The organism is Pseudomonas persica (assembly GCF_900291015.1).
GTDB lineage: Bacteria > Pseudomonadota > Gammaproteobacteria > Pseudomonadales > Pseudomonadaceae > Aquipseudomonas.
In genome coordinates this window covers 171850-214623 of the sequence record NZ_OLKL01000006.1, presented here as the reverse complement: position 1 = coordinate 214623, position 42774 = coordinate 171850, and the positions used below count along the sequence as shown (strand labels likewise).

31 protein-coding genes and 1 pseudogene (1 of these 32 only partly in view) are annotated in these 42774 nt (G+C 63.0%); 14 read left to right on the top strand and 18 right to left on the bottom strand.

Features of this window, described 5'->3' with window-relative positions; genetic code table 11:
- Positions 1–200 precede the first annotated feature (200 nt).
- The 4 genes from FQ664_RS02170 to FQ664_RS02160 all read left to right on the top strand — a co-directional run bounded on the left by FQ664_RS02170 (position 201) and on the right by FQ664_RS02160 (position 6922).
- Positions 201–2606 carry a TonB-dependent siderophore receptor gene (locus tag FQ664_RS02170; protein ID WP_144170244.1) on the top strand — a complete coding sequence of 802 codons (2406 nt, stop codon included), beginning with the start codon at positions 201–203 and terminating at the stop codon, positions 2604–2606.
- A gap of 156 nt (positions 2607–2762) precedes the next feature.
- A complete protein-coding gene (locus tag FQ664_RS02165) occupies positions 2763–3875 on the top strand; it encodes a PepSY-associated TM helix domain-containing protein (RefSeq protein ID WP_144170243.1) in 1113 nt (370 codons plus the stop codon).
- On the top strand, positions 3872–4045 hold the full coding sequence (locus FQ664_RS27175) for a hypothetical protein (protein WP_178090937.1): 174 nt from the start codon (positions 3872–3874) through the stop codon (positions 4043–4045). Before FQ664_RS02165 ends, FQ664_RS27175 begins: the two co-directional genes overlap by 4 nt.
- A 72-nt stretch (positions 4046–4117) precedes the next feature.
- Positions 4118–6922, top strand: a complete 2805-nt coding sequence (locus tag FQ664_RS02160) for a dermonecrotic toxin domain-containing protein (protein WP_144170242.1) — start codon at positions 4118–4120, stop codon at positions 6920–6922.
- Here the strand turns inward: FQ664_RS02160 and FQ664_RS02155 are convergent.
- From FQ664_RS02155 to glnE, 8 genes are all read right to left on the bottom strand, one after another.
- On the bottom strand, positions 6883–8325 hold the full coding sequence (locus tag FQ664_RS02155) for a lipopolysaccharide kinase InaA family protein (RefSeq protein ID WP_144170241.1): 1443 nt from the start codon (positions 8323–8325) through the stop codon (positions 6883–6885). The genes FQ664_RS02160 and FQ664_RS02155 overlap by 40 nt on opposite strands.
- Positions 8325–9077: a lipopolysaccharide kinase InaA family protein gene (locus tag FQ664_RS02150; RefSeq protein ID WP_144170240.1), complete on the bottom strand. Its 753-nt coding sequence runs from the start codon at positions 9075–9077 to the stop codon at positions 8325–8327. The genes FQ664_RS02155 and FQ664_RS02150 overlap by 1 nt, the downstream gene beginning before the upstream one ends.
- Positions 9074–9808, bottom strand: coding sequence for a lipopolysaccharide kinase InaA family protein (locus FQ664_RS02145; protein ID WP_144170239.1), 735 nt, complete (start codon positions 9806–9808; stop codon positions 9074–9076). The genes FQ664_RS02150 and FQ664_RS02145 overlap by 4 nt, the downstream gene beginning before the upstream one ends.
- The gene (rfaP, locus tag FQ664_RS02140; protein ID WP_144170238.1) at positions 9808–10614 is read right to left on the bottom strand and encodes a lipopolysaccharide core heptose(I) kinase RfaP; all 807 of its coding nucleotides are present in this window, start codon (positions 10612–10614) and stop codon (positions 9808–9810) included. Before rfaP ends, FQ664_RS02145 begins: the two co-directional genes overlap by 1 nt.
- Positions 10611–11735 carry a glycosyltransferase family 4 protein gene (locus FQ664_RS02135; RefSeq protein ID WP_144170237.1) on the bottom strand — a complete coding sequence of 375 codons (1125 nt, stop codon included), beginning with the start codon at positions 11733–11735 and terminating at the stop codon, positions 10611–10613. The genes rfaP and FQ664_RS02135 overlap by 4 nt, the downstream gene beginning before the upstream one ends.
- Positions 11735–12793 (bottom strand): lipopolysaccharide heptosyltransferase I, encoded by a 1059-nt coding sequence (gene waaC / locus FQ664_RS02130; RefSeq protein WP_144170236.1) that lies wholly within the window; start codon positions 12791–12793, stop codon positions 11735–11737. The genes FQ664_RS02135 and waaC overlap by 1 nt, the downstream gene beginning before the upstream one ends.
- Positions 12794–13843 carry a lipopolysaccharide heptosyltransferase II gene (gene waaF, locus FQ664_RS02125; protein ID WP_144170235.1) on the bottom strand — a complete coding sequence of 350 codons (1050 nt, stop codon included), beginning with the start codon at positions 13841–13843 and terminating at the stop codon, positions 12794–12796.
- Between the two features lie 224 nt (positions 13844–14067).
- On the bottom strand, positions 14068–17001 hold the full coding sequence (gene glnE / locus FQ664_RS02120) for a bifunctional [glutamate--ammonia ligase]-adenylyl-L-tyrosine phosphorylase/[glutamate--ammonia-ligase] adenylyltransferase (RefSeq protein ID WP_144170234.1): 2934 nt from the start codon (positions 16999–17001) through the stop codon (positions 14068–14070).
- Positions 17002–17384: 383 nt separating this feature from the next.
- Here glnE and aceE point away from each other — a divergent pair, with 383 nt between their 5' ends.
- From aceE to FQ664_RS02090, 5 genes are all read left to right on the top strand, one after another.
- A complete protein-coding gene (gene aceE, locus FQ664_RS02115; RefSeq protein ID WP_144170233.1) occupies positions 17385–20030 on the top strand; it encodes a pyruvate dehydrogenase (acetyl-transferring), homodimeric type in 2646 nt (881 codons plus the stop codon).
- 13 nt (positions 20031–20043) lie between these two features.
- The gene (gene aceF, locus FQ664_RS02110; protein ID WP_144170232.1) at positions 20044–21675 is read left to right on the top strand and encodes a dihydrolipoyllysine-residue acetyltransferase; all 1632 of its coding nucleotides are present in this window, start codon (positions 20044–20046) and stop codon (positions 21673–21675) included.
- A 377-nt stretch (positions 21676–22052) separates the two neighbouring features.
- Positions 22053–24743: a putative bifunctional diguanylate cyclase/phosphodiesterase gene (locus FQ664_RS02100; RefSeq protein ID WP_144170231.1), complete on the top strand. Its 2691-nt coding sequence runs from the start codon at positions 22053–22055 to the stop codon at positions 24741–24743.
- A gap of 165 nt (positions 24744–24908) precedes the next feature.
- A complete protein-coding gene (gene msrA, locus FQ664_RS02095) occupies positions 24909–25577 on the top strand; it encodes a peptide-methionine (S)-S-oxide reductase MsrA (RefSeq protein ID WP_003255654.1) in 669 nt (222 codons plus the stop codon).
- Positions 25578–25580: 3 nt separating this feature from the next.
- A complete protein-coding gene (locus FQ664_RS02090; protein WP_144170230.1) occupies positions 25581–26204 on the top strand; it encodes a glutathione S-transferase in 624 nt (207 codons plus the stop codon).
- 99 nt (positions 26205–26303) lie between these two features.
- On the opposite strand, the gene rloA2 is transcribed toward FQ664_RS02090, so the two are convergent.
- Entirely contained in the window at positions 26304–26804 is a 501-nt protein-coding gene (rloA2, locus tag FQ664_RS02085; RefSeq protein ID WP_144170229.1) for a retropepsin-like aspartic peptidase RloA2, read from the bottom strand.
- A gap of 182 nt (positions 26805–26986) precedes the next feature.
- On the opposite strand from rloA2, the gene FQ664_RS02080 reads away from it, so the two are divergent.
- The gene (locus tag FQ664_RS02080) at positions 26987–27874 is read left to right on the top strand and encodes an acyltransferase (protein ID WP_144170228.1); all 888 of its coding nucleotides are present in this window, start codon (positions 26987–26989) and stop codon (positions 27872–27874) included.
- Between the two features lie 186 nt (positions 27875–28060).
- Positions 28061–29019, top strand: a pseudogene (locus FQ664_RS02075) (APC family permease); the annotation flags it as partial.
- Positions 29020–29158: 139 nt separating this feature from the next.
- On the opposite strand, the gene FQ664_RS02065 reads toward FQ664_RS02075, so the two are convergent.
- Positions 29159–29734 carry a DUF2780 domain-containing protein gene (locus FQ664_RS02065; protein ID WP_144170227.1) on the bottom strand — a complete coding sequence of 192 codons (576 nt, stop codon included), beginning with the start codon at positions 29732–29734 and terminating at the stop codon, positions 29159–29161.
- 205 nt (positions 29735–29939) lie between these two features.
- On the opposite strand from FQ664_RS02065, the gene FQ664_RS02060 reads away from it, so the two are divergent.
- Positions 29940–30884 carry an RHS repeat-associated core domain-containing protein gene (locus FQ664_RS02060; protein ID WP_144170226.1) on the top strand — a complete coding sequence of 315 codons (945 nt, stop codon included), beginning with the start codon at positions 29940–29942 and terminating at the stop codon, positions 30882–30884.
- Between the two features lie 771 nt (positions 30885–31655).
- A complete protein-coding gene (locus tag FQ664_RS02055) occupies positions 31656–31925 on the top strand; it encodes a DUF3077 domain-containing protein (RefSeq protein WP_144170225.1) in 270 nt (89 codons plus the stop codon).
- Positions 31926–32171: 246 nt separating this feature from the next.
- On the opposite strand, the gene fdhA is transcribed toward FQ664_RS02055, so the two are convergent.
- The 7 genes from fdhA to FQ664_RS02020 form a co-directional block, all read right to left on the bottom strand.
- A complete protein-coding gene (gene fdhA, locus FQ664_RS02050) occupies positions 32172–33371 on the bottom strand; it encodes a formaldehyde dehydrogenase, glutathione-independent (protein ID WP_003255673.1) in 1200 nt (399 codons plus the stop codon).
- A gap of 304 nt (positions 33372–33675) precedes the next feature.
- Complete coding sequence (gene purU / locus FQ664_RS02045) at positions 33676–34533, bottom strand: formyltetrahydrofolate deformylase (RefSeq protein WP_046614475.1); 858 nt, start codon at positions 34531–34533, stop codon at positions 33676–33678.
- Positions 34534–34545: 12 nt separating this feature from the next.
- Complete coding sequence (locus tag FQ664_RS02040; protein ID WP_144170224.1) at positions 34546–35178, bottom strand: sarcosine oxidase subunit gamma; 633 nt, start codon at positions 35176–35178, stop codon at positions 34546–34548.
- 179 nt (positions 35179–35357) lie between these two features.
- Positions 35358–38375: a sarcosine oxidase subunit alpha gene (locus FQ664_RS02035; protein ID WP_144170223.1), complete on the bottom strand. Its 3018-nt coding sequence runs from the start codon at positions 38373–38375 to the stop codon at positions 35358–35360.
- Entirely contained in the window at positions 38372–38707 is a 336-nt protein-coding gene (locus tag FQ664_RS02030) for a sarcosine oxidase subunit delta (protein ID WP_039613194.1), read from the bottom strand. Before FQ664_RS02030 ends, FQ664_RS02035 begins: the two co-directional genes overlap by 4 nt.
- A 14-nt stretch (positions 38708–38721) precedes the next feature.
- The gene (locus tag FQ664_RS02025) at positions 38722–39972 is read right to left on the bottom strand and encodes a sarcosine oxidase subunit beta family protein (RefSeq protein WP_003255680.1); all 1251 of its coding nucleotides are present in this window, start codon (positions 39970–39972) and stop codon (positions 38722–38724) included.
- A gap of 15 nt (positions 39973–39987) precedes the next feature.
- Positions 39988–41241, bottom strand: a complete 1254-nt coding sequence (locus FQ664_RS02020; protein ID WP_144170222.1) for a serine hydroxymethyltransferase — start codon at positions 41239–41241, stop codon at positions 39988–39990.
- A gap of 328 nt (positions 41242–41569) precedes the next feature.
- On the opposite strand from FQ664_RS02020, the gene FQ664_RS02010 reads away from it, so the two are divergent.
- Entirely contained in the window at positions 41570–42610 is a 1041-nt protein-coding gene (locus FQ664_RS02010) for a threonine aldolase family protein (RefSeq protein ID WP_144170221.1), read from the top strand.
- 106 nt (positions 42611–42716) lie between these two features.
- Here FQ664_RS02010 and FQ664_RS28165 read toward each other — a convergent pair whose 3' ends face one another.
- Positions 42717–42774, bottom strand: the end of a protein-coding gene (locus FQ664_RS28165; protein WP_474707132.1) for a methyl-accepting chemotaxis protein. 671 nt of this gene lie beyond the right edge of the window; the window shows 58 of its 729 coding nt (coding positions 672–729); its start codon lies beyond the right edge, outside the window; the stop codon is at positions 42717–42719.

Sequence of the window (42774 nt, the reverse complement as noted above, 5' to 3'; positions counted from 1 at the left end):
GCTGCGAACAGTCAGAAGCGAGTTATGACCCTCCTCCTCCCTTCAAGTCCTACCATACAAGCGGGTTTACCCGCGAAAGGGCCGGTACAGGCAAAAGCCAACTTCAAATAATTCTCACTTATTTTCAGATTCACCCTGTCACTTTTCAACTCTCGCTCGGCAAGGAAGCAGTAAGCACTTATCCGTCGAGGAGCCGCTGCATGTCCCGTGCTGTTGATCGTATCCTGCGCCCCAGCCTGATGGCCCTGGCCATCGCCGTGGCCGCGCCATTGGCCAGCCCTGCCCTGTTCGCCGCCGAGCAATCCGCTCCGCGCGCCTACGACCTGCCCAGCGCCCCGCTGGCCACCACCCTCAACCAGATCGCCAGCCAGGCCGGCATCGCCCTGGCCATCGACCCGGTAGTGGTCAGCGGCCGCACCTCGGTCCCGGTGCGCGGGCACTACGATGGCCTCGGCGCCCTGCAGGCTGCCCTGCGCGGCACTGGCCTGCAACTGCAGCAAAGCAGCGTGGGCAGCTACAGCCTGGTGGCTGCGCCGGAAGGGACACTGGCGCTGCCGGAGACTGCGATCAATGCGACTTCCAGCTATGAAAGCGCCTGGGGTGCCTCCAGCGGTTACGTGGCCACACGCACTGCCGCGGGTACCAAGACCGATACGCCAATCGTCGAGACCCCACGTTCGATGACCGTGATCACCCGCCAGCAACTGGATGATCGCCAGGTACTCAACCTCAATGACGCGCTACGCTACACCGCAGGCGTGCAAAGCAGCGGTTACGGTTCGGACTCGCGCGCCGACTGGCTGCGTGTGCGCGGTTTCGACCCGACCCAGTTCCTGGACGGCCTGCCGCTGCCCAAGGGCTCGTTCGCCAACCCCAAGGTCGAGCCGTGGAACCTCGAACGCATTACCGTGCTGCGCGGCCCGGCATCGTCGGTGTATGGCCAGACACCACCGGGCGGCATGCTCGACATGGTCAGCCGGCGTCCGCAGCTTGAGCGTGCGCACCAGATCGAAGCCCAGGTGGGGAGCAATAAACACCAGCAGATCAACTTTGACAGCACCGGCAAGATCGACGACGCGGGCAAGTTTCTCTACCGCGTAAGTGGCGTGGTGCGTGACAGCAACTCTCCCATCGACCACATCCCGGACAAGCGCTACAACATCGCACCTAGCCTGACCTGGAACATCGATGACGATACCAAGCTGACTTTCATCTCCCAGTACACCCGGGACGATACCGGTATCACCGGCCAGTTCCTGCCGCTGCAAGGCACCAAACTGGACGGACCGACCGGCAAGATTTCCCACCACAAGAACCTTGGCGAACCGGACTGGGATTTCTACGACCGCACCTACTACGCGTTGGGCTACGCCTTCGAGCACCGCCTGAACGACACCTGGCAGTTCCGCCAGAACCTGCGCTACACCAAGAGCGATCTGTCATCCCAGGCCGTGCAGGTAGCAACCGTCAACAGCATCGACGCCGCTGGCAACGTCAACCGCGAGTCGGGCATCATCAACGAAGACATCAACCAGTTCGCCGTCGACAACAACTTCCAGGCCGACTTCCAGACCGGCGACATCAGCCATACCGTGCTGCTGGGCCTGGACCATCAGCGTTCGAATACCAACTATCAATGGCTGTATGGCATGGGTGTGCCACCGATCAACGTCAACCGCCCGGTATATGGCGCCGACCTGTCGAACGTCACTTACTTCGCCATGCAGGACTTTCAGCAGAAAACCTACCAGACGGGTACCTACATCCAGAACCAGATGTCGCTCGACAACTGGCGCCTGACCTTGGGTGGTCGTGAAGACTGGATTCACACCGGCACTGTGTTCCACAAGAGCAATGACGCCACCAATACCCAGCGCGACAAAGCCTTCAGCGGCAACGTCGGCCTGAGTTACGTATTCGACAACGGCATCACGCCGTACTTCTCGTACACCGAGTCGTTCCAGCCCGCCAGTGGCGCCAACGTCAACTCCACGGAGTCGTTCAAGCCGACCGAAGGCCGTCAGTACGAAGTGGGTGTGAAATACCAGCCCGTCGGGACCGACACCCTGCTCACTGCAGCGGTGTATGACCTGAAGCAGCAGAACGTCAGCGTCACCGAGGGCAGCATCACCCGCCAGGTGGGCGAACTGCAGGTTCGCGGCCTGGAACTGGAGGCCTCCACCCACGTTACCGAGAACCTCAAGGCGATCGCATCGTATACCTATACCGACACCGAGATCCTGAAGGGTGACGACAAAGGCAATCGCATGGCGCTGATCCCGCGCAACCAGGCAACCCTGTGGGCCGACTACACCTGGCACAGCGGGCCACTGGACGGCTTCGGCATTGGCGGTGGTGTGCGCTATGTAGGTGACACCTACGGTAATACCGCCAACACCGACCTGGCCCATGTGGGCTCGTACACGGTGTATGACGCCTCGGTGCACTACGACCTGGGCAGCCTGGACAACAGCATGAAAGGCCTGACCGTAGCGGTTGAAGCGAAGAACCTGTTCAACAAGGACTACCTGGCCAACTGTGACGGTTACTGGTGCTACTACGGCGACGAACGCAACGTGGTGGCCAGCGTCAATTACAAGTTCTGAGTGAACGGGGGCCGCTTTACGGCCCAATCGCCGGCAAGCCAGCTCCCACCTCGACCGCATTGACCTCAAGTCATGCGCTTTCCTGTGGGAGCTGGATTGCCGGGGATTGGGCTGCAAAGCAGCCCCAATGCCCATCAGGCAATAATCGGTACCGTGATGAAAAGCCCAACCATCCGCCGCTGGTCGGTGATCCACACCTGGAGCAGCCTGGTCTGCACCCTGTTCCTGCTGTTGCTGGCAGTCACCGGCCTGCCGCTGATCTTCCACCACGAACTCGAACACCTGCTCGGCGACGCCCCCGAACTGCGTGAAATGCCAGCAGGCACGCCACATCTCGACTTGCAGCAACTGGTACTCAAAGCCGAACAGCACCGCCCTGGCGAGGTCATGCAGTACTTCGGCTACGACAAGGACGAACCCGACGGCGTGGTCGCCATCACCGCCGCCACCGCAGGCACCGCCCCCAATTTGTCGCACACCTTCATGCTCGATGCCCGTACCGGCGAAGCAGTGGCCATGCCGGCCGCCAACGGCGGCTTCATGATGGTCATGCTGCGCCTGCATGTGGACATGTTCGCCGGCCTGCCCGGCAAGCTGCTGCTGGCCTTCATGGGCGTGCTGTTCATCGTCGCGATCATCTCCGGCACAGTGCTCTACGCACCGTTCATGCGTCGCCTGGAATTCGGCTCGGTGCGCCACGACAAATCCCGCCGCCTGCGCTGGCTCGACCTGCACAACCTGATCGGTGTGGTCACCCTGGCATGGGCGCTCACAGTAGGCGTAACCGGCGTGATCAGCGCGCTTTCCGACCTGGTCATCGCTGCCTGGCGCAACGACAGCCTGGCCGCCATGGTCGCGCCCTATCGCGATGCCCCGCCGCTCACCGAGCGTGCGCCGGCCACGCGCCTGCTGGCAATCGCCAAGCAGGCCGCCCCCGGCATGCGCCCCGACTTCATCGCTTTCCCCGGTACGCGTTTCTCCAGCGAGCACCACTATGCGGTATTCATGAACGGCGCAACGCACCTGAGTTCGCATCTGTTCACGCCGGTACTGATCGATGCCCGCACCCTGGAGGTTACAGCCGTCGGCGAACGCCCTTGGTACATGGATGCCATGGGCCTGTCGCAACCTCTGCATTTCGGTGATTACGGCGGGCGGCCGATGCAGATTCTCTGGGCAGTGCTCGATGTACTGACCATCATGGTGCTCGGCAGCGGTGTATACCTCTGGTGGGCCAAGCATCGCCGTACACAAGAGGCCCCTGCATGAGCCATCGTTCACGCTCAACCGCCAGGGTATTGGCCTGGCCGGCCGCCATCGCCGCCCTGACCGCGGCAGGGCTGTTCGCCGCCCTGCTGGGTGACGGGGCCTGGGACATGCTCGCCTGGGCCGGTCTCGGCATACCGGCATGGCTGAGCCTGCGTGGCCTGCGCAGATGAGGTAGCCGGTTACTTCCCGGTCAGCGCGGCGGCGATTCAGCATCGCTCGCTCCCTGACGCACGGAGCCGAGCATGTTACCCCTGCAACGTATCGATTTTCTGCATCAAATGGTGCTGGCACTGCTCGAAGCAATGCCGGCCGCCACCCACCCACTGCAACCACGGCAAAGCCTGCATGGCGAACTCGCCGCATTCTGGAGCGCCCCTGACAGCCAAGGCCGCTCACGCGCCAGCAGGCTGACCGACATCCGCCGGGCCATGATGCATGCCGAAGCGGACTTGCGCCTGGCCGATCAAACCCTGAGCGCAGACCAGGCCCGTATCATCAGTCACTTTCTCGACCTGCCCTACGCCTGGCAACGTCGGCACCAGCCGCTCGCACGCCGGGCCCAGGCCTACCGCCCGGTACTTTTACGCGCCAGCCCGGCGTGGCGCGGCGCACTACCCGGCATGTTCGTGATCGCCACCGGAACAGCGCAAGGGCAGGATCTCGAACCCGATCAGGCAACCGGCCCGGTACTGCTATGGGGCCTGACCCAAGGTGTCGAGGCCTACCCTTCGCTTCCTGAACTGCATCAGGAATTGTGCGAGCGCCTTGATGATCCGCTTCAAAGCGCACCCTTGTTGCGCTTGCTGGTGGACAAGGCGCACATCGACAACGCCGGCCAGGCCGACCGCCTGCGCTACGAATGGTATGCCGATGACCCCTTGCAGGCACAGGTCGACTGCTTGATCGAAGCCCAACGCCGGCGCCTGCACCATGCCTGGTCGGCTCTGCCAACCGACGAGCCGGAGCGGGCCTGCGAGAACCTGCGTGCGGCCATGGCACTCAACGAAGAAGCCGGCAGCAAGGCCCTGCTCGACACCCGTTATGCGGCACTGCTCGAACGGAACCAGCCCACCTGGCTGCGCTCGGCAAGCCCGCAGGCACTCGCACATGTCATGCAAAGCATGCAGGAACTGATTGCCGCTGGTGAGCAGGTTGCCGCTCCGGGCATCCTCACGCTCAACCAGTTCCAGCAACGAAACAGCCTGCAGGAGTGGGCCCGCCAACGTGTGCAGGAGCGCCTGCGCAACGACCTCGGCGTGACCGTAGCGCCCTCGCAGATCCTCATCAACGTCGTGTACACACGCCAGACAGGGCCTTGGCTGCATCCGCTCCAGCCTTCGCCATATGTGACCTGGCATGGTTTTCAACAGGTCGGTGGAGAGTCGGTCGAGACCGTACACGCAAGCTACCCGCTGACTGAGTTGGCCTTGCGCAACCTGGCCTGGTTCGACTACGACTACTGGCTGACCGCACGGGTGACCAGCAGCGGTGGTGCAGGCCTGCCGCCCGCACTGAACCCAAGCTACATCAAGGCATTGGTCAGAAGCCTGAATGTCGGTGACAGTTATGCCAGCTACCTGCGCACTCAACTGATCGCCTCGGCACAAGGCAGATGGCGCCTGTACGCGCATACCAAGGTCAACCGTGCCCGCATGCATGCCGAACTGGCCAAGGCACGCTACGCAGGGCATCTTGCCCAGGACGGGTCGGAGCGCCATTACCGCTGGGTAGGGCAGGTGCTGGCGCAACCGCACAACGCCTTTCGTCCTCGCGTGGACGGGCACACGGTGGTGGCCCGCCAGTTGCTGATCAAAAGCAACACCGTGCAGGGCGTGCTGCTACTGAACAGCACCGCTGCCAACACCACCTCGTTCGTGCTTTACACACCGGACGCACCAGACCGGCGCGCCTGGCGATCGTTTGCCAGCCCGCGCGCACTGCTGCGCCTGCTACGCGACAAACCCGCGCTGCGCACCTACCTCAAGCAACGCCTGCCCCTGTTGCCGAGCGCACAGGTCGAAAAACTACTGTTGAAAGGGCGCCTGGGCACCGCACTGCAAACCCCCGCGATCGACGACGACCTGTTCTTCGCCTGTTACATGGCCGAAGTCCGCAGTTTGCTGGCAAAGGCCGATGCCAACAGCCACAGCACGGCTGAAGTCGACGCAGAACAGGCACTGAAACTGGGCTTGACCTTGCTGGACCTGATCAGCACTGTCCTGCCAAACAAGGTGATGATACCGCTGGCCCTCGGGCGGATGGCGCTGGAGCTCTGGAATGGCGTCGAAGCCTACCGCCAGGAAGATCTCAATGGCGTGCTGAACCATGCCTACAATGCCCTGAGCCACCTCAACGATGTCGGTACCAACCTGGCCAGCATGGGGTTGATGCGCCGCATGCTGCGTGGCATGCCCAAGCAGCCGCCGCTGCCGCTGCCACCGCGCTTCAGCGTAACGCCCGACACAAGCAGACTGCGCTATCGCATCGACGGTGTGTACGGTGAGGAAGTGTACGAAAAAGCCTCGGCCCTGGAAGGATTGTCCGAGTACTTCGTGCAAGATAGCCAAGGCCACTACTTCAAGGTCGCGTTCGATGGCCGCCGCTGGCGGGCTGTCGACCCTGACCAGCCGGACGCGTACCTGACCCAGCCGATCAAGCGCCTGGCAAATGGCAACTGGGTCATCGACTCACCGCTATTTTGGTACGACGGCCTTCCAGACCTGGTGCGCCTGTTCGACGATTGCCGCCTGCAGGTTCAATTGGCCGGCGCACCGATCAGCGACACCAAAGGCCTGTTCAAGGCGCACGAGCAGCTTTATTTGCAGACCGCAGGCGGACAACTGCCACTGCGCCGCCACTTGTTGCCCGGGCACTATCATTTGCCGATACCCGAGGCCACACATGCCGGCGTCGTGCCTTGGGCCGTCTTGCGCTGGCAGGACGGCCAATGGCGCATACGTGTGCGTCAGGCGGGGCGCAGCAGCGACTGGCTGGCGCTGCCAGCGGATTACTCGGCCAGCTTGGGTAGCAACCGGTCCAGCCGCTGATGCAGGGCACTGCCGCTCGGCCAGTTGCGCAGCAGCCGCGCCCGGTCACGGGCATAGGCCGGGGCGAAGCTGAGCTGGGTGGCGTGCTGGCACATGGCGTCGAGGTCGATCAGCGACCACTGGCCGTTGTGCCAGAACAGGTTGTGGCCCTTGAAGTCGCCGTGGCTGATGCGCTCGCGAATCAACTGCTGCATCACGTGCACCAGGGCATCCACCTGCTCCTCGGGCGCATCGCCGTTGTCCACGTAGGGCGCGAAGCACTCGGTCAGGTCCGGGCCATCGACATATTCGGTGACCAGGTAGGCACGGCTGCGCAAGCCCATCACCCGCTGCTCCAGCACTGCCAGCGGGCGCGGCGTGGCGATGTCGAGGAATTCCAGGCGGTGGCCTTCGATCCATGAATGCCAGGCCCGGCTCGGGCGCCAGAAGCGCTTGAACCAATGGGCGGTGTTCTTGATGTTGTAGCGCTTGAGCACCAGCGTGCGGCCGCCAACCTCGATGCGCGCCACACTGGCTGCACCACCGGTCTTGTACAGGTGGCCCTGATCGATCAACGCATCGGCCTGCTCCAGCACCGGCAGCATGGCTGCGACCTCGTTGCGGCGGACCGCCCGCAGGCCGGAAAGGCTGCGCTCGACACTGAACAGGCTGCATTCACGGCCAGCCTTTTCCAGGTAGTCCTTCTGGCGCCAGTTGCGCACCTTGTCCACCTGCTTCTGCAAGGCTTCCAGCGGCAACGCATGCTCGGCGTTGGCCAGCAGGTAGTGCACCAGCAGTTCTTCGATGAACGGCTCCAGGCGCTTGGGTAGCTGGGCGAAGAACACCCCAAGGTTTTCCAGTACACGCGGGCGCGACAGCTGCTGGCCAGGTGTTTCGGCCTTGATGCCGGCGCCGTCGATCAAGTACAGCTTGCCGCCGTGACGCAACAGGTTGTCCAGGTGCAGGTCTTCCTGCCACAGGCCCTGGGCGTGCATGTGCGCTACGGCAGTGAGCGCCTCGCCCAGCACCAGGTGCTGCTCGTCGGCAAGCACCGGCAGGTTTTCCACTGCCGCCCAGGCATCGGCCAGGCTTTCGGCGTCGTCGAGGAACTCGAACAGCAGCCAGCCGCCCTCACCGTCCCTCAGGCCGTCTGCCAGCAGCTTGGGCGTGGTCAGGCCCTGCTCGGCCAGCAGCTTCACGCCTTGCAGTTCGCGCTGGAAATGTCGGGCAGCGTTACCACCGACCAGCAGCTTGGCCAGCACTGGGGTACCGCGCCACACGCCGGCGCCCACATAGCGCTGGCCCGGCAGCACGCGCAGCAGGCTGAGCAATTGCAGGTCAGCCGTGCCGGCGGCATCGGCCAGGGTGATGCTCAGGGGCAACGAGGGAGTGCGCCCGGCCTCTTTCAATTCAGACAAACGCATCAGCGGGCCTCTTTTTCACGACGGCGTTGCGTCAGGCGTTGCAGCCAGGTATCGACCAGCGTGCCATCGGCCGGTTGCGCCAGGTAGCTGGCCAGCAAGCTACGTACATCGCGCTCGCCCCAGAGCGGGGCGCGACGCAGCAGCGGCTCCAGGTCCTTGAGGCGGTCACGCATGCCGAACAGCAGGGGTCGGGTCTTTTCCAGGTCGATCAGTTGCGCATCCCAGCCGTCGCGGCGCTGGCGCAGGAAGATGTGCTTGGGGTAGAAGCAGCCATGCACCTGGCCGGCGCTGTGCAGGGTACGCGCCAGCTGGCCGCAGGCCTGCAGGACGCCGTTGCGTTCAGCATCGCTCAGTTGTGGCCAGCGGGCCAGCAGGCTGTCGAGGTCGGCCCATTCGTCCAGGGCGCGGGTCATCAGGATTGCCCGATGCTGGTCACCTTGCTTGCGCTCGCCATAGAACACCGCCTGCAAGGCCGGAATGTGCAGCTTCTGGTAGCGGCTGATGTTGCGGAATTCACGGGCGAAGGTCGGCTCGCCGAACGGCCGGTGCAGGGTCCGGGTCAGGTAGTCGCTCTGGCGCTTGAGGTAGTAGCCCTTGCCTTCGAGCTCCAGACGGTAAACGCTGCTCCAGCCACCGCGGCCGGTGTTCGGTTCATCCACGGCTTCCAGTTGCAGCGCCCACAGCGCCTCGAAGTCGTCCAGGCCATGGCGTTTGAGCAGCGCAAGGTCCGCGCTGGCCAGGTAATCGGTCATTCCCGTCCCTCGAAAAAGCCCACCACCTGGCGAATGCGCTTCTTGTCGCGCACATTCAGCCGGTCGCGGCCACGGTATTGCAGGTAGAAACGCAGGCGCTGGGTTGCCGACAGGTGGTATTTGGCCACTTTGTCCAGGCACGCCAGGTCCTTGATCATCCGGTGCCGCCACATGAAGCCGCGCCAGAAATCGCCGGTGGGGCAGTCGATGAAGAATAGCGTGCCCTGGTCGTCGACCAGCAGGTTGCGCCATTTCAGGTCGTTATGGGCGAAGTGGTGCTGGTGCATGACCCGGGTGTGGCGCGCCAGCTGGCTGCTGACATGCCCGACCCAGGCGCGGTCGGCCAGGCGTGCATCGTTACGCTCGGCCAGCGCCGACAGGTCTTCGGTGCGCGGCAATTCGCGGGTGATCATCGCGCCCCGGCCAAAGGCCAGGCCATTGCGCTCCAGGCCCCAGGCCACCACTTCGGCAGTGGGAATGCCCCACTTGGCGAACTGCTTGAGGTTCTGCCATTCAGCCTTGATCCGCGGCCGGCCCAGGTAACGGCGCATATGCTTGCCGGCCCCGGTGTAGCGCTTGACGTAGTAATTGACCCCTTCACGCGTGATGCGCACCACTTCGCTGAGCGGGTCGCGGGTCAGGCGTTCGCCTTGCAGGGTAAATACCGCCTCGAGGCTGCCGAAATCCGTCGCCAGGTGTTCGTAGCCTGGCGCCAGTGTCCAACCCGACATCAGAGTGCATCCCCATAGCGTTGCTTGCGATCGTAGAGTTTCTGCGCCTTGCGCTCCAGCCAGGCGAGCAGCGCGGCTTCATCCTTGAGGATTTGCCGCAGCGGGCGCTGGAAGTAACCGCGCAGGAAACGCAGCTTGTCGCGCTGGGTCAGGCCAATGTCCAGCGCCGAGAAATACAGCGCGGCCAGGTCCTTGTCGCGCCAGCGGCGGCTGATTCTCGCCCGGGTTTGCGCGCGGTGCAGGTCGATCACCGACAGTTTGAAGTCATCCGCCGTCACCGGGCGGTCGGTGTGCAGCAGGAAGTGGCAGATGTAGCAGTCACGGTGGTTGACCCCGGCACGGTGCATGCCGCCGGTCATCTTCGCCACTTCGGCGATCAGCGCACGCTTCAGGCGCGGCTCGGGCGGCTGCCTGACCCAGTCGATGCTGAAATCTTCCAGGCTGATGGTCGGCGCCAGTTCTTCGGTGATGATGAACGAGTGCTGCGCGGCCGGGTTGCTGCCACGTTCGCCATAGGCGACAGCAGTCATGGTCGGCACGCCGACCTGGTGCAGGCGCTGGATGGCCTGCCATTCCTGGCCGGCGCCGAGCACCGGCAGCTTGGCGCTAAACAGGTTCTTGAAGATCTCGCCCCAGCCGATGCCGCGGTGGATCTTGACGAAGAAGCCTTCGCCAGCGACCTCGGTGCGCAGCGTGCGGCGCCCTTCCAGCTCGCGATAGACCTCGCCTTGCAGCGCCTCCACGGCGTCGAAGGGATCACGCCCGGCCCACAGGCGCTTGAACGGTTCGGCCAGTATCAGCTTCATGCAGACTCCTGCCCCAGGATCACGTCGGCGGCATGTTGCGGCATGCTGTACAGATCGGCGGTTTCAGCAAACGCCAGGCCATTGCGCGACCAGCTGGCGCGGGCCTGCTGGTCTTCGAGCATACGCTGCAGGTAGCCATTGAGCTGTTCCTGCTCGAACGGCTCGTCCAGCACCAGGCCGCTGTCGGCCTCGGCAATGTAGTGGGCGTAGCCACACACCTTGGAGACCAGCACCGACAGGCCGGCCACCAGCGCTTCGAGCAGCACCGTGCCGGTGTTCTCGTTGTACGCCGGGTGGATCAGCAGGTCGGCGCCCAGCAGGAAACGCGGGATGTCGCTGCGGCCCTTGAGGAACTGCACCTGCTCGCCCAGGCCCAAGGTAGCGCTTTGCAGCTGGAACACCTTGGGGTCGTCCTGGCCAATCACCATCAGCCTGGTGCGCTTGCGCAGGGCCGACGGCAGTGCGGCCAGGGCCTTGAGGCTGCGGTCAACGCCCTTGGTCTTGAAGCCCGAGCCAATCTGCACCAGCAGCAGGTCATCATCACCCAGGTTGAATTCCTTGCGGAACTCGGCGCGGATTTCACCGGCATTGGCCGGCGCGCGGCGGTCCTGGGAAATGCCCGGCGGCAGCAGGTGGAAACGCTCGACCGGGGTGCCGTAGTGCTTGATGAACAGCGGCTGCTGCACTTCGGAAATCATCAGCACTTCGGTATGCGCGTCCTTGGCGAACACCGCACGCTCGTACTCGGCAAAGTGCCGGTAGCGGCCCCAGCGACGGTACAGGCCGCCACGCAGGGTCTGCGCCTTGTCCTCGAAGCAGCCGTCGGCGGCGTAGTACACGTCCAGCCCTGGCATCTTGTTGAAGCCGATCAGGCGGTCGACCGGGCGCCTGGCCAGGTCGGCGGCCATCCAGGCGCTGAGCTTCTCGTTGCGGCGGTGGTTGAAGATCGCCTTCACCGGCGCCACCAGCACTTCAAAGCCCGGCGGAATGTCACCCTCCCAGATCAGCGTGTACACGCGGATCTGGTGGCCCCGCTTCTGGCATTCCAGGGCAATGCGCATGAAATCGCGCTGCAGCCCGCCGAAGGGGAAGTATTTGTAAAGCACGAAAGCCAGTTGCATCAACGGACATCCTCAGCCAGCAGCAACGCGCTCAAGCGGCTCGCCACATGCTCGGGATTCAGGCGAGTGAAGCACAGCGGCCACTCGCGTTTCAGATCGAACCGGCGCAAGTCATCGGCGCTCGGTTTGTAGGTGCACTTCTTCTGCAGGCAGGGCGCGCAGGGCCAGTCACTGGCCTGGTGAATCTGGGTCCGTCCGTAGGCGCCGGTCAGGCCCGGGTTGGTCGGACCGAACAGCGAAATGGTGGGCACATCAAGTGCCGCCGCCAGGTGGCCGAGGCCGGTATCGACCGCCACGCAGGCCTTTGCCGCCGCCAACACGCGAGCAACGCCGGCAAGGTTCAATTTGGGGAGCACCTGGCAGTTGTTCAAGCCCTGGGCGATGCGCTCGGCGCGTGCCTTCTCGGTCGGGTTACCCCACGGCAGGCGCACCTCCAGCTTGCGCCGGCCCATGCGCTCGGCCAGTTCGCGCCAGTAGGCTTCGGGCCAGTGCTTGGTCGCCCAGGTGGTGCCATGCAGGAACACAACGTAGGGGGCGGCCGGCGGCAGTTGCAGGCGATCGAGGTCGAGGCCGTAGTTGCCGATGCCTTCCGGCAGGTCGTAGGCCAGGGCCATGGCGAACAGCTGGCGCACCCGCTCCACCGCGTGCTGCCCGGTGGCCACCGACAGGCGCCGGTCATAGAAGCGGCTAGCCCAGCCTTCACGGGCCGAGTAGCGGTCCAGGCCAGCCACCGGCGCCTTGACGTAGCGGGTCAGCCAGGCCGACTTGACCAGGCCCTGGGCGTCGATCACCAGGTCGTACTTGCGCTCGCGTACTCGCTGCTTGAACGCCTTCCACTCGCCACTCTTGATGGTTCGCCAGAGGTTCTTGCGCCAGCGGCGGATGGCCACCGGGATCACCTGGTCGACCGCCGGGTGCCAGCTGGGGATTTCGGCGAAGCCTTCTTCCACCACCCAGTCGAAGCGGATGCCCGGGATGGCGTGGGCGGCATCGGTAAGCGCCGGCAGGGTGTGGATCACATCACCCAGCGACGAAGTCTTGATGATCAGTACCCGCACTTAGTCGACCTCGGCCACGGTATCGATCAGGTCCGGCCCACTCAGGCTATGCAGAGCGGCGATGACTTTGCCCGGCTCCAGCAGGCGCAGGCAGTTGTAGTGGCCGAAGCGGCAGGTGCGGTCGAAGCACGGGCTGCACTCGATGCCGGTGCGCACCACTTCCACGTGCTCGGCCAGCGGCGGGGTGAAGCCCGGCGAGGTCGAGCCGTACACCGCCACCAGCGGGCGGTTCAGCGCGGCGGCCACGTGCATCAGCCCGGAGTCGTTGGACACCACGGCATGGGCGCAGGACATCAGGTCGATGGCCTCGGCCAGCGAGGTTTCGCCGGCCAGGTTGGACGATTCTTCACGCAAGCCCGGGATCAGCCGGTCGCGGATCTGCTCGCCGACCGGGTGATCGTTCTTCGAGCCGAACAGCCAAACCTGCCAGCCTTGGCGGATCATCGCATCAGCCACGGTGGCGTAGTGCTCGGCCGGCCAGCGCTTGGCCTCGCCGAACTCGGCACCAGGGCACAGCGCCAGCACCGGGCGGTCCAGCTCCAGGCCGAACTTGGCCAGGGCGGCATCGCGGCTTTGCGCTTCGATCTGCAGGCTGGGGCGTGGGTACGGCTGCGGCAGCTCGGCGCCGGGCGCGTAGGCCAGGGCCATGAAGCGCTCGATCATCAGCGGGTAGCGGGCCTTGTCCAGCTTGCGCACGTCGTTGAGCAGGCCGAAGCGCATTTCGCCGCGCCAGCCGGTGCGTTTGGGGATACCGGCAAAGAACGGCACCAGCGCCGACTTCAGCGAGTTGGGTAGCAGGATGGCCTGGTCGTACTGGCCGGCCAGGGACTTGCCGATGCGCCGCCGTGTAGCCAGTTCCAGCGCGCCGTGGCCGAGCGGGAAGCTCAGGGCCTGACGGACCTCGGGCATGCGTTCGAGGATCGGCCGGCTCCACTCGGGGGCCAGCACATCGATCACGCAGTCGGGGTGCTGCAGTTTCAGGCACTGGAACAGGGTCTGCGCCATCACCATGTCGCCGACCCAGCTGGGGCCAATGATCAGTATTCTCATGCTTAGTCCAGAAACGCTCGGGGAGGCTACAGGCTGCGGTACAGCCTGGCCTCCCCTCTTTATATTCAGGCTATGTGGCGGACAGTGTACCACTCAGGCATATCCGTCGCTGATCGCAGACCCTGTGGGAGCGGGTTCACCCGCGAACACCGGCGAAACCGGTGCCATGCACCGCGCCGTCTTCTTCGCGGGTAAACCCGCTCCCACAGGGCCGGCGCAGGCCTTCAGGTCAAGCCCAGTTCACCCCAGATCCGCCGCACTTCGCGGCGCTCATCGGCAAACTGCGCCGCATCGATCACCCCGGCCTGCTTCTGCAGGGCCTGGCGGTGCGAGGCCGAGCGGAACGCCTTGTACACTTCACGCAACAGCACCGCGTCACTGGCCGGCATCAACCCCGCCTGCTCCAGCTCTTCCAGAATGCGGATGTTATCGGTCCATCGGAGTATGGCCGGGTGGTCGTGGGACCAGGCCAAAGCGGCGTATTGCACCATAAATTCGATATCGACGATACCGCCGGCATCCTGCTTGATATCAAACGGCACACTGGCCTCGAAGGCGTTGGCCGCAGTACCGGCAGCGGTGGCCTTGGTGCCAAGGTTGTCGCGCATCTTGGCGCGCATTTCGCTCACTTCGCTGCGCAGCTTTTCCAGGTCGCGAGCCTGGCCGAGCACCTTGGCGCGGACGCCTTCGAACGCTGCCCCCACCTGCTTGCACCCCACCAGCACGCGGGCCCGCACCAGGGCCTGGTGCTCCCAGGTCCAGGCCTCGTTCTGCTGGTAGCGCTCGAACGCCCCCAGCGAGCTGACCAGCAACCCCGCGGCACCGGACGGGCGCAGGCGCATGTCCACGTCATACAGCTGACCGGAGTTGGTCTGGGTGGCCAGCAGGTGGATGATGCGCTGACCCAGGCGGGTAAAGAACTGCGCACCGTCGATCGGCTTGTCACCGTCGGTTTCCGCCTGCGGGTCGCCGTCGTGGATGAACACCAGGTCCAGGTCCGAGCCGTGGCCCAGCTCCAGGCCACCCACCTTGCCGTAGCCGATGATGATGAAGCCCGGGTCGCACAGGCTGCCGTCGCTGCGCCTGGGCTGGCCATGGCGGGCCACGGTCTGACGCCAGGCCAGGGCCAGTACCTGGTCGAGAATGGCCTCGGCCAGCCAGGTCAGGTAGTCGCTGACTTTCATCAGCGGCAAGTTACCGCTGATTTCCGAGGCGGCCACGCGCAGGCTGTGGGCCAGCTTGAAGTGACGCAGCGCCTCCATCTGCTGTTCCAGGTCGTCCTCGGGAATGCGCGTCAGGCGCTCGCGCAGCTCGCTGGCCAGCTCCGGCGCCAGTGGTGGGCTGAACAGGCGGCCTTCGTTGAGCAGTTCGTCGAGCAGCAGCGGATAACGGGCAATCTGCTCGGCAATCCACGGGCTGGCGGCGCACAGGGTCAGCAGGCGGCGCAAGGCGCCCGGGTTTTCGGTGAGCAACACCAGGTAGGCCGAACGCCGTGCCACGGCCTCGACCAGCGGCAGCACGCGCTCGAGCACCAGGTCGGGGTTGTCATGTTCAACAGCCTGGGCCAGCAAGCGCGGGATAAAGGCGTCCAGGCGCTCGCGACCAATCCGCTGCATCGACCGCAGCTGCGGGCTGGAGCGCAGCGCAGCCAGACGCCGCAGGGCTTCGCCGGGCTGCTGGAAACCGGCCTCTTGCAGCTGGCGGCCAGCGGCCTCTTCATCCTGCGCCTGCTCCCATAGCGGCGACCATTCGCCACCGACTACCAGCTCGCCCTCGCCGTCTTCATCATCCGGGTCGGCGATCACCTGGCGGAAGTGCCAGTCAATGCGGCCACGCCAGTGCGTCAACTGGTCATGGAAGCTCTGCCAGTCGGCATAACCGAGCATGTATGCCACCCGCGCCCGATCGGTCTCGCTGTCCGGCAGCATCTGCGTCTGACGGTCGGCAATGGCCTGGATGGCGTGTTCGGTATAACGCAGGAATTCATAACCTTCGCGCAGCTCGGCGACCACGGCCGGCGGCAGGTAGCCCTGGCCTTCAAGAGTGGCCAGCACTTTCAGCAACGGCCGCTGCTGCAGGCTGAGGTCGCGCCCGCCGTGGATCAGCTGGAAGGCCTGAGCGATGAACTCCACCTCGCGAATGCCCCCGGCACCCAGCTTGATGTTGTCGGCCATGCCCTTGCGCCGCACTTCCTGCTGGATCAGCTGCTTCATGGTGCGCAGCGCTTCGATCGCGGAAAAGTCCAGGTAACGGCGATACACGAACGGCCGCAGCATATCCTGTAACTGCCCGCCGGCCGCCTGGTCACCGGCCACCACCCGCGCCTTGATCATCGCGTAGCGTTCCCAGTCGCGGCCCTGGTCCTGGTAGTACTGCTCCAGGGCATTGAAACTGAGCACCAGCGCGCCGGCCGAGCCGTAAGGGCGCAGGCGCATGTCGACACGGAACACGAAGCCGTCGACGGTGACCGGGTCCAGCGCCTTGATCAGGCGCTGGCCCAGGCGGGTGAAGAACTCCTGGTTATCCAGCGAGCGCTTCACCCCTTCGGTTTCGCCGCCTTCGGGGAAGGCGAAGATCAGGTCGATGTCCGACGACAGGTTCAGCTCCACCGCACCCAGCTTGCCCATGCCCAGCACCACCATGTGCTGCGGCTGGCCGCTGCGGTTGCCGATGGGTGTGCCGAACTGCTGGCACTGGCGCGGGTACAGCCATTGGTAGGCTTCGTCGATGGCGGCATCGGCCAGGTCGGACAGGTCGCGGCAGGTTTCGCCCAACTCGGCCTGGCGGGTGATGTCGCGCCAGATGATGCGCAGCTGCTGGCGGTTGCGCTCACGGCGCAGGTTGCGTGCCAGCTCGTCCTCGCTCTGCGCCGCCTGGGCAGCGGCAGCGACATGCCCGCGCAGTTCACCCGCGGCGTAACGCCGATCCAGCTCGCCACTGGCCAGCAGGCCGAACAACATGGCCGGCTCGCGCCGGGCCAGGCCGAGCACGAAGTCGCTGGCGGCGGCAACCTGGTCGAACTGTTGCCGGTGCAGCGGGCTCCAGGCCTGCAGGTCGAGCTCCGGGTGGGCAGCCACGGCATCGCTGATGAATTGCTGATTGCGCGCGACCAGTGGCTGCAGGGTAGCGGGCAGATCGGACGGCAAAGGTAGGCGCATGGTCTATCCTTGATCGGCGTGAAATAGAGGGGAAGAAGCGGCCAAGGGGAAACCGGACCACGGTTGGACTGTCGTACAAAAGTTGGAAATAGCTGAAATTAACCAAAACATGGCAGCAAACATCAAGAATTACCCGCTCGCGACACAACGCCAACCAACATGAACGTTTTTCCTCACAAGCCAGCATGCGACGAAACGTCGCACAAATGTAGTTTTACTACTGCTCGTGTCGTGTAAAAGCATGAAATGCGAAAGCAAATGTAGTAAAACTACACGGCGCCGGAGGACACCCCGGTAATCCAAGAATTCACGACGTCTGCCCATAAGGCCAGTCGCAATCTCAGGCAATCGATTCTGGTTGCCTTTCCGCCCTGGAGCAAGCCATGCAAGACCTCGATCCAATCGAAACCCAGGAATGGCTGGATGCCCTGGAGTCGGTCCTCGACAAAGAAGGCGAAGACCGCGCTCATTACCTGATGACCCGTATGGGCGAGCTGGCCACCCGTAGTGGCTCCCAGCTGCCGTATGCGATCACCACGCCATACCGCAACACCATCCCTGTCACCCACGAAGCACGCATGCCTGGCGACCTGTTCATGGAACGCCGCATTCGCTCGATGGTGCGTTGGAACGCCCTGGCCATGGTCATGCGCACCAACCTGAAAGACTCGGACCTGGGCGGACACATCTCCAGCTTCGCCTCCAGCGCCACCCTGTACGACATCGGCTTCAACTACTTCTTCCAGGCCCCGACCGAAGAACACGGCGGCGACCTGATCTTCTTCCAGGGCCACGCCTCGCCAGGCGTCTACGCCCGTGCCTTCATGGAAGGCCGCATCAGCGAAGAGCAGATGAACAACTTCCGTCAGGAAGTGGACGGCAACGGCCTGTCGTCGTACCCGCACCCATGGCTGATGCCTGACTTCTGGCAGTTCCCGACCGTATCGATGGGTCTGGGCCCGATCCAGGCCATCTACCAGGCACGCTTCATGAAGTACCTGGAAGCCCGTGGCTACATCCCGGCCGGCAAGCAGAAGGTCTGGTGCTTCATGGGCGACGGCGAGTGCGACGAGCCGGAATCCCTGGGCGCAATCGCCCTGGCCGGCCGCGAGAAGCTGGACAACCTGATCTTCGTCATCAACTGCAACCTGCAGCGCCTCGACGGCCCGGTGCGCGGCAACGGCAAGATCATCCAGGAACTCGAAGGCGTGTTCCGTGGCGGTGGCTGGAACGTCAACAAGGTCGTCTGGGGCCGCTTCTGGGACCCACTGTTCGCCAAGGACACCAACGGTGCCCTGCAGCGCCGCATGGACGAAGTCATCGACGGCGAGTACCAGAACTACAAAGCCAAAGACGGCGCGTACGTTCGTGAGAACTTCTTCAACACCCCGGAACTCAAGGCCATGGTCGAAGACCTGTCCGACGAAGAGATCTGGAAACTCAACCGTGGCGGCCACGACCCGTACAAGGTCTACGCGGCGTACCACCAGGCGGTCAACCACAAAGACCAGCCTACTGTCATCCTGGCCAAGACCATCAAGGGTTACGGTACCGGTGCCGGCGAAGCCAAGAACACCGCGCACAACACCAAGAAGGTCGACGTCGACAGCCTGCGTCACTTCCGTGACCGCTTCGACATCCCGGTCAAGGATGCCGACCTGGAGAACCTGCCGTTCTTCAAGCCGGAAGAAGGTTCTGCCGAAGCCAAGTACCTGGCCGAGCGCCGTGCTGCCCTGGGCGGTTTCGTGCCACAGCGCCGCGCCAAGAGCTTCAGCATACCGACCCCGCCACTGGAAACGCTGAAAGCGATCCTGGACGGCTCGGGCGACCGCGAAATCTCCACCACCATGGCCTTCGTGCGTATTCTGGCGCAGCTGGTCAAGGACAAGGAAATCGGCCAGCGCATCGTCCCGATCATCCCGGACGAAGCCCGTACCTTCGGTATGGAAGGCATGTTCCGCCAGCTGGGCATCTACTCGTCGGTCGGCCAGCTCTACGAGCCAGTCGATAAAGACCAGGTGATGTTCTACCGCGAAGACAAGAAGGGCCAGATCCTCGAGGAAGGCATCAACGAAGCCGGCGCCATGTCGTCGTTCATCGCTGCCGGTACCTCGTACAGCTGCCACAACCAGCCGATGCTGCCGTTCTACATCTTCTACTCGATGTTCGGCTTCCAGCGTATTGGCGACCTGGCCTGGGCCGCTGGCGACAGCCGTACCCGTGGCTTCCTGATCGGCGGTACCGCCGGCCGTACCACCCTCAACGGTGAAGGCCTGCAGCACGAAGACGGTCACAGCCACATGATGGCGGGCACCATCCCGAACTGCCGCACCTACGATCCGACCTACGGCTACGAGCTGGCGGTGATCATCCAGGACGGCATGAAGAAGATGACCGAAGAGCAACAGGACATCTTCTACTACATCACCGTGATGAACGAATCCTACCAGCAGCCAGCCATGCCGGCCGGTGTCGAGGAAGGCATCATCAAGGGCATGTACCTGCTGGAAGAAGACACCCGCGAAGCCGCGCACCACGTACAGCTGATGGGCTCCGGCACCATCCTGCGCGAAGTCCGCGAAGCGGCGAAGATCCTGCGTGAAGAGTTCAACGTCGGTGCCGACGTGTGGAGCGTCACCAGCTTCAACGAACTGCGTCGCGACGGCCTGGCCGTGGAACGCGCCAACCGCCTGAAACCTGGCCAGAAGCCACAGCAGACCTACGTCGAGCAGTGCCTGAACGGTCGCAAGGGCCCGGTCATCGCCTCCACCGACTACATGAAGCTGTTCGCCGAGCAGATTCGCCAGTGGGTACCGAGCAAAGAGTTCAAGGTCCTGGGTACCGACGGTTATGGTCGCAGCGACAGCCGCAAGAAGCTGCGTCACTTCTTCGAAGTCGACCGCCACTTCGTGGTGCTGGCTGCCCTGGAAGCCCTGGCTGACCGTGGCGAGATCGAACCAAAGGTTGTTGCAGACGCTATCGTCAAGTTCGGTATTGAACCGGACAAGCGCAACCCACTGGACTGCTGAGGAGTATTTTTAAGTGAGCGAACTCATTCGCGTACCTGACATCGGCAGCGGTGAAGGTGAAATCATCGAGCTGTTCGTCAAGGTCGGTGATCGTATCGAGGCTGACCAGAGCCTGCTGACCCTGGAGTCCGACAAGGCCTCCATGGAGATCCCGGCCCCGAAAGCCGGTGTCATCAAGGAACTGAAGGTCAAGCTGGGCGACCGCCTGAAAGAAGGCGACGAGCTGCTGGTCCTGGAAGCCGAGGGCGCCGCTGCTGCGGCCCCTGAGGCTCCGGCCGCCGCTCCGGCTCCGGCTGCCGCCCCTGCGCCTGCCGTCGAAGCCGCCCCTGCAGTGGCCGCAGCCCCGGCTGCCGCCAGCGTGCAGGACATCCACGTGCCGGACATCGGCTCGTCGGGCAAGGCCAAGATCATCGAAGTACTGGTCAAGGTCGGCGATACCGTCGAAGCTGACCAGTCGCTGATCACCCTGGAGTCCGACAAGGCCTCCATGGAAATCCCGTCGCCGGCTGCCGGCGTGGTCGAAGAAGTGCTGTGCAAGCTGGAAGACGAAGTCGGCACTGGCGACCTGATCTTCAAGCTCAAGGTTGCGGGCGCTGCCCCGGCTGCCGCTCCGGCACCTGCTGCAGCCCCGGCCAAGGCCGAGGCTGCTCCGGCCGCCGCACCTGCCGCTGCGGCCCCGGCTGCTGCCCCTGCACCGGTTGCCACCGCACCGGCCGCTGGCAGCAACGCCAAGGTTCACGCCGGCCCGGCAGTACGCCAGCTGGCCCGTGAATTCGGTGTCGACCTGGGCGCTGTTGCCGCCACCGGCCCGCACGGCCGCATCCTGAAAGAAGACGTGCAGGTTTACGTCAAGGCGATGATGCAGAAAGCCAAGGAAGCACCGGCAGCCGCTGGCGCAACCGGCGGCGCCGGCATCCCGCCGATCCCTGCCGTGGACTTCAGCAAGTTCGGTGAAGTGGAAGAAGTGGCCCTGACCCGTCTGATGCAGGTCGGTGCTGCCAACCTGCACCGCAGCTGGCTGAACGTGCCGCACGTGACCCAGTTCGACTCCGCCGACATCACCGAGCTGGAAGCCTTCCGCGTTGCGCAGAAGGCCGTGGCCGAGAAGGCTGGCGTGAAGCTGACCGTGCTGCCACTGCTGCTCAAGGCCTGCGCCTTCCTGCTCAAGGAGCTGCCGGACTTCAACAGCTCGCTGGCGCCAAGCGGCAAGGCCATCATCCGCAAGAAATACGTGCACATCGGCTTCGCCGTGGACACTCCGGACGGCCTGCTGGTCCCCGTGATCAAGAACGTCGACCAGAAGAGCCTGCTGCAACTGGCTGCCGAAGCGGCGGCGCTGGCTGAAAAAGCCCGCACCAAGAAGCTGTCGGCCGACGAGATGCAAGGCGCCTGCTTCACCATCTCCAGCCTCGGCCACATTGGCGGCACCGGCTTCACGCCGATCGTCAACGCGCCGGAAGTGGCTATCCTGGGCGTCTCCAAGGCGACCATGCAGCCGGTCTGGGATGGCAAGGCCTTCCAGCCGAAGCTGATGCTGCCGCTGTCGCTGTCCTACGATCACCGTGTGATCAACGGCGCTGCCGCCGCGCGCTTCACCAAGCGCCTGGGCGACGTGCTGGGCGATATCCGCACCATGCTGCTGTAAGGCAGCACACTGCCCCTCTGCGCGAGGGGCAGTACCCTTTTCGAGCTGCCACGCTCGTACCTCAACCCCGTCGATTGGCGGGGCTTTTTTTTGCCTGAAAAAGACTGGGAAGGCTGTGCCCCTGTGGGAGCGGGCTTACCCGCGAAGAATCCAACCCGGTACATGGCACCGGCTACGCCGGTGTTCGCGGGTAACCCCGCTCCCACAGGCCGCAAAGCGGCACCAAAATCTCCAGCCTGATTACAGATTCCGACCAAACAGCCGATAACCCGTCTACAGCATCACGCATGGCTGCTTGCCAGCCCCCGGGACATGATGCAACCTTGCCAGATCCGCCGCCGCCCCAAGGCTGCACTCCCTCTTCAAGCGAGTCTTCGATGAAAAGCCAACCCGATGCCGCCAGCCGTGTGGCGGCCGAGGTCGTGACGCAGTTACCCGTGCCCTCGCGGCTCGGCATGCTGCGTTTCGAAAGGCTCAACGAAGCCACCTGGGCCATGCTCTACCTCGACCCGACCTGCGAGCGCCAGTTCGGCCTGCACGCCGGTGACCTGTGCGCCCTGGTAGACGCGCCCTATGCCAGCCTGATGGAACCCGAGGCCCGCTACCGGCTGCATGACGAGATCCAGTTGCAACTGGCCCAGCGCGGCTACTACCGCGTGCGCTACACCTTGCACACACCAACTGCATCGCTACGCATGCTGGAGGCTGGTGAAGCCTACAAGCAGCACAACCGCCACCTGTTACGCGGCTACCTCAGCGTGCTCGACGACCAGCCCGAAGATCCCGCAGAGGCCGGTGCCAGCGACCTGGAGTCGCGCAACAACCGCCTGCAACTGGCCCTGCAACTGAACCAGCGCGCGCAGCAGGAACAACTCGAGCACCTGGATCGGGTACGTGCCCAGCAGGACCTGATCCTGCGCCTGGCCCGCCAGCGCTACAGCGCCGGGAACTCGCTGCGGGAAGCCGCCCAGCTGATTACCCAGAGCGCCTGCGAGATCTACAAGGTCGACTGCGCCAGCATCTGGCACCTGGAAGACCAGCGCCTGGAGCCGATCATCGCCTGGTACCGGGACGCGCAGGAGCACCGCCAGCCCGAAGCCATCGATGCCAGCTGCTTCCCCGACTACCTCGACGCGCTGCACGCCAGCCGCGCCATCGACGCCCACAATGCCGGCCACGACCCGCGTACCCGCGCCCTGGCGCAAAGCATGCGCCCGGAAAACAAGGCCATGCTCGATGCCAGCATTCGCGTCGATGGCCAGGTAGTCGGCGTACTGTGCCTGGAGCAGACCGGCCAGACACGCGCCTGGCAGTCGGACGAAATCGCCTTTGCCGGCGAACTGGCCGACCAGTTCGCCCAGGTCATCACCAACCATAACCGGCGCACCGCCGCCAGCGCCCTGCACCTGTTCCAGCGTGCGGTCGAGCAGAGCGCCAGCGCCTTCCTGCTGGTCAACCGCGACGGCGTGGTGGAGTACGTCAACCCCAGCTTTACCGCCATCACCCAATACAGCACCGAGGAAGTGCAGGGCCGTCACCTGGGCGAGCTGCCGGCGCTGGAGAACCTGAGCGAGCTGCTGTTCGACTCGCCGTCGAGCCTGGCCATGGGCAACAGCTGGCAGGGCGAGTTCAAGAGCCGGCGCAAGAACCTCGAACCCTACTGGGGCCAGCTGTCGATTTCCAAGGTCTACGGCGACAACCGTGAGCTGACCCACTACATCGGCATCTACGAAGACGTCACCCAGACCAAGCTGGCCCAGCAGCGCATCGAGCGCCTGGCCTACACCGACAACCTGACCAACCTGGGCAACCGTCCGGCGTTCATCCGCAGTCTGGACGAGCGCTTTGCCCGCGATGGCGAGAACTCGATGTGCCTGCTGCTGGTGGACATCGACAACTTCAAGCGCATCAACGACAGCCTCGGCCACCAGACTGGCGACAAGCTGCTGATCAGCCTGGCCCGGCGCCTGCGCAACAGCCTGCACAGCGGGGGCATCCTGGCGCGCTTTGCCAGTAACGAGTTCGCCGTACTGCTCGACGACACCAGTCTGGAAGATGGCCAGGGCGTCGCCCAGCAATTGCTGCGCACCCTCGACAAGCCGATGTTCGTCGACAACCAGCTGATCAACGTCACCGCCTCGGTGGGCCTGGCCTGCGCGCCGCTGCACGGCGTCGACCCGGCCAGCCTGATGAAGAACGCCGGCCTGGCGCTGCACAAGGCCAAGGCCAACGGCAAGCACCAGGTGCAAGTGTTTACCGAAGTGCTCAATGCCGAAGCCAGCTACAAGCTGTTCGTCGAGAACAACCTGCGCCGCGCCCTGACCCAGAACGAGCTGGAGGTGTTCTACCAGCCCAAGCTGTGCCTGCGCAGCGGCCGTCTGCTGGGCCTGGAAGCACTGCTGCGCTGGAACCACCCCGAACGCGGCATGATCCGCCCGGACCAGTTCATCAGCGTGGCCGAAGAGACCGGCCTGATCATCCCCATCGGCAAATGGGTGGTGCGCCAGTCGTGCCGCATGAGCCAGCAACTGCGCGCGGCCGGCATGGGCAACCTGCACGTGGCCATCAACCTGTCGCCCAAGCAGTTCTCCGACCCGGACCTGGTGACGTCGATCAGTACCATCCTCAAGGAAGAAGCCCTGTCCCCACACCTGTTGGAGCTGGAGCTGACCGAAGGCCTGCTGCTGGAGGCCACCGAAGACACCCACCGCCAGCTGGATGAGCTGAAAGCCCTGGGCCTGACCCTGGCCATGGACGACTTCGGCACCGGTTATTCGTCGCTGAGCTACCTGAAGAAGTTTCCGATCGACATCCTCAAGATCGACCGCAGCTTCATCAATGAAATCCCCGATAACCAGGACGACATGGAGATCACCTCGGCAGTGGTGGCCATGGCCCACAACCTCAAGCTGAAGGTGGTGGCCGAAGGTATCGAGACGCCGGAGCAGCTGGCGTTCCTGCGCCGGCACCGCTGCGATGTGGGCCAGGGCTACCTGTTCGACCGGCCGATTCCGGGGTGCGAGCTGGCAGAACGGCTGAAGCGTTACCCGCGTGGTCCTGTGGCCTGACAGCCGTGCAAACCTCGGGCACTATAGCGCTCATACGGGCCCCTTCGCGGGTAACCCCGCTCCCACAGGTACACCACAATATTCGAAATCTGTGCAGGACCTGTGGGAGCGGGTTTACCCGCGAATGCCCCTGCCCCCATCTCAAAGATCTACAGAGGAACGGCCATGGTCCTGCGTTCGGAAATCCTGGTGAACAAAAACGTCATGCCTACCGCGGAACAGGCCCTGCCTGGCCGCGAAACGCCAATGAGCCTGCCCGAGTTCCATTATGTCTTCAAAGACACCCCACTGCTCGGGCCCTTCTTCGAAGGCGCCATCGACTTCGCCATCTTCGGCCTGGGTTGCTTCTGGGGCGCCGAGCGCCGCTTCTGGCAGCGTGAAGGCGTGGTCAGCACGGTGGTCGGCTACGCCGGCGGCTTCACCCCCCACCCCACCTACGAAGAAGTGTGCTCGGGCCTGACCGGCCACACCGAAGTGGTGCTGGTGGTGTTCGACAAGGACAAAGTCAGCTACCGCGAGCTGCTGGCAATGTTCTGGGAACTGCACAACCCGACCCAGGGCATGCGCCAGGGCAACGACATCGGCACCCAGTACCGCTCGGCCATCTACTGCACCAGCCCTGAACAGCTGGAACAGGCCAAGGCCAGCCGCGACGCCTTCCAGGCCGAGCTGAGCAAGGCCGGCTTCGGCGAGATCACCACCGAAATCGACCAGGCGCCGACCGTGTACTTCGCCGAGGCCTACCACCAGCAGTACCTGGCCAAGAACCCGGACGGCTACTGCGGCATCGGCGGCACTGGCGTATGCCTGCCACCCAGCCTGCAGGGTAACTGACGCATGAGCACGATGACCCTGTTCCACTCGCCGTCGTCGCCGTTCGTGCGCAAGGTGATGGTGGTGTTGCACGAGACCGGCCAGCTTGATCGCGTCAGCCTTCAGCCGGTGAACATCAGCCCGGTGAGCGGCGACGTGCAGCTTAACCAGGACAACCCGATCGGCAAGATTCCGGCCCTGCGCCTGGACGACGGCACCGTGCTGCATGACAGCCGGGTGATCTGCGAGTACCTCGACCTGCAGCACGTCGGCCTGCCACTGCTGCCGCGCGAAGGCTCGGCACGCTGGCGGCGCATGACACTGGCGTCGCAGGCCGATGCGATCATGGATGCGGCGGTGTCGAGCCGCTATGAGAGCTTCCTGCGACCTGAGGACAAGCGCTGGGATGGTTGGCTGCAGGCGCAGGGTGACAAGATCCGCCGTAGCCTGGCCAACCTGGAGCAGGAGCACTTGCCCGAATTGATGTCCGGGTTCGACCTGGCAGCGATTGGCGTCGCTTGTGCGCTGGGGTACCTGGACTTGCGTCAGCCGGAGTTTGGCTGGCGTGAGCATCAGCCCGGGTTGGCGGCGTGGTATGCCGAGGTGAGCAAGCGGCCGTCGATGCTCGCTACCTCTCCAGTAGTCTGAAAGGCCGCCATCGCCGGCAAGCCAACTTGTGGGAGCTGGCTTGCCGGCGATGGGCTGCGCAGCAGCCCCTGAAACAAACGGGGTGGACCGGGTTTCCTATCAGCAATCAGGCTTGCCGGCGGTGAACTTCTTCGCCGGGTTGACCGCCGCCTTGAACTCGCGCAACGCCTTGGACCCCACCAGCAGCGGGTAGTTGAAGCTGCTGCGGTCGACCAGGTTGACCTCCACGGTGCGCTTCACGTCCCCCAGGCACAGCTCCAGGTCGACCACCGGGCGCTTGGAGATTTCCGGCGCATCGCCTTCCTCCTCCTCATCGGCACGGCCCTTGATCTTGCTGATGCGCGAGACCTTGTGTTCGTACACCTTGCCATTGGAGTCCTTGGTCGCCAGGCGGAAGCGCACCCACTCGTCGCCATCACGGGTGAACAGTTCGATGTCCTTGGCCGACAGCGACGCGGTGAAGGCACCGGTGTCCATCTTGGCTTTCAGGGTTTCGCCCAGCTCGGGCAGGGCAATGTTCTCGTAACGGCCGTAGATCGTGGGCTCGGCGGCCATGACCGGCAGCGCCAACAACGACAACAGGGCAAGCAGAGGTTTCACAGGCAGGCTTCCTTGAGAAGAGTCAGTGCTTAGACTGCACTGGCTGGATAGGTTCGCTGTCACAAGCCTAACCAACATAATGTGAAACATTTGTCTCCGTCGTCAGGTAATGGAGATTTGGCGTAGGCCACAGCCCTGCTTATCATTGCCAACCGTTTTTATCCCACAACAAGAGTCTCTTTATGCGTCGCCTGCTGACTGGCATCCTCACCGCCACCCTGCTGCTGCTCAACACCCTGGTGTTGATCTGCCCGCTGCTGGTCTTCGCCCTGCTCAAACTGGTGCTGCCGGGCCGTGGGCGTGACTATGCCTCGTGGGCGGTAATGTGGGTGGCCGAAACCTGGTCGGAGATCGACAAGGCCATCTTTGCCCTGTGCATCCCTACCCAATGGGACGTCCGCGGTGTGGAGAACCTGCGCAAGGGCACGTCTTACCTGGCCGTGAGCAACCACCAGACCTGGGTCGACATTCCGGCGCTGATCGAAAGCCTCAACCGCCGCACGCCATTCTTCAAATTCTTCCTGAAGAAAGAGCTGATCTGGGTACCGCTGCTGGGCCTGGCCTGGTGGGGGCTGGATTACCCCTTCATGAAGCGCTACAGCAAGGCCTTCCTGGAGAAGCACCCGGAGCTGAAGGGCAAGGACCTGGACATTACCAAGGCGGCTTGTGAACTGTTCAAGCGTCAGCCGGTGACTGTGGTGAACTACCTGGAAGGCACGCGCTTTAGCGAGGCCAAGCGCCAAGAACAGCAGTCACCGTATCGCTACCTGCTCAAACCCAAGGCTGGCGGTGTGGCATTCGTACTGGCCGCACTGGGTGAACAGCTGGATGCCTTGCTGGACGTAACCATCGTGTACCCAGGCAACAAGGCGCCGGGGTTCTGGGACCTGCTCAATGGCAGCATCAGCCGGGTGATTATCGATATTCGCGTGCGTGAGCTGGACCCGCTGCTGTGGTCGGGGGATTACGAGAATGATCCTGAGTTCCGCCAGACAGTGCAGGCCTGGGTGAATAAGTTGTGGGTGGAGAAGGACCAGCGGATCGAGCAACTGCGGGTGGAGATGGGCTGAGATCTTTGCTGCCTCCCACAGGGACCCCGTTTACCTTGAGGCCTGTGGTGATCCTGTGGGAGCGGGTTCACCCGCGAAGAGGCCGGTATAGCCCCTGCAATTCCTGATTAGAACCCAGGCTAATAATCAGCATAAGGATTACTTTTTTGTCATCCCCCACCTAAGTGGATAAAAATCGACCAAAGCATGGTCCCGCTGACCATCTTCACTACCTACGGCGTCGTCACCGAACTTACTGGTGGCCGGACGGCCGGCGCCTATATCGTCACCCTGGTGGCCATGCTGTTCACCGCCGCGTCCTACAGTTTCATGGTCAAGCGCTTCCCGGTCGCGGGTTCGGCGTACGCCTACACCACCATGGCTTTCGGCCCGAATGCCGGCTTTCTCGCCGGCTGGTCGTTGCTGCTGGATTACCTGTTCCTGCCGATGATCAACTACCTGCTGATCGGCCTGTTCCTCAACATAGCGTTCCCGGCCATTCCGGCGTGGTCGATCGCGCTGGCATCGATTGCCCTGGTAACGGTGCTCAACGTAGTCGGCATCCACTCGGTGGCCAAGACCAGCAACCTCATCGTCGGCGCGCAGATCATCTTCATCGTGGCGTTCGTCGCCCTGTCCTGCCAGTCGCTGGCCGGCCAACCGCTGGACCTGCTGTCGCCGCTGCTGGGGGATGATTGCAAACCCGGCTTCGGCCCGATCATGACTGGTGCGGCGGTACTGTGCCTGTCGCTCCTCGGCTTCGATGCAGTCTCCACCCTGGCTGAGGAATGCCGAGATGCTCGCCGCGATGTGCCACGGGCGGGCAGTTCCTGGCCAACTTCTTCACTGCTGCGTATGTGGCCGGCAGCCTGGGCTCGGCGCTGGCCTCGCAGGCGGCGGTGTCGCGCATTCTGTTCACTATGGGCCGTGACAAGGTGCTGCCGCAGCGCACTTTCGGCTACCTGTCACCGCGTTTTGGCACGCCGGTGTTCGTCATATCGCTGGTTTCGGCGTTCTCGCTGCTGGCGTTGGCAATCGACCTGGCGGCCCTTGCCTCGCTGATCAGCTTTGGTGCGCTGGTGGCGTTTTCGGCGGTGAACCTGGCGGTGCTGACCGCCGGCTTCCGCCGCCCGGTGCGGCTGGTGGACTTCACAGAAGCTGCATGACCTGAAAATTGCGCTGGCTGTGCTGGCCTCATCGCCGGCAAGCCAGCTCCCACAGGTACAGCGCCAGCCCTGAAGGCAACGATAACCCTGTGGGAGCCGGCTTGCCGGCGATGAGGCCGGTACTGGTGTTACAGAATGATCAGACCGAAGGTTGGGCCAATGGCGCCGGGGTAGTCCACAAGCTGCCCAGATTCTGCAACAACGACCCGGCAATCCCCTGCTGCCCCAGATACTGCAACAGCAACGGCGCAAACTGCCCGATCAACCCGGTATCCATGCCCAGCGCCTTGAACGCATTGTCCAGATCGCTGCGGTTCTGCACATTGCCACCCAGTGCATTGTTCAGCGCCGACGGGTTCTCGCTGTTCTTGCCCAGCAAATCACCCAACCCACTCAAGCCACCCAGCGCACTGGCCCCCGCCAGCAGGTCCAGCCCAGGCACTGCCTTGGTCAACTGGCCATAGTCCTCGCTGCTGAGGTTGTTGCGCGCCAACCCCAACATCGCCCCTGCGCCACCTACGGCCTGTTCGGGGGTGATCTTCAATTCGCTGCCCAGGGTGTTGAGCAGATTGGCCTGCGCCGCAGGCGCCTGCACCTGGCCTTGCTGTTGCTGGTTCTGCATGGCCGACACGGCGTTGGCGGCGTCACTGAGGTTGAAGGCGAACACCGGGCTTGCGGCCAGGGTCATCAGGGTTGCCAGGGTGAATGCTTTCATCGGGAGGGACCTCGGTTGGCCGGGATGGCCTGGGAAACGAGGCATTCGACTGAACATTTATAGCTTTGTTCCGAGCCGGTCATCAGGGCGCGAGCGGGATAAAGCTGCTTTGATGCACACCTATCATTTTTGCCAGTAGCGACACGTGACAAGCCCATCAATACTGACACCTCCGATTCAGATTTCATTAGCAAGGAATTGGGGTATGCCCAGAATGGAAGAAAACAAACTCTCAGCGTTCCTATACCAAAACACAATGCTCACGACCATAATTACAGGAGAGCACTCCAGAACAATTTTCCGTGCAGGAGAGCAGCTTCTTGCGGAAAGAAAATTTGACAATACACCTAGCACAGGCCTGCTTGTAACAGACGCTGCGGGGTCGGTTCTTCAAGCGCGTGGCTGGAGCGGGTCGCACGCTGCCTACACAGCATACGGTCATGCCGCAAACTTATCCACACTACAAACATCTCTAGGATTTAATGGCGAGCAGTATCACGCCTTCGTAAACGGCTATTTGCTAGGCAATGGATATAGACTTTATGGAAATAGCAGATTCTACTCACCTGATTTCTATAGCCCTTTCGAAAGAGGTGGAATTAATACTTACGCTTACTGCGAAGGGGATCCAGTAAACTTTCATGACCCTAGCGGCAGGTTCATTATGCGTTTTTTCAGATGGGTCGGAAAACTTTTTTCCCCCAGATCTCCCACGCAGAATATTTCTGACGTAGAACGGCGCCCCGTAGAACGGCGCCCCGTAGATCCTGCCCCCCCATATACCAGAGATGCTGCACCACCGTCTTACCAGAGCGCTCAGAATCGAAGCTATGTCACTTCAAATCAAAAACTGAAAACACTCAACAGAAAACTTAATGAAAAATATGATGACTTAGATTTTATCGAGTCCGAAATATCTCCCAACCCTGTAGTCCTGAAACGCCACCAAAAAGGTATCGACAACCTAACCCGCCGAATAGAAAAGAAGAGAAATATTATTGTAAAAGCAGAAACCAATCTGGCCTTTTTAGAGTACAACTCATTAGCCAGCGCACCGACTAGAAGACATAGCATCTCTACAACCCAACCCAGCCTAATTCAAGAAAATGCCATTTCTATCAGGAAAAACTCTGTTAATGGGCATTACTAATTTTTTGGCGGTCATCTACGCCAATCCAGATCACTATCCTGATACTCCTGTTAAGTTGCAAAACAAAGTGAGGGCGCAGACTCAATCTCACCACGGCATTTGAAGCTGTGACCTGCTGTGGCTGCGGGTCACGCCACAAACCCGGCCATCATTTTTAAGATTTTACCTCTTCCTTGTAGTCCATTTCCCAAACATACTCCCTCCCCCTCCAGGCCATTGCCGTGCACGAGGTTGCGCTCTAGTCTCGAACGGTCGCTGCCAATCAGCGATCGGCTTTGACAGGCCGACACCGACAGATTCGTGATGGCTTTCCTCAATGGTGGCTGTACGTGGGGCACCTTATGTGCGCCGGGTTTACTCTGTCGACCGGTCTGTCAACCCGCGTACAGCCGCCACCCATTTGTTTGACAGCAGAGGGTGTCGGCACGACCGACAGAGGGTTACACCATGCTGAAAACAGCTTTTGATCCACCACACCATTCCCATTCCCTTGAAGACACCATCCTCCAGCCCACGGAGTGTGCCCAGGCTGTGGCACAACAGACGTTTGAGGTGCTGCTTGAAGCGGCGTCGGTGCAGACGCAGATACCGGCTGAAGCTCGGATTCTGCATTAACAGGCAATTTGATGTGCTGCCTGATAGGGCCTCTTCGCGGGCAAGCCTGCTCCTACAAAGGTTGTTCAGCCTTCAGGTCCGGCGCCGTACCTGTAGGAGCGGGTTTACCCGCGAAGTGGCCGGACCAGGCACAGCCAATTTCAAGGGGATAGAACAATGACAACAGACGCAAGAGAACCCAACACCACCGTCGGCAAGACCATGTTTTACCAAGGGGAGAACAAGACCCACGCGCTGTTCTGCATCGCACCCGGCATCCCTTGCCAGGATGCACGTGACCAGGCTTCGGAACTGATGGGGTATGTGCGGGACATGACCATAGACGGGCTGATGGACAACAAGCCACAGCTGCTTTGGGCTTCACATTATCTGAGCGCGCTGGCCAAGGCGCTGATGGATGATGCGGAGTTGGGGATGATGCGCTGATTGATGGGTTGGCAGGGCTGGCCTATTCGCGGGTGAACCCGCTCCCACCAGGTCGGCGCTAACCTCAAGATTGATGCATAACTGGAAGGCAACTTTCTTTACTGCCTGTACAGGCCTCATCGCCGGCAAGCCAGCTCCCACAGGTACGGCGCCAGGCTTGAGGCTTGTACTTATCCTGCGGGAATGAAGCCGGAACTGCCATGAAAAAGCCCCTCGATGCGAGGGGCTCTTGTCAAACGACGGTTGTTACGCCGCCCCCCACATCTTGTGCGGGTCGATCACGAACTTCTTCGGCACACCCGCATCGAACTCGCCATAACCTTCCGGCGCCTGGTCCAGGTTGATCACCTGCACACCCACCACTTCGGCAATGTTGATGCGATCCCACATGATCGCCTGCATCAGCTGACGGTTGTACTTCATGGTCGGGGTCTGGCCGGTGTGGAAGCTGTGCGACTTGGCCCAGCCGAGGCCGAAGCGGATGCTCAATGCGCCGATCTTGGCAGCGGCATCCACCGCGCCCGGGTCTTCGGTGACGTACAGGCCCGGGATACCGATGTTGCCGGCAACGCGGGTCACTTGCATCAGCGAGTTCAGCACGGTGGCTGGCGCTTCATGCTTGGCACCTTCGTGGCCATGGCCGCGAGCCTCGAAGCCTACTGCGTCAACGGCGCAGTCAACTTCCGGTTCGCCGAGGATGTCGACGATCTGCTCGTGCAGCGGGGTGTCCTTGGACAGGTCGACCACTTCGAAGCCCTGCGACTTGGCGTGGGCCAGGCGGGCGGGGTTGAGGTCGCCGACGATCACGCAGGCGGCGCCCAGCAGGCGCGCCGAGGCAGCGGCGGCCAGGCCGACCGGGCCAGCACCAGCGACGTAAACGGTGCTGCCTGGGCCTACGCCGGCAGTCACGGCACCGTGGTAGCCGGTTGGCAGGATGTCGGAAAGGCAGGTCAGGTCACGGATCTTCTCCATGGCCTTGTCGCGCTCAGGCAGTTTCAGCAGGTTGAAGTCGGCGTATGGCACCAGCACGTATTCGGCCTGGCCACCGGTCCAGTCGCCCATGTCGACGTAGCCGTAGGCACCACCGGCACGGGCCGGGTTGACGGTGAGGCAGACACCAGTGTGCATCTCTTTGCAGGAGCGGCAGCGGCCGCAGGCGACGTTGAAGGGTACCGAAACCAGGTCGCCGATCTGCATGCGCTCGACATCGCGGCCTTTCTCGACGATTTCACCGGTAATTTCGTGGCCCAGGACCAGGCCGACCTGGGCAGTGGTGCGGCCACGGACCATGTGCTGGTCGGAGCCGCAGATGTTGGTGGAGACCACCTTCAGGATCACGCCGTGCTCGATCTTCTTGCCGCGTGGGTCCTGCATTTTCGGGTAGTCGATCTTCTGCACCTCGACCTTGCCGGCGCCGAGATATACCACTCCACGATTGCCAGACATGCTCTTACCTCGCTTGATTTATATTTATGCAGCGGTGGTTGAACGCGCCGCCATCCATGGGCGGCAGGTGTTACTGGAATGCAGGGAATTGTGGGCCTGATACGGCGGGCTGCACTGACTGGGAGCGACAGGGAGATGCCTTTTAGCGGCAGGGTTGTCGTTGGAGGATATGGGGGGAAACAAAGGTGGTGACCTGCACTGGCCTCTTCGCGGCTAAAGCCGCTCCCACAGGTACTGCGCTGGCTTCAAGTTCACGCAGCACCTGTGGGAGCGGCTTTAGCCGCGAAGAGGCCAGTGCAGGCTACTACAGAACTACAGTCCGGTTGGCATTGAGGAACACCCGCCGCTCAATGTGATAGCCCACCGCCCGCGCCAGGGTCAGGCATTCGATGTCGCGCCCTTTGGCAATCAGGTCTTCCGGGTAGTGGCTGTGGTCCACCACCTCGACGCCCTGGGCAATGATCGGCCCTTCGTCGAGGTCATTGTTGATGTAGTGCGCCGTGGCCCCGACCATCTTCACACCCTTGTTGTACGCCTGGTGGTAAGGCTTGGCGCCCTTGAACCCTGGCAGCAACGAGTGATGAATGTTGATCGCCCAGCCATCCAGACGCCGGCACAGCTCAGGCGACAGCACCTGCATGTAGCGCGCAAGGATCACCAGCTCGGCACCGGTTTCCTCGATCACCTGCAGCACCTTGCGCTCTTGCCCAGGCTTGTCCTTGGGATCGAGAGCAAAGTGGTAGTAGGGAATCTTGTGCCAGTGCGCCAAAGGCTCGAGGTCGGGGTGATTGGACACTACCGCGACCACGTCCATGGCCAGCTGGCCAATGCGCTGGCGATACAGCAGGTCGTTCAGGCAGTGGTCGGCCTTGGACACCATGATCACCACCTTGGGGCGGTGGTTCGGGGCGGTCAGCTCGAAGGCCATGCCGAACGCATCGCTGCGCTCGGCAAGGCCGGCGCGGAAGCCGGCCTCGTCGAAATCGTCCGGCTGGCGGAACTCCACGCGAATGAAGAAACGCCCCGACAGCCGGTCATCGAAGGAGTGGTGCTCCGTCACGTAGCAGCGCTGCTCGAAGAGGTAACGCGTCACCACGTCGACGGTACCGAGCATGCTCGGGCAGTCGGCGGTGAGAATCCAGGTATCCGGTGCCCGACTCATGTTCTGTTCTCCTTAAGCCTCGATGCTCAGGCCATACTCGGCCGAAGCGTCCTGCAGCCACAGCCACCAGTAGTCGGCGAAGCTGCGGCGAATCACCAGCTCCCAGGTGTCTTCGGCGGTGCGGCGGATCACCAGTTGCGACTTGGCGAACACAGTGCCGACGGCCTTGCCCACCGGGAAGTTGTTCGGGTGAACATCATAGCTGGTGGATTTCATCAGCACTTCGCGCACGTTCGGGCCGCGCAGTTCCAGCAGGCTCTGCCCGCCGCTGACGTTGACCACCTGGATGTGCTGGCCTTCGAGGGCTGCGCGCAGCTTTTGCTCGACCGCCAGCTCCTGGCCGCCTGGCACGATCAGCAACCACTCGTCAGGGCCCATCCATTGCAGCGACATTTCGTTGTTGGCGACCACGGTCAGGGCCACTGGCAGTTCCAGGCCCAGGGCCTTGTGCACGCCGGCGGCGAATTCCGGGTCGTGGCCGTCGCCACGAATGGTCAGGTGGCCGAGGAACTTGCGTTCACGCAGGGTCACGCCTGCGTTCTTGCGGCCTTTGCCAACCAGGCTGGCCAGGTCGGCGTGGTGCAGTGGCGACTGGGCCTTGGCCTCGGCGCCGGGGTTTTGCTGGAAGACGTTGATAGCGCTCATTTCTTACCTGCCTTGAATTCTGTTGATCGCGAAGACCTGAGGTAGAACCTGTAGTCACCGACTGTGGGGGGTTGTGGGAGCGGGTTCACCCGCGAAGAGGGCGCTGAATCCACCATCGCATTCGCGGGTAAACCCGCTCCCACAGAGACCGCATTCCAATCAGTGCTACTGGTGAAGCCTCAAACGTTCTGCCGCTCACCCTTCGGATCGAAGAACACCGAAGACACGATCTCCGCCTCGATCACGCTGCCATCCGCCTGCGGCGAGTACACACGCTCGCCCATACGCTTCAGGCCGCCCTTGACCACACCCATGGCGAACGAATAGCCCAGGGAATTGGACGTGTAGCTGGAGGTGACGTGGCCAACCATGTCCATCGGAATCGGCTGCTGCGGATCGAACACCAGCTGGGCGCCTTCCGGCAGCCACTTGGTCGGGTCGATCGGTTTCAGGCCCACCAGCTGCTTGCGGTTCTCGCGCACGCAGTCTTCACGGTTCATGCCACGCAGGCCGATCCACGAGTACGGCTTGTTGCGGCCCACACACCAGCTCATGTTGAGATCGTCCGGGGTCATCGAGCCATCAGTGTCCTGGCCTACGATGATGAAGCCCTTCTCGGCACGCAGCACGTGCATGGTCTCGGTGCCGTACGGGGTCAGGTTGTACTTCTTGCCCGCCTCGATGATCTGTTCCAGCACGCCCATGGCGTAGTTGGCCTGCACGTTGACTTCGTACGACAGCTCACCGGTGAACGAGATCCGGAACACCCGGGCCGGCACGCCGCCGACATTGCCTTCCTTCCAGGTCATGAACGGGAAGGCTTCCTTGTCCATGTCGATATCGGTCAGCTCGCTGAGCAGCTTGCGGCTGTTGGGACCGGACAGGGTCATGGTCGCCCAGTGGTCGGTGACCGAGGTGAAGTACACCTTCAGCTCCGGCCATTCGGTCTGGTGGTACAGCTCCATCCACTGCAGCACGCGGGCAGCACCGCCGGTGGTGGTGGTCATGATGAAGTGGTTGTCGCCAACGCAGGCGGTGACGCCGTCGTCGAAGACCATGCCGTCTTCCTTGCACATCAGGCCGTAGCGGGCCTTGCCCACGTCGAGCTTGGTCCAGGCGTTGGTGTAGATGCGGTTGAGGAACTCGCGGGCATCCGGGCCCTGGATGTCGATCTTGCCCAGGGTCGAGGCGTCCAGCAGGCCCACGCTGTCGCGCACGGCCTTGCATTCGCGGGCCACGGCAGCATGGATGTCTTCACCGGCTTTCGGGAAGTACCAAGGGCGCTTCCACTGGCCGACATCTTCGAACTCGGCGCCGTTCTTCACGTGCCATGCGTGCAGGGCAGTGAAGCGTACAGGCTCGAACAGGTGGCCACAGTGACGACCCGCTACCGCGCCGAAGGTAACCGGCGTGTAGTTGGGGCGGAACATGGTGGTACCCATTTCCGGGATGGTGATGCCGATCGAACGGGCGGCGATGGCCAGGCCGTTGATGTTGCCCAGTTTGCCCTGGTCGGTACCGAAGCCCAACGCGGTGTAGCGTTTTACGTGCTCGACCGACTCGAAGCCTTCGCGGGTGGCCAGTTCGATGGCGGCTGCGGTGACGTCGTTCTGCTGGTCGACGAACTGCTTGGGTGCGCGGGCAGTGCCCTTGTCGTGCGGCACCTGGAACAGCGCCACGGTGGCCTCTTCCTTGCGCGCAACGGTTTTCGGCAGGCTGCCTACGGTGGCCTTGAAGCCAGCTTCGGTGGCTGCGCGAACGCCGCCTTCGAAGCCATCGGCGATCACCTCGCCCAAGGCGTAGACGCCGTTGATGCCACCCACGCATTCGCGTTTCTGTGGAGCATCGCCCGGCACGAAGCCGAGGATGTCTTCACGCCATACCGGGCGACCACCCAGGTGCGAAGCCAGGTGCACGATCGGGCTGTAACCGCCGGAGGTGGCGATCAGGTCGCACTCGAGGGTTTCGCCAGGGCTGGTGACCTTGTGCGCCTGTACATCGATGGCGGCCACACGGGCGCCTGTCACGTGCTTGCTGCCCTTGGCCTCGATCACGGCGCTGGAGGTGAGGATGCGGATGCCTTTGGCACGTGCTTCCTCAACCAGCGAGCCACGCGGGTTGTGGCGCGCGTCGGCAATGGCGACCACCTGCAGGCCGGCATCGTGCCAGTCCAGCGCGGCGCGGTAGGCGTGGTCGTTGTTGGTCGACAGCACCAGCTTGCGGCCCGGGGCCACGCCGTAGCGGCGTACGTAGGTGGACACGGCACCGGCCAGCATGTTGCCCGGCACGTCGTTGTTGCCGTACACCAGCGGGCGCTCGTGGGCACCGGCAGCCAGCACCACGCGCTTGGCGCGAACGCGGTGCACGCGGTGGCGTACCTGGCCGATCGGGGCGCGATCGCCGAGGTGGTCGGTGAGGCGCTCGTGGATGGTCAGGAAGTTATGGTCGTGGTAGCCGTTGACCGTGGCGCGTGGCAGCAGGGTCACTTCCGGCAGGCTTTCCAGCTCTTTGACCACGGCGTTGACCCACTCGGTGGCAGGCTTGCCGTCGAGGGTTTCGCGGGTGTCGAGCAGGCTGCCGCCGAACTCTTCCTGCTCGTCAGCCAGGATCACGCGGGCACCGCTGCGGGCAGCGGCCAGTGCAGCGGCCAGGCCAGCAGGGCCGGCACCGACGATCAGCACGTCGCAGTGCTGGTTCATGTAGTCGTAACTGTCCGGGTCGTTCTGCAGCGGCGCGCGGCCAAGGCCGGCGGCTTTGCGGATGTACTTCTCGTAAGTCATCCAGAACGATTTCGGGTACATGAAGGTTTTGTAGTAGAAGCCCGGCGGCATCATGCTGCCGCCGACCTTGCCCAGGATGCCCATGACGTCGTTGTTGACGTTCGGCCAGCCGTTGGTGCTGGTGGCTACCAGACCTGCGTACAGCGCCTGTTGGGTGGCACGCACGTTGGGGATCTGGGTGGCTTCGCTGGAGCCGATCTGCAGGATGGCGTTCGGCTCTTCGGTACCGGCGGCGATGATGCCGCGTGGACGCGAGTACTTGAAGCTGCGGCCGACGATGTCGACGCCGTTGGCCAGCAATGCCGCGGCCAGGCTGTCACCGGCATAACCCTGGTAGGTCTTGCCGTTGAAGCTGAAGTTCAGGACCTTGCTGCGGTCGATACGGCCGCCGCTGGCGAGGCGATAGGTCTGGCTCATACTTTTTCCCCTTGGCCTTTGACGGTCGACGCGGCGCTGCTTTGCTTGCCGCTGGCGGTCACTTGCGGCTTCTCGCCAATCTTGTAGGTTTCCAGAATTTCGTAGGTCACGGTGTCACGGGTGACGTTGAAGTACTGGCGGCAGCCGGCAACGTGGTCCCACAGTTCGTGGTGAATACCGCGTGGGTTGTCACGGTAGAACATGTAGGTACCCCACTCTTCGTCGGAGCAGGCGTTGGGGTCCAGCGGACGGGCGATGTGCGCCTGGCCAGAGGCGTGGAACTCTTCTTCGGAGCGCAGCTCGCCGCAGTGGGGACAGAAAATATGCAACATGACGGTGTCTCCGGTTAGTGGGCGACGGCGGCGGCGCCGTGTTCGTCGATCAGTGCGCCGTTGTAGAAACGGTCCATGGAGAACGGCGCGGCCAGTGGGTGCATTTCGCCCTTGGCCAGGCTCGCGGCGAAGACGTTGCCCGAACCCGGGGTCGCCTTGAAGCCGCCAGTACCCCAACCGCAGTTGAAGAACATGTTCTTGACCGGGGTCTTGGTGATGATCGGGCAAGCGTCCGGCGAGGTATCGACGATGCCGCCCCACTGGCGGTTCATGCGAACGCGCGAGAGGTTGGGGAACATTTCGACGATGGCCTGCAGGGTGTGCTCGATCACCGGGTACGAACCGCGCTGACCGTAGCCGACCCAGCCGTCGATACCGGCACCGATCACCAGGTCGCCCTTGTCGGACTGGCTGATGTAGCCGTGTACGGCGTTGGACATGATCACACTGTCGATGATCGGCTTGATCGGCTCGGATACCAGCGCTTGCAGCGGGTGCGATTCCAGCGGCAGGCGGAAGCCGGCCAGTTTGGCCATGTGCCCGGAGTTACCGGCGGTGACCACGCCGACGCGCTTGGCGCCGATGAAGCCTTTGTTGGTTTCCACGCCGATGACCGCGCCGTTTTCCTTGCGGAAGCCGATCACTTCGGTCTGCTGGATCAGGTCGACGCCCAGGGCGTCGGCGGCACGGGCAAAGCCCCAGGCCACGGCGTCGTGACGGGCCACGCCGCCACGGCGCTGTACAGTAGCACCGAGGATCGGGTAGCGGGTGTTCTTCGAGCAGTCCAGGTACGGGATTTCGGCCGCGACCTGGGCGGTGTTCAGCAGCTCGCCATCCACACCGTTGAGGCGGTTGGCCGAGACGCGACGCTCGGAGTCACGCATGTCCTGCAGGGTGTGGCACAGGTTGTAGACGCCGCGCTGGGAGAACATCACGTTGTAGTTGAGGTCCTGGGACAGGCCCTCCCACAACTTCATGGCGTGCTCGTACAGGTGCGCCGACTCGTCCCACAGGTAGTTGGAACGCACGATGGTGGTGTTACGGGCGGTGTTGCCGCCGCCCAGGTAGCCCTTCTCGATCACGGCAACATTGGTAATGCCGTGCTCTTTGGCCAGGTAGTAGGCCGTGGCCAGGCCATGGCCGCCACCGCCGACGATAACCACGTCGTAGACCTTTTTAGGGGTTGGCGTGCGCCACATGCGCTGCCAGTTCTCGTGGTGGCTGAGGGAGTGCTTGAAAAGGCCGAAGCCCGAGTAACGTTGCATGGTGTGTGACTCCACTCAGCGGTAAACAGGGAAATCTGCGCACAGGGCCGCGACGTTCTTCGCCACATCGGCTTCGACGTCTGCGTCACCGAGGTTGTCGAGGATGTCGCAGATCCAGCCAGCCAGAGCCACACACTGGGCAACCTTGAAGCCACGAGTGGTGACGGCCGGGGTGCCGATGCGCAGGCCCGAGGTGACGAACGGCGACTGCGGGTCGTTCGGCACGGCGTTCTTGTTGACGGTGATATGCGCGCGGCCCAGGGCGGCGTCGGCATCTTTACCGGTGAGGCCCTGGCGAATCAGGCTGACCAGGAACAGGTGGTTGTCGGTGCCACCGGAGACCACATCGTAGCCACGGTCGATGAACACCTGGGCCATGGCCTGGGCGTTTTCGATCACTTGTTGCTGGTAGGCCTTGAATTCAGGCTCCAGCGCTTCCTTGAAGCACACGGCCTTGGCGGCGATCACGTGCATCAGCGGGCCGCCCTGGGCGCCAGGGAATACCGCGGCGTTCAGCTTCTTCTCGATCTCTTCGTTGGCCTTGGCCAGGATCAGGCCGCCACGTGGGCCGCGCAGGGTCTTGTGGGTGGTAGTGGTAACCACATCGGCGAACGGGATCGGGTTCGGGTACAGGCCAGCGGCAACCAGGCCGGCTACGTGGGCCATGTCGACGAACAGCAGCGCACCGACCTTGTCGGCGATGGCGCGGAAACGTGGGAAGTCGAGGGTCTTGGAGTAGGCCGAGAAGCCGGCAACGATCATTTTCGGCTTGTGCTCGACCGCCAGGCGCTCGACTTCGTCGTAGTCGATCAGGCCGGTGTTGGTGTCGATGCCGTATTGCACAGCGTTGTACAGTTTGCCCGAAGACGACACCTTGGCGCCGTGGGTCAGGTGGCCGCCGTGGGCCAGGCTCATGCCGAGGATGGTGTCACCAGGTTGCAGCAGGGCCAGGTAGACCGCGCCGTTGGCCGAAGAGCCGGAGTGCGGCTGAACGTTGGCGTAGTCGGCACCGAACAGCTGCTTGGCACGCTCGATAGCCAGGGCTTCTACCTTGTCCACGTGCTCGCAGCCACCGTAGTAGCGCTTGCCCGGGTAGCCTTCGGCGTACTTGTTGGTCAGGCCGCTGCCTTGGGCCTGCATCACGCGCTTGGAGGTGTAGTTTTCCGAGGCGATCAGCTCGATGTGGTCTTCCTGGCGCTGTTCTTCGGCATTCATCGCCGCCAGCAGTGCATCGTCGTAACCCTGGATCTGGTCTTGCTTGCTGAACATCGTGTATCTCCCGGCAGCGATCGTTTTTTGTCGTGGGACACTGTGGCCCTTTGTGGCGATGTTATGACTGGCCGGGTCAGGTCAGATGCCTGCGCACGCCTTGCAATGGCGCGTTTACGACATTGGCTTTTGTGTTGACTGTGCCGGCCCTTTCGCCGGTGAACCCGCTCCCACACTGTTCGGCGTGCACAGGTCCATTGCAGGAGCGGGTTTACCCGCGAAGAGGCCGGCACAGACAACCCTGAAATCAGCACATGCACCGCTTGTATAGGCAACTGCTGAATCGATGGTTTAGAGTGCTGCTCTGCGTCGTTCACAGGAAAGTGCCATGACAGACAAGAGCCAACAATTCGCCAGCGACAACTATTCCGGTATCTGCCCCGAAGCCTGGGCGGCGATGGAGAAGGCCAACCATGGCCACGACCGCGCCTACGGCGACGACCAGTGGACCGAACGCGCCGCGGAATACTTCCGCAACCTGTTCGAAACCGACTGCGAGGTGTTCTTCGCCTTCAACGGCACCGCTGCCAACTCCCTGGCCCTGGCCTCGCTGTGCCAGAGCTACCACAGCGTGATCTGCTCCGAGACTGCCCACGTCGAGACCGACGAATGCGGTGCACCGGAGTTCTTCTCCAACGGCTCCAAGCTGCTGACCGCGCCCAGCGTCAACGGCAAGCTGACGCCCGAGTCAATCCGCGAGGTGGCGCTCAAACGCCAGGACATCCACTACCCCAAGCCGCGGGTGGTCACCATCACCCAGGCCACAGAGGTAGGCACGGTCTATCGCCCCGAGGAGCTGAAGGCGATCAGCGCCACCTGCAAGGAGCTGGGCCTGAACCTGCACATGGACGGCGCGCGCTTTACCAATGCCTGCGCGTTCCTGGGTTGCAGCCCGGCCGAGCTGACCTGGAAGGCTGGCATCGATGTGCTGTGCTTTGGCGGCACCAAGAACGGCATGGCGGTGGGCGAGGCGATCCTGTTCTTCAACCGCCAGCTGGCCGAGGATTTCGATTACCGCTGCAAGCAGGCCGGGCAACTGGCGTCGAAAATGCGCTTCCTCTCGGCGCCGTGGGTGGGATTGCTGGAAGATGGCGCGTGGTTGCGCCATGGCAATCACGCCAACCATTGCGCACAGCTGCTGGCCGCGCTGGTGAGTGACTTGCCGGGGGTGGAGCTGATGTTCCCGGTGGAGGCCAACGGGGTGTTCCTGCAGATGCCGGAGCACGCGATCGAAGCGCTGCGCGGCAGGGGGTGGCGGTTCTATACCTTCATTGGTAGCGGCGGGGCGCGGTTCATGTGCTCATGGGATACCGAGGAAGAGCGGGTGCGCGAGCTGGCGGCGGATATCCGCGCGATCATCGGCGCCTGACAGGCCGCATTCGCGGGTAAACCCGCTCCCACAAGGATCGCGCAGGTTTCAAGGCCAGTGCTGAACCTGTGGGAGCGGGTTTACCCGCGAAGAAGCCAACACGGATTTAAAGCCTGAACCCCCCCATCTGCCGCGCCAGGTCATCCGCCAAGCCACGCAGCGCC

What these genes read in the sequence shown, in the direction of transcription:
- FQ664_RS02040 (WP_144170224.1), bottom strand. Translation starts at nt 35,178, where the DNA reads ATGAGCGCTATCAACGTCTTCCAGCAAAACCCCGGCGCCGAGGCCAAG.
- purU (WP_046614475.1), bottom strand. Translation starts at nt 34,533, where the DNA reads ATGAGTCGGGCACCGGATACCTGGATTCTCACCGCCGACTGCCCGAGC.
- waaF (WP_144170235.1), bottom strand. Translation starts at nt 13,843, where the DNA reads ATGAGAATACTGATCATTGGCCCCAGCTGGGTCGGCGACATGGTGATG.
- FQ664_RS02090 (WP_144170230.1), top strand. Translation starts at nt 25,581, where the DNA reads ATGAGCACGATGACCCTGTTCCACTCGCCGTCGTCGCCGTTCGTGCGC.
- FQ664_RS02165 (WP_144170243.1), top strand. Translation starts at nt 2,763, where the DNA reads ATGAAAAGCCCAACCATCCGCCGCTGGTCGGTGATCCACACCTGGAGC.
- fdhA (WP_003255673.1), bottom strand. Translation starts at nt 33,371, where the DNA reads ATGTCTGGCAATCGTGGAGTGGTATATCTCGGCGCCGGCAAGGTCGAG.
- rfaP (WP_144170238.1), bottom strand. Translation starts at nt 10,614, where the DNA reads ATGAAGCTGATACTGGCCGAACCGTTCAAGCGCCTGTGGGCCGGGCGT.
- aceE (WP_144170233.1), top strand. Translation starts at nt 17,385, where the DNA reads ATGCAAGACCTCGATCCAATCGAAACCCAGGAATGGCTGGATGCCCTG.
- FQ664_RS02100 (WP_144170231.1), top strand. Translation starts at nt 22,053, where the DNA reads ATGAAAAGCCAACCCGATGCCGCCAGCCGTGTGGCGGCCGAGGTCGTG.
- FQ664_RS02010 (WP_144170221.1), top strand. Translation starts at nt 41,570, where the DNA reads ATGACAGACAAGAGCCAACAATTCGCCAGCGACAACTATTCCGGTATC.
- FQ664_RS02135 (WP_144170237.1), bottom strand. Translation starts at nt 11,735, where the DNA reads ATGCAACTGGCTTTCGTGCTTTACAAATACTTCCCCTTCGGCGGGCTG.
- FQ664_RS02155 (WP_144170241.1), bottom strand. Translation starts at nt 8,325, where the DNA reads ATGCGTTTGTCTGAATTGAAAGAGGCCGGGCGCACTCCCTCGTTGCCC.
- FQ664_RS02055 (WP_144170225.1), top strand. Translation starts at nt 31,656, where the DNA reads ATGACAACAGACGCAAGAGAACCCAACACCACCGTCGGCAAGACCATG.
- msrA (WP_003255654.1), top strand. Translation starts at nt 24,909, where the DNA reads ATGGTCCTGCGTTCGGAAATCCTGGTGAACAAAAACGTCATGCCTACC.
- FQ664_RS02030 (WP_039613194.1), bottom strand. Translation starts at nt 38,707, where the DNA reads ATGTTGCATATTTTCTGTCCCCACTGCGGCGAGCTGCGCTCCGAAGAA.
- FQ664_RS02160 (WP_144170242.1), top strand. Translation starts at nt 4,118, where the DNA reads ATGTTACCCCTGCAACGTATCGATTTTCTGCATCAAATGGTGCTGGCA.
- FQ664_RS02150 (WP_144170240.1), bottom strand. Translation starts at nt 9,077, where the DNA reads ATGACCGATTACCTGGCCAGCGCGGACCTTGCGCTGCTCAAACGCCAT.
- FQ664_RS02145 (WP_144170239.1), bottom strand. Translation starts at nt 9,808, where the DNA reads ATGTCGGGTTGGACACTGGCGCCAGGCTACGAACACCTGGCGACGGAT.
- FQ664_RS02035 (WP_144170223.1), bottom strand. Translation starts at nt 38,375, where the DNA reads ATGAGCCAGACCTATCGCCTCGCCAGCGGCGGCCGTATCGACCGCAGC.
- FQ664_RS02020 (WP_144170222.1), bottom strand. Translation starts at nt 41,241, where the DNA reads ATGTTCAGCAAGCAAGACCAGATCCAGGGTTACGACGATGCACTGCTG.
- FQ664_RS02065 (WP_144170227.1), bottom strand. Translation starts at nt 29,734, where the DNA reads ATGAAAGCATTCACCCTGGCAACCCTGATGACCCTGGCCGCAAGCCCG.
- glnE (WP_144170234.1), bottom strand. Translation starts at nt 17,001, where the DNA reads ATGCGCCTACCTTTGCCGTCCGATCTGCCCGCTACCCTGCAGCCACTG.
- FQ664_RS27175 (WP_178090937.1), top strand. Translation starts at nt 3,872, where the DNA reads ATGAGCCATCGTTCACGCTCAACCGCCAGGGTATTGGCCTGGCCGGCC.
- FQ664_RS02060 (WP_144170226.1), top strand. Translation starts at nt 29,940, where the DNA reads ATGCCCAGAATGGAAGAAAACAAACTCTCAGCGTTCCTATACCAAAAC.
- FQ664_RS02080 (WP_144170228.1), top strand. Translation starts at nt 26,987, where the DNA reads ATGCGTCGCCTGCTGACTGGCATCCTCACCGCCACCCTGCTGCTGCTC.
- FQ664_RS02170 (WP_144170244.1), top strand. Translation starts at nt 201, where the DNA reads ATGTCCCGTGCTGTTGATCGTATCCTGCGCCCCAGCCTGATGGCCCTG.
- FQ664_RS02025 (WP_003255680.1), bottom strand. Translation starts at nt 39,972, where the DNA reads ATGCAACGTTACTCGGGCTTCGGCCTTTTCAAGCACTCCCTCAGCCAC.